Annotated in this window: 43 protein-coding genes; 25 read left to right on the forward strand and 18 right to left on the reverse strand. The window is 69.6% G+C overall.

The window, feature by feature from the left end; genetic code table 11:
- Positions 1-223: 223 nt before the first annotated feature.
- Positions 224-430 (reverse strand): hypothetical protein, encoded by a 207-nt coding sequence (locus ACFQ6X_RS21455; RefSeq protein ID WP_383183645.1) that lies wholly within the window; start codon positions 428-430, stop codon positions 224-226.
- A 314-nt stretch (positions 431-744) separates the two neighbouring features.
- Here ACFQ6X_RS21455 and ACFQ6X_RS21460 point away from each other — a divergent pair, with 314 nt between their 5' ends.
- Positions 745-969, forward strand: coding sequence for a hypothetical protein (locus ACFQ6X_RS21460; RefSeq protein WP_383183647.1), 225 nt, complete (start codon positions 745-747; stop codon positions 967-969).
- A gap of 84 nt (positions 970-1,053) precedes the next feature.
- Positions 1,054-1,281 (forward strand): hypothetical protein, encoded by a 228-nt coding sequence (locus ACFQ6X_RS21465; protein WP_383183649.1) that lies wholly within the window; start codon positions 1,054-1,056, stop codon positions 1,279-1,281.
- Between the two features lie 200 nt (positions 1,282-1,481).
- On the opposite strand, the gene ACFQ6X_RS21470 is transcribed toward ACFQ6X_RS21465, so the two are convergent.
- A complete protein-coding gene (locus tag ACFQ6X_RS21470; RefSeq protein WP_383183651.1) occupies positions 1,482-1,790 on the reverse strand; it encodes a hypothetical protein in 309 nt (102 codons plus the stop codon).
- Between the two features lie 400 nt (positions 1,791-2,190).
- A complete protein-coding gene (locus ACFQ6X_RS21475) occupies positions 2,191-2,526 on the reverse strand; it encodes a cupin domain-containing protein (RefSeq protein WP_383183653.1) in 336 nt (111 codons plus the stop codon).
- Positions 2,527-2,797: 271 nt separating this feature from the next.
- Here ACFQ6X_RS21475 and ACFQ6X_RS21480 point away from each other — a divergent pair, with 271 nt between their 5' ends.
- From ACFQ6X_RS21480 to ACFQ6X_RS21500, 5 genes are all read left to right on the forward strand, one after another.
- The gene (locus ACFQ6X_RS21480) at positions 2,798-4,048 is read left to right on the forward strand and encodes a hypothetical protein (RefSeq protein ID WP_383183655.1); all 1,251 of its coding nucleotides are present in this window, start codon (positions 2,798-2,800) and stop codon (positions 4,046-4,048) included.
- Between the two features lie 207 nt (positions 4,049-4,255).
- The gene (locus tag ACFQ6X_RS21485) at positions 4,256-5,128 is read left to right on the forward strand and encodes an oxygenase MpaB family protein (protein ID WP_383183657.1); all 873 of its coding nucleotides are present in this window, start codon (positions 4,256-4,258) and stop codon (positions 5,126-5,128) included.
- Between the two features lie 83 nt (positions 5,129-5,211).
- Positions 5,212-6,168, forward strand: coding sequence for a GlxA family transcriptional regulator (locus ACFQ6X_RS21490; protein ID WP_383183659.1), 957 nt, complete (start codon positions 5,212-5,214; stop codon positions 6,166-6,168).
- A 107-nt stretch (positions 6,169-6,275) separates the two neighbouring features.
- Positions 6,276-7,274 carry a type I glyceraldehyde-3-phosphate dehydrogenase gene (gene gap, locus ACFQ6X_RS21495; RefSeq protein ID WP_383183661.1) on the forward strand — a complete coding sequence of 333 codons (999 nt, stop codon included), beginning with the start codon at positions 6,276-6,278 and terminating at the stop codon, positions 7,272-7,274.
- 124 nt (positions 7,275-7,398) lie between these two features.
- Positions 7,399-7,710 carry an NIPSNAP family protein gene (locus ACFQ6X_RS21500; RefSeq protein WP_383183663.1) on the forward strand — a complete coding sequence of 104 codons (312 nt, stop codon included), beginning with the start codon at positions 7,399-7,401 and terminating at the stop codon, positions 7,708-7,710.
- Between the two features lie 371 nt (positions 7,711-8,081).
- Here the strand turns inward: ACFQ6X_RS21500 and ACFQ6X_RS21505 are convergent, their stop codons facing one another.
- The 6 genes from ACFQ6X_RS21505 to ACFQ6X_RS21530 all read right to left on the reverse strand — a co-directional run bounded on the left by ACFQ6X_RS21505 (position 8,082) and on the right by ACFQ6X_RS21530 (position 13,327).
- Complete coding sequence (locus tag ACFQ6X_RS21505; RefSeq protein WP_383183665.1) at positions 8,082-8,246, reverse strand: hypothetical protein; 165 nt, start codon at positions 8,244-8,246, stop codon at positions 8,082-8,084.
- 244 nt (positions 8,247-8,490) lie between these two features.
- On the reverse strand, positions 8,491-8,955 hold the full coding sequence (locus tag ACFQ6X_RS21510; RefSeq protein ID WP_383183667.1) for an Ig-like domain-containing protein: 465 nt from the start codon (positions 8,953-8,955) through the stop codon (positions 8,491-8,493).
- A 233-nt stretch (positions 8,956-9,188) separates the two neighbouring features.
- Complete coding sequence (locus tag ACFQ6X_RS21515) at positions 9,189-10,193, reverse strand: IPT/TIG domain-containing protein (protein ID WP_383183669.1); 1,005 nt, start codon at positions 10,191-10,193, stop codon at positions 9,189-9,191.
- 144 nt (positions 10,194-10,337) lie between these two features.
- Positions 10,338-11,081, reverse strand: coding sequence for an IPT/TIG domain-containing protein (locus ACFQ6X_RS21520; protein ID WP_383183671.1), 744 nt, complete (start codon positions 11,079-11,081; stop codon positions 10,338-10,340).
- Positions 11,082-11,536: 455 nt separating this feature from the next.
- On the reverse strand, positions 11,537-12,376 hold the full coding sequence (locus ACFQ6X_RS21525; protein ID WP_383183673.1) for a hypothetical protein: 840 nt from the start codon (positions 12,374-12,376) through the stop codon (positions 11,537-11,539).
- A gap of 15 nt (positions 12,377-12,391) precedes the next feature.
- Complete coding sequence (locus ACFQ6X_RS21530) at positions 12,392-13,327, reverse strand: hypothetical protein (RefSeq protein ID WP_383183675.1); 936 nt, start codon at positions 13,325-13,327, stop codon at positions 12,392-12,394.
- 995 nt (positions 13,328-14,322) lie between these two features.
- Here ACFQ6X_RS21530 and ACFQ6X_RS21535 point away from each other — a divergent pair.
- From ACFQ6X_RS21535 to ACFQ6X_RS21565, 7 genes are all read left to right on the forward strand, one after another.
- Positions 14,323-15,510: a DUF1266 domain-containing protein gene (locus tag ACFQ6X_RS21535; RefSeq protein ID WP_383183676.1), complete on the forward strand. Its 1,188-nt coding sequence runs from the start codon at positions 14,323-14,325 to the stop codon at positions 15,508-15,510.
- Positions 15,507-16,688: a DUF1266 domain-containing protein gene (locus ACFQ6X_RS21540; protein ID WP_383183678.1), complete on the forward strand. Its 1,182-nt coding sequence runs from the start codon at positions 15,507-15,509 to the stop codon at positions 16,686-16,688. Before ACFQ6X_RS21535 ends, ACFQ6X_RS21540 begins: the two co-directional genes overlap by 4 nt.
- Positions 16,689-17,079: 391 nt before the next feature.
- A complete protein-coding gene (locus ACFQ6X_RS21545; RefSeq protein ID WP_383183680.1) occupies positions 17,080-17,271 on the forward strand; it encodes a DUF2945 domain-containing protein in 192 nt (63 codons plus the stop codon).
- A 139-nt stretch (positions 17,272-17,410) separates the two neighbouring features.
- Positions 17,411-18,676 carry an NAD(P)/FAD-dependent oxidoreductase gene (locus tag ACFQ6X_RS21550; protein WP_383183682.1) on the forward strand — a complete coding sequence of 422 codons (1,266 nt, stop codon included), beginning with the start codon at positions 17,411-17,413 and terminating at the stop codon, positions 18,674-18,676.
- The gene (locus ACFQ6X_RS21555; protein ID WP_383183684.1) at positions 18,673-19,881 is read left to right on the forward strand and encodes a lycopene cyclase family protein; all 1,209 of its coding nucleotides are present in this window, start codon (positions 18,673-18,675) and stop codon (positions 19,879-19,881) included. Before ACFQ6X_RS21550 ends, ACFQ6X_RS21555 begins: the two co-directional genes overlap by 4 nt.
- Positions 19,878-20,612: a class I SAM-dependent methyltransferase gene (locus ACFQ6X_RS21560; protein WP_383183686.1), complete on the forward strand. Its 735-nt coding sequence runs from the start codon at positions 19,878-19,880 to the stop codon at positions 20,610-20,612. Before ACFQ6X_RS21555 ends, ACFQ6X_RS21560 begins: the two co-directional genes overlap by 4 nt.
- Positions 20,609-22,171, forward strand: coding sequence for an FAD-dependent oxidoreductase (locus ACFQ6X_RS21565; RefSeq protein ID WP_383183688.1), 1,563 nt, complete (start codon positions 20,609-20,611; stop codon positions 22,169-22,171). The genes ACFQ6X_RS21560 and ACFQ6X_RS21565 overlap by 4 nt, the downstream gene beginning before the upstream one ends.
- Positions 22,172-22,235: 64 nt before the next feature.
- Here the strand turns inward: ACFQ6X_RS21565 and ACFQ6X_RS21570 are convergent, their stop codons facing one another.
- The 4 genes from ACFQ6X_RS21570 to ACFQ6X_RS21585 are packed head-to-tail and all read right to left on the reverse strand — an operon-like array spanning position 22,236 to position 26,978.
- The gene (locus ACFQ6X_RS21570; protein ID WP_383183690.1) at positions 22,236-23,243 is read right to left on the reverse strand and encodes a DUF5914 domain-containing protein; all 1,008 of its coding nucleotides are present in this window, start codon (positions 23,241-23,243) and stop codon (positions 22,236-22,238) included.
- Complete coding sequence (locus ACFQ6X_RS21575; protein WP_383183692.1) at positions 23,240-24,226, reverse strand: phytoene/squalene synthase family protein; 987 nt, start codon at positions 24,224-24,226, stop codon at positions 23,240-23,242. Before ACFQ6X_RS21575 ends, ACFQ6X_RS21570 begins: the two co-directional genes overlap by 4 nt.
- Entirely contained in the window at positions 24,223-25,758 is a 1,536-nt protein-coding gene (crtI, locus tag ACFQ6X_RS21580) for a phytoene desaturase family protein (protein WP_383183694.1), read from the reverse strand. The genes ACFQ6X_RS21575 and crtI overlap by 4 nt, the downstream gene beginning before the upstream one ends.
- A complete protein-coding gene (locus tag ACFQ6X_RS21585; protein ID WP_383183696.1) occupies positions 25,755-26,978 on the reverse strand; it encodes a polyprenyl synthetase family protein in 1,224 nt (407 codons plus the stop codon). Before ACFQ6X_RS21585 ends, crtI begins: the two co-directional genes overlap by 4 nt.
- A 542-nt stretch (positions 26,979-27,520) precedes the next feature.
- On the opposite strand from ACFQ6X_RS21585, the gene ACFQ6X_RS21590 reads away from it, so the two are divergent.
- Positions 27,521-28,354, forward strand: coding sequence for an NAD(P)H-binding protein (locus tag ACFQ6X_RS21590; RefSeq protein ID WP_383183698.1), 834 nt, complete (start codon positions 27,521-27,523; stop codon positions 28,352-28,354).
- Between the two features lie 60 nt (positions 28,355-28,414).
- On the opposite strand, the gene ACFQ6X_RS21595 is transcribed toward ACFQ6X_RS21590, so the two are convergent.
- The gene (locus ACFQ6X_RS21595; protein ID WP_383183700.1) at positions 28,415-28,975 is read right to left on the reverse strand and encodes an exonuclease domain-containing protein; all 561 of its coding nucleotides are present in this window, start codon (positions 28,973-28,975) and stop codon (positions 28,415-28,417) included.
- Between the two features lie 210 nt (positions 28,976-29,185).
- Here ACFQ6X_RS21595 and ACFQ6X_RS21600 point away from each other — a divergent pair, with 210 nt between their 5' ends.
- Entirely contained in the window at positions 29,186-30,055 is an 870-nt protein-coding gene (locus ACFQ6X_RS21600; protein WP_383183702.1) for an alpha/beta fold hydrolase, read from the forward strand.
- Positions 30,056-30,151: 96 nt separating this feature from the next.
- Here ACFQ6X_RS21600 and ACFQ6X_RS21605 read toward each other — a convergent pair whose 3' ends face one another.
- On the reverse strand, positions 30,152-30,856 hold the full coding sequence (locus ACFQ6X_RS21605; RefSeq protein ID WP_383183703.1) for a DUF4386 domain-containing protein: 705 nt from the start codon (positions 30,854-30,856) through the stop codon (positions 30,152-30,154).
- A 119-nt stretch (positions 30,857-30,975) separates the two neighbouring features.
- Here ACFQ6X_RS21605 and ACFQ6X_RS21610 point away from each other — a divergent pair, with 119 nt between their 5' ends.
- Together ACFQ6X_RS21610 and ACFQ6X_RS21615 are read left to right on the forward strand one after the other, a co-directional pair.
- Positions 30,976-31,659 carry a TetR/AcrR family transcriptional regulator C-terminal domain-containing protein gene (locus ACFQ6X_RS21610; RefSeq protein WP_383183705.1) on the forward strand — a complete coding sequence of 228 codons (684 nt, stop codon included), beginning with the start codon at positions 30,976-30,978 and terminating at the stop codon, positions 31,657-31,659.
- A gap of 206 nt (positions 31,660-31,865) precedes the next feature.
- Positions 31,866-32,342 (forward strand): hypothetical protein, encoded by a 477-nt coding sequence (locus ACFQ6X_RS21615; protein ID WP_383183707.1) that lies wholly within the window; start codon positions 31,866-31,868, stop codon positions 32,340-32,342.
- Positions 32,343-32,485: 143 nt separating this feature from the next.
- Here ACFQ6X_RS21615 and ACFQ6X_RS21620 read toward each other — a convergent pair whose 3' ends face one another.
- Complete coding sequence (locus ACFQ6X_RS21620) at positions 32,486-34,042, reverse strand: protein kinase (protein WP_383183709.1); 1,557 nt, start codon at positions 34,040-34,042, stop codon at positions 32,486-32,488.
- 395 nt (positions 34,043-34,437) lie between these two features.
- Here ACFQ6X_RS21620 and ACFQ6X_RS21625 point away from each other — a divergent pair, with 395 nt between their 5' ends.
- Positions 34,438-36,126, forward strand: coding sequence for a hydrogenase maturation protein (locus tag ACFQ6X_RS21625; protein ID WP_383183711.1), 1,689 nt, complete (start codon positions 34,438-34,440; stop codon positions 36,124-36,126).
- Positions 36,127-36,148: 22 nt separating this feature from the next.
- On the opposite strand, the gene hypB is transcribed toward ACFQ6X_RS21625, so the two are convergent.
- Together hypB and ACFQ6X_RS21635 are read right to left on the reverse strand one after the other, a co-directional pair.
- A complete protein-coding gene (hypB, locus tag ACFQ6X_RS21630; RefSeq protein WP_383183713.1) occupies positions 36,149-36,934 on the reverse strand; it encodes a hydrogenase nickel incorporation protein HypB in 786 nt (261 codons plus the stop codon).
- Positions 36,935-36,936: 2 nt separating this feature from the next.
- Complete coding sequence (locus ACFQ6X_RS21635; RefSeq protein WP_383183715.1) at positions 36,937-37,266, reverse strand: hydrogenase maturation nickel metallochaperone HypA; 330 nt, start codon at positions 37,264-37,266, stop codon at positions 36,937-36,939.
- Between the two features lie 258 nt (positions 37,267-37,524).
- On the opposite strand from ACFQ6X_RS21635, the gene ACFQ6X_RS21640 reads away from it, so the two are divergent.
- From ACFQ6X_RS21640 to ACFQ6X_RS21665, 6 genes are all read left to right on the forward strand, one after another.
- Entirely contained in the window at positions 37,525-38,580 is a 1,056-nt protein-coding gene (locus ACFQ6X_RS21640) for a hydrogenase expression protein HypE (protein WP_383183717.1), read from the forward strand.
- A 45-nt stretch (positions 38,581-38,625) separates the two neighbouring features.
- Positions 38,626-40,419 carry a nickel-dependent hydrogenase large subunit gene (locus ACFQ6X_RS21645; RefSeq protein ID WP_351181645.1) on the forward strand — a complete coding sequence of 598 codons (1,794 nt, stop codon included), beginning with the start codon at positions 38,626-38,628 and terminating at the stop codon, positions 40,417-40,419.
- The gene (locus ACFQ6X_RS21650) at positions 40,419-41,366 is read left to right on the forward strand and encodes a NifU family protein (RefSeq protein WP_383183719.1); all 948 of its coding nucleotides are present in this window, start codon (positions 40,419-40,421) and stop codon (positions 41,364-41,366) included. The genes ACFQ6X_RS21645 and ACFQ6X_RS21650 overlap by 1 nt, the downstream gene beginning before the upstream one ends.
- Entirely contained in the window at positions 41,363-42,013 is a 651-nt protein-coding gene (locus ACFQ6X_RS21655; protein ID WP_383183721.1) for a DUF5947 family protein, read from the forward strand. Before ACFQ6X_RS21650 ends, ACFQ6X_RS21655 begins: the two co-directional genes overlap by 4 nt.
- Positions 42,010-42,651 carry a DUF6084 family protein gene (locus ACFQ6X_RS21660; protein WP_383183723.1) on the forward strand — a complete coding sequence of 214 codons (642 nt, stop codon included), beginning with the start codon at positions 42,010-42,012 and terminating at the stop codon, positions 42,649-42,651. Before ACFQ6X_RS21655 ends, ACFQ6X_RS21660 begins: the two co-directional genes overlap by 4 nt.
- The coding region (locus ACFQ6X_RS21665) for a hypothetical protein (protein ID WP_383183725.1) at positions 42,648-43,616 on the forward strand (969 nt) is incomplete at its 3' end. The genes ACFQ6X_RS21660 and ACFQ6X_RS21665, both read left to right, overlap by 4 nt.

A 43,616-nucleotide genomic window follows, 5' to 3' on the forward strand; every position in this document is an offset into this window, starting at 1 on the left:
AGGGCCAGCACACACTTGGCCTTGGTCCCGCTGGCTTTCCGCTTGTGCTCCACGCGCCCCAGATCTTGCTCAGCGAGGCGTTCACGCAAATGACGGTCGACGTCCGCTGCTGGTCTTCCCTCTCCCCCACCACCGACATCAACGCAGCAAAAAGACGTGCAATCGCACCACGCAAAGATGCGTCCATCGAGTACTGGTACTGGTGGGGCGCGTGCGTGGGGGCCTACAGCGCTTCGTCCCGGGCGAGGATCAGGCTGACAGAGCCGTCTTCGAGATTGATGCCGCCCTCAAGATGCTCGTGATATCCGTCCCGGAGATCGGGATCTGCGAGCCCATTGAGTCGCTCAGCCAAGTCGCGCAACCCTGCGGCATTGGCCGCAACGGTGATTTCGGTCGCCGAGCCGTACACCCTGATCCTGGGTTCATCCATGCGGTCACGCTACAGCGGGCCCTCACCACCCGCCCCAACCACCGCTCACCCAAGACCCCGCGGCCCTGACGATTCGTCTCCTGCCGTCCGAGGGGGGCTCCTCCGCGTGTACGAGCTCTTGCATGGGAGCAAGCGCGCAGGGCAGACGCAGTCACACGAACCCGTCGAAGCCTGGAACGGAGACCACGATGCTGTCCCACAGACTTGAACACGATGTCCTACTCATCACCGTTCAGGAGGACCCGGGCGTGAGCGGGCGGGCTGGGCTCGCCACACAGATCACGGACCTCGTCCAAGCTCACCATCCTTCACCCGTGCTTGTCGTGATCGACGACGCCGCAGCCACCCCTGCCACTGCCAGCGCCGTCCTGCGTGCCCACCGCCAGTGCGGCAATCTGAAAAGGCTGCTGTCGGTCGCCACTCACGACGCCCCCACTCGGCGCCTTTTGGAAGACGATGCCGGCTCAGGTGGGCCGAGGCTCGTTGTCCATCCTCGAATTGATGTCGCGATCGATACGGCCTACATCGCTGCCGCCTGAAGCGCGTAGCTTCCGCCCGGAGCGAGCAATGAGCCAGTCCTCGAACGCATCGGGACATCCGCAGCCCAGGAAGGTTCCTCACCCATGAGCGCAGCAGCCAAGAAGAAGTCCAGGTCCAGCGTGTACCTGTCGCTCGGCAGCACAGCCTTCGGCGCGCTGAGCGTCGTCAAGCAGGCCAAACTCGCTCGGAAGGAGAGCGACACCCTCCGCCTGGTCGACGCCGTGGTCTCGACCGCCAAGATCGTCACCGGTCTCGCGGTCCTGTATCGCGAGCTCAAACGACTCGGCGACGATGACGTCCTGCTGGGGTGAGCACCCACGTCGGCACACCCTCGCAATCGTTCATCACGAGGCGTCGGCGCTGAGGTCACGGCGATGCGATGCCTGGCGACCGTCCCGGTGTCGTTTCTGATGGGCCGGCCCTACGGGACCCGGATGAGCTCCAGTTCACCGCGTGGCTCCCTCACCCAAAGAGGTTGTCCGGTGAGTTGCGGGCGCCTACAGCCGGGTGGTCAGCCGAAGACGATCTCAACGTCCTTGTCCAAGCGGAACCGCATGACGGTGACCAGTTGGCGGGTGTCATCGATGCGTCGTTCGAGAACGGGGTCGGTGCCATCGTGTTGCCGCTCATCGACGATGGCTTCCAGCCGGGGCAGCATGGCCGCGCATTGAGCGGGCGTGAGGTCCGGGCCATCGTCATCTGGATGGTCGAGTAGTGGTGCCAGCGTTGTGGAGACGCTGCTCCACGAGCGGTCTCCGTCGAAGCCGTGCATCTCGGAAAGGATGAACCCCTCGGCCTGGGCCAGCCACTCCCTGAACATGTTGAAGCGGTGTAGGACCAGGAGATGTCCGGGCTGGTCACATCGCCGTCTCCGGGGAAGAGTACGAGCCCCATCCTGTCCTCCTTGTTTGTCCGGTGCTCAGGATCGGTCGTCGGCAGTGTGTCGGCAACCGAAATGATCTACCGCATGGTTGGTGTGATCACGTCGTCGCAGCGGTCCTGGACAGTTCCATCCACCGGGCTGACGCCACGCGCATCCGCCAATCGGTGACCGCACTGCACCGCGAGGGAGCCGACACGCCGCTCCGGGGTCGGCGCCCTCGCAGCTTTCGCTGCTCGCCGTGCGTTGGGAACGACGCCCCGAACTCCACGATGCCTTGCTGCCGTTGACCTGCAGTCCGAACTGCCGGCGGCGTCCGAGGAGGGCCACCTCCTGATCGCTAAGACTTGGTCGAGCGCGAGCCGTACGCAGGCCCGAACACCACGAGAACCACCAGGTCTTCGGCCACTTCCGTGAATCGATGTTCTTCACCGGCCGGCACGAAGATCACCGTCCCGGGACTCACCTCGTCCGTTCGGCCTGGTGTTTCGATCTTGGCCCGTCCGGCCATGACGACATAGATCTCGTCCTCGGTGTGCGGGCTCTGGGCATCACGCCCGCCGACCGGGATGCAGTACGTCCCCACCGACAGATCCGGCGTCCGTAGCTGCTCGATCCAGTCATTACCCGCCTCGCCGGGGTGCGTCCACACGCCTGCGCGCTTGATGATCTCCATGACGGGACCCTGACGCCAGGCCTGAGCACAACACCCGTGATCCTGTTACGAGCTCCAAGGACCGGACGCCCGGCGAGCCCAGGAGTGCACCAGCCCGTGCCTCCGGAGACCGGTGATTTACGTGATGCCCTCTCGCACGGTTCCCGCTCTAATCGCCATGGCCGGTTCGGGACGCCGTCCGGCCATCCGGAACGAGCACGCGCGCACGTGCCAGACCAAGCGCCGAAACGCCGAAACAGACGACCGGCGCAGCCTGGAAAGGACATCCGACATGTCTCGCCTCAACCGGCGCCTGCGATTAGTCAGCGCAGCGGCCGCCAGCACGATGGCCGTGGTCGCCACCGCCGCCTCCACGACCCCGGCTTCAGCAGCCACCTCCGTGTACAGCGAGGGCTTCGCCAACGGGCTCGGCACCTTCGCCGCCTCCGGTTCCGTCAGCACCGGCTCGTACGGTGCCCGGTTGAGCGGGTCACTGCGCTCCGACCCGACCCTGACGTCCGCGTCCGTCGACCTCGCCGGATACAGCGACGTGAGGGTGTCGTACACCCGCGCCGCGTCCGGTCTGGACCTCGGTGAGTCCTTCAACGCGGCCTACTCGGTGGACGGCGGCGCCTACACCGCGCTGGAGTCGGCGCGCACCGCCACGGGCAGCGTGTCCTTCGCCCTGCCTGCCTCGGTCGCGAATCACACCCTGCGGCTGCGGTTCTCCCTGGACGCCAACGGCGCCCTGGAGACGCTGACGGTCGACGACGTGCTCGTCGAGGCCGAGGGCGGAGGGGGCCCGACCGACCCTCCGCCCGGTTCTCTGCCTCCGGTGACGGACGTGACGGCGCCCGGGCCGTACGCAGTGACCATCGACAGCACCGCGGGCCCCGGCAACGACGGGTGGCTCGTCTACCCGACGAACGCCGGCCAGAACGGCGTGGACCACCCGGTTCTCGTCTGGGGTCCGGGAGCGGGGTCGGACCCGGCAGCCTACGAGGACATGCTGCGGCAGTGGGCGTCGCACGGCTTCGTCGTCTACAGCGAGGTCTCCTCCAGCAGCGGCGACTACATGGTCGATGCCCTCGACTGGCTGGAGGACCAGAACGCCGCCTCGAGCAGCCCGCTGTACCAGGACCTCGACACCTCCGAAGTCGCCTTCGGGGGCCACTCGCGCGGGTCGATCGGTACGTTCGACGTGGCCGACGAGCCGCGGCTCGAGACCACCATCCATGTGGCCGGCGGATCATTCGACGGCAACGGCCCCGCCGCTCTACGGAACCCGGCTCTCTACGTGGGCGGCGACGACGACTTCGCCACCGCGAACGTGGAGCGCGACTACGCCAGCACCGGCGTACCGGTGTGGTTCAACATCCTCGACGGCACTGACCACATCCAGGCCACCCGCAACGGCCAGCACATCATCACCGCCTGGCTGCGCTGGCACCTCGCCGACGAGGACTTCCGGCGTACGGAGGACTTCCTGGACCCCGCCTGCACGTTCTGCGGCCTCGGCGACGTCCAGTACAAGAACTGGTGACCCCGAGGTGAGCGGTCGCTGCCGCTCCGCCGCTCAGGGACGGCGGCGAGGCGGTGGCGAACCGGTGGGACGGCGGGTGTCCGAGTGGACCGTCCGGTGCAACCCGCTCGCGTCGGCCGTTCGCCCCAGACCATGCGGGGGCAACGAGGCCCGCTGGGGCATCCCTCACTTCGTCCGCCTGGGCGTCCGCGAGCGCATACTGGCCTCATGGACGCGTCCACGCGTGGTGTGACCCACCTGCGGGAGCGGCTCGGCAGTGCCGTCTTTGCACGGGTCGCCGGCCCCGCGGGACCGGCGACCCGTGCTCGCATCCACGAAACACCCGGCCCGCGCTGGTTCGGTCCCCACAGGCCGATTCGCATCGTCCATGGCGATGCATCCATGTTCATCGGTGGGCTCCGGGCACTCCTGCTCCAGTCGCTGCACCCGTTGGCCATGGCTGCGGTGGAAGCCCATTCCGGTTACCGCGGTGATCCCTGGGGGCGACTCCAGCGCACCAGTACTTTTCTCGCCGTCACCACGTACGGGACAGCGGAGCACGCCCAGCAGGCGGTCGACCGGGTGCGAGCCGTACATGGCCAGGTGCACGGAACGACTCCGTCCGGAGAGCTCTACGACGCCGCCGACCCGCACCTTCTCGGCTGGGTTCATGTGGCTGAGATCGAAAGTTTCCTGCTCGCCCACCAGCGCTACGGAGCCGAACCGCTCGACGCCGCTGGGTATGACGGCTACATCGCCGACACCGCACGAGTGGCGGAGGCTCTCGGCGTCACCGATCCTCCGCGCGATCGGCAGGAACTCGTCGCCCACCTCTCGGCTTACCGGGGCGAACTGCGCCCCACAACGGAAGCACGCGAGGCAGCACGCTTCATCCTGCTGCACCCGCCCCTGCCCTGGGCCGCCCGCGCACCCTACGCAGTCCTCGCCGCGAACGCCGTCGCTGCCCTCCCCCGGTGGGCCCGTACCTCGCTGGAACTGCCCCGGCTGTCCGGAATGGCCGAAGCCGGTGTGGCCCCGACCGGGCGTGCACTGACCGCCGCGATTCGCTGGGCCATGGCTCCACCGCGCCGGCCGTCGTGATCAATTGCGCCACAGGCCCCGGTGACGTCTGCTCGGTACGCGCAGTGGGGGTATCGAAGTCACCGCCCACGTAACCTCTTCCTGTGCCAGCCTCCCGCATGCATCACGTCGCCGTCCTTGTGCTCGAGGGTGCGAAGCCGCTCGATGTCGGCATTCCCGCGCAGGTTTTCACGACCCGCGCGAGCATGCCGTACGAGGTGCGGGTGTGCGGGGCGGCACCCGGTCTCGTGACCGGCGGCGACGGGCTCGCGTACTCCGTCGCCCACGGCCTCGACGCGCTCACGTGGGCCGACATCGTCTTCGTCCCCGGCTACCGGTTCCCGGACCGCGAGGACCCCCCGCGGGCCGTCGTCGAGGCACTGATCGCCGCCCACGACCGGGGCGCGCGGCTCGCCGCCATCTCGACGGGTGCCTTCGCGCTCGCCGCAACGGGCCTGCTCGACGGCAGGCGCGCCACGACACACTGGCACTACACGCGGGCACTCATGGCCAGGCATCCGCTCGTCCAGGTCGACGAGAACGTGCTGTTCGTCGACGAGGGCAGCGTGCTCACCTCGGCCGGCGCCGCCTCCGGCATCGACCTGTGCCTGCACATCCTGCGCGGCGACCTCGGCGTGGCCGCGTCCAACCACGCGGCCCGGCGTCTCGTTGCGGCCCCCTACCGCAGCGGCGGCCAGGCCCAGTACGTGCCGCGCAGCGTCCCCGAGCCGCTCGGCGAGCGGTTCGCCGCCACCCGCGAGTGGGCGCTGCACCGGCTCGGCGAGCCCCTCACCCTCGACATCCTGGCCCGGCAGGCGGGGGTCTCGCCGCGCACGTTCTCCCGGCGCTTCGTCGAGGAGACCGGCTACACGCCGATGCAGTGGGTGATGCGCGCCCGCATCGACCTGGCCCGCGAGCTGCTCGAGCGCTCGCAGCGCAGCGTCGAACAGATCGCCGCCGACGTCGGGCTCGGCACCGGCGCGAACCTGCGCCTGCACTTCCAGCGCATCCTCGGCACCACACCGAGCGAGTACCGGCGCACCTTCACCCGAGGCGAGTGACCCGCCCGGCACCGCATGGCGGGATCCTTTTGAACCGTGGCGATCCCGCCACTTCCAGCGGCGGCGGCTCCGGGCGAACCTGGAGCGGAAAGGAAGGGACATCACTCATGACTCGCATCGCCATCAACGGTTTCGGCCGCATCGGACGCAACGCACTGCGCGCACTGCTGGAGCGCGACAGCACCCTCGAGATCGTCGCCGTGAACGACCTGACGGAGCCCGCCACTCTTGCCCGGCTGCTCGCCTATGACAGCACGGCCGGCCGGCTCGGGCGCCCGGTCACCGTCGACGGGGACGCCCTCGTCGTCGACGGCCGGAGGATCACCGTGCTGGCCGAGCGCGAACCGTCGCAGCTGCCGTGGGCCGAACTGGGCGTCGACATCGTCCTGGAAGCCACCGGTCGCTTCACCTCGGCCAAGGCCGCCCGGGCCCACCTCGACGCGGGCGCGAAGAGGGTACTCGTCAGCGCGCCGTCGGACGGCGCCGACGTCACGCTCGCGTTCGGGGTCAACACCGATGCCTACGACCCGGCCATCCACACGATCATCTCGAACGCCTCCTGCACGACCAACGCGCTCGCGCCGTTGGCCGCGGTCCTCGATGAACTCGCCGGTATCGAACACGGGTTCATGACGACGGTGCACGCCTACACGCAGGAGCAGAACCTGCAGGACGGACCGCACCGCGACGCCCGTCGCGCCCGGGCCGCCGGCGTCAACATCGTGCCGACCACGACCGGCGCCGCCAAGGCGATCGGCCTGGTGCTGCCGAACCTCGACGGCAAGCTGACGGGCGACTCGATCCGCGTACCGGTGCCGGTGGGCTCAATCGTCGAACTGAACACGACCGTCGCCCGCGACGTGACACGCGACGACGTCCTGGCTGCGTACCGCGCCGCAGCGCAGGGGCCGCTCGCCGGAATCCTCGAGTACTCGGACGACCCGCTCGTGTCGTCCGACATCACGGGCAACCCCGCCTCGTCGATCTTCGACTCGGCCCTCACCCGCGTCGACGGCCGCCACGTCAAGGTGGTCGCGTGGTACGACAACGAGTGGGGCTTCTCGAACCGTGTGATCGACACGCTCGAGCTCCTCGCCGGCCGCTGACCGGACGCCGGCGCGGTTCCCCGCCTGCGGCGACCGCGCCGGGCAGGCCCTGCCCCTGCCGGGTAGGCGCCGGCGGCACACGGGCCGCCGTGGGCACCGAACCGACTCACTGCATCATGTAGGCATGATCACCATTCATCTGACGTACGAGATCGACGCCGACAAGCTTGAGGAATTCGAGGACTACGGCCGCCGCTGGGTTGGACTCGTCAACCGTTTCGGCGGAACGCACCACGGCTACTTCCTGCCGAGTGAGGGCGACAGCGACATCGCCTACGCCCTGTTTTCGTTCCCCAGTCTCGCTACGTACGAGCAGTACCGCACGGACAGCATGTCTGACCCTGAGTGCCAGGAGGCGTTCGAGCTGGCTCGTCGCACGCGCTGCATCAAGCGGTACGAACGCCGCTTCCTCCGGCCACTCGACGGCGTGTCCTAGGGCCGGTGGAGGTGGGGACGTGACCGTGATGGGTTGTGCACAGCGCCGCGATGGCAGCGGTGGTCGTGGGATCGGCCGGTGTGACGCGTCGCGGCGACCTGCTCGCGGTGGATCAGGCGGCCCCCTATGGGCGAGGGCTGGTCTCTGTACGCGCTGACCAGGAGATCCCAGCAGCGAGCAACAGACGTTCCAGCCGTCGGTCGGCCATGGTGACGCATGCGGTTCCATGGATGGGGCGGCGAGCCGTCACGGCGAGTTATGTGGCGGTGGAGGCCGAATATTTCGCCGGTTGACGTCCCGTTCCGGCGCAGGCAGCCGGGCATGAAGGTCGCCCGTCACCCGGGTAGGTGGCGGGCGCCGGTGTTGCCCGGTCAGTGCGCGTGTTGCGGCGCGACGGCCCAGGCGTACGCCTCGGCAAGGGACTTGAGGACACCGGAGGTCTGCTCGGGGCTATCGGCGTCGAGTTGGTCGGCCACCTCCTTGATCTTCGCGAGGATCGCCTCCTGTGCGTGCTCTTGGGGGGAGCGGGTGGTCATCGTGGTCCCTTTCGGAGTGGGGCGGCTGAGCTGTCTCCATCTTGCTGTTCGTCGCCTGCAACATGTGCTGGGCGAGCCGCGTGTCTGGGCCCAGGTGGCCTTGCCCCGGTGGTCGTGACTGTCGACTGGCAGGTGTCGCAGCCACAACGTCGTCGGCCCGCGAGGCACCGCAGCCGACGGACGGACAAGGGGTGCCACGGCCCGTGGCACCCCTCACGCGCGTCGAGCGGCCGGCCGGCCGGGCTCACCTGTCGATGCGCGTCCCATTGTTGCTGTTGACGTTGATGTCGTTGTGGACGTCCCCGACCTGGAAGCCGATCAGCCCGCAGAGCAGGCACCCCGGGTTGTTGGCCGGAGGAGCCGGGGCTTGGGACACGGTGACGGTGGTGGTGGCGTGCGAGGCGCCGCAAGTGTCGTCGCCGTTGTAGGCGGCGGTGATGTCGTGTGGTCCGGTGGTCGTGAAACCGGTGGTCAGTGAGGAGTGTCCGTCGGCGGAGACGGGAGCGGTCGCGAGGATGTTCGTACCGTCGAAGAAGGTCACGCCGAGCCCGCCGCTCGGGTCCGAACTACAGGTCACTGTCGCGTCGAGAGTCACCAGCTGCCCGGTCGTCGCGGGGGAGGGCGTGGCCTGGACCGTCGTCGTCGACGGATCGAGTGCTGCGGCCGACGGAGCGAGGGACAGCACCGTGGCCGCCGCTGCGGCGATCACGAGTCCGACTTTGCGTGCAAGACACGCTTTCACTGAGGGGCCTCCTCGGTCTGAGCGTCAGGCGGGGTTCGCCCGACCGTCCGGAGCGTGACCTTAGGCCCCATTTGATGGCATCTGCCACACGTACGGGTCCCGGCGGACCCACCTGAGTCATCGGCTCGCTCGAATGGGCTGCAGCGAGCCGGTGACGCAGGGCGGGCGCGGGCCGGTGGGCGCCGATGCCGTGGCACCGGCTAGATCGCGGGAGGCGCGACGCGCTGGTAGGCGAGCGAGTTGCTGGTGCCGCCCGACGTCGTCACGCTCACCGGCACCGAACCTGCCGGACCTGCCGGGGCGATCGCGATCGCGGTCGTGTCGGACACCACGGTGAAGGCCGCCGGTGCGGTGCCGAAGTGGACCGCGAGTGTCGTGGTCAGTCCGGTGCCGGTCAGGGTCACGGCGGCACCCGCGCCCGTCGGCCCCTGCGCGGGCGAGAGCGCGGTGAGCGCCGGCGCCGTCAGATAGGTGTAGGTGACGGAATTGCTGGTGCCGCCGGGACCGGTGACGGTGCATGCGACGGAGCCGGTTCCGGGCGGGGTGACCGCGGTGATCTGGGTGGCGGAATTGACGGTGTAGGAGGCCGCGGGGGTGCCGCCGAAGGTGACCGCGGTGGTCCCGGTCAGACCGGTACCGGTGAGGACCACGCTGGTCCCGCCGGTCGCCGGTCCCTGGGCGGGCGAGACGGACAGCAGCGAGGGCGCGTTGAGGTAGTAGAAGAACACCGGCCCCGAGGTGCCACCGACAGTGGTCGCGGTGACCGCCACCGCGCCGGTGCCTGCCGGTGTGACGGCGGTGATCTGGGTGGCGGAGTTGACGGTGTAGGAGGTCGCGGGGGTGCTGCCGAAGGTGACGGCGGTGGCCCCGGTGAGGCCCGTGCCGGTGAGGACCACGCTGGTCCCACCGGACGTCGGGCCCTGGCTCGGCGCGATCGCGCTGAGGGCCGGCGTGGGTGCGTAGGAGTAGGAGATCGCGTTGCTGAGGCCGCCGGGGGTGCGCACGGTGACGTTGACCGTGCCGGTTCCGGGCGGGACGGTCGCCGTGATCGTCGACGGGGTGTTGACCGCGTACGACAGGGCGGCCGCGGATCCGAACGTGACGGCGATGGCGCCGGTGAACTGACTTCCGTTCAGGGTCACGGGATTGGTGCCGGCCGCCGGACCCGTATTGGGTACGACCGAGGTGAGGACGGGAGGGGCCACGGTGACTCCAAGGGGTGTGGTCGGCCTGGCTGGGCCGCGAGCTGGGGGCACGGAAGCGGTGCGGGCGGGCGTACGGGCCCGCACCGCTTCCTCTGGGCACGGGCCGGTGGACCGGAGCCGTGCGCGGCCGTGTGTCCGACGCCGTCAGATGCCGGGCCCGGACACGTAGGTGAAGCCGTCGCTGAGGGTGGCGCTACCGCCCTCGGTGGTCACGACGACGTCGACGGAACCTGCGGTGCCGGGAGGTGCGACGGCGACCAGCATGGTGCTGGTCAGCACTCCGAAGGACGCGGTGATGCCGCCGAAGGTGACGCCCGTGGTGGACGCAAGGCCGGTGCCGTTGACTGTCACCGCGGTGCCGCCGGACGTCGACCCCGAGGCGGGTGCGAGCGAGACAAGTGTCGGCGCGTCGATGTAGGCGTAGCTGAGCGGAGCGGTCGTGCCTCCGGTGGTGGTGACGGTGACGTCGACGGAGCCGCTGGAACTGCCGGTCGGAACGACCACCGACAGCTTGCTGTCCGAGACGACCGTCGGGGTCGCGCTGTTGGAGCCGAAGGACACGGTGGTGGCCGTGGAGAAGCCGTAGCCGTTGATGGTGACCGTGTTTGTGCCCGCGGTCGGGCCGCCGTCCGGGTCGAGGGACACCGCGATCGGCGGGCTGATGTAGAAGAAGGAGAGCGAGTTGCTCGAGCCTCCCGCGGTCGTCACGTTGACATCGACGACGCCGCAGCCCGCGGGACTGATGACGGTGATCGAGGTCGGGGTGTTCGAGGTGATCGTGGCCGTCCGGGACCCGAAACGGACGGCGGTGGCACCGGCCAGGTTCACGCCGGTGATGGTGATGGTTGTTCCCCCGCTGGTGGAGCCTTGGTTGGGACTGATGGGCATGAGGGATTCCTCCTCACTCGGAAGTCTTCTCCGAGCAGCGACTGGGCGCTCCGATCCACGGACGTCCCGAACCGGCCCAGGCCGACACGTCCGGCCACTGGCAGATGGGGATGTGCGGAGGCCCGTCCGGACGGGATGAGTTCAGTCCCGGGAGGGAAGCTTGCCCGCAGGGACTCGATGGATCATCGCCCATTGGTGCAGACACCTGATTGACCCATCAGAGTGATTCCAATACCAAGTGAATTGACGTGTTATCAACCGTTCGGCGGAGCGCGCTGGGCGTGCGGCAGCGCGTTCCGGTGGTACGCGGTCACCTGCCGGACCATCACGAACGCGGGAGGGCTGAGGAACGACCGCGTGTGGACGCCCTGGCCGGAATGACCTGGGCCCCTTGCGGTGGGAGCTGCTCAGCCCCTACCGCTCACCCGTCGGCGACCGCGCCGAGAGACTCACGGTCACCAGGAGCTGCGCAGCACACCCAGTAGCTGCTGGACGGACGGCCTCTCCTGCCGCTCCGGCGACAGCAGCATGCGTAGCAGGATGTCGCGAAGGTCAGGAAGGGCGTCCAGTTCCGTACCGCCGCGCACGGCGGACATCACGTGCTCGGCTCGGCGGTGTCCGGTCAGGCATCGGGCCACCAGGAGCGCGAGACGGAAGCGGTCGACGTACGTGTCCGCGTCTTCGCCACTGGAAGTCAAGGGGTCCTCCCATCCCGGTTGGTGCACGTTCGGCCCGCTCGCGGGCACACACCCGTCGATGTCGATGACGTACGCGGAGGAATCCTCGGGGCTCCAGAAGGAGTTCGAGTACGACCAGTCCGAGTAGACCAGTCCGTGTCGCTCCAGCACGGCGGCCACGGCTGCCAAGCCACGGCACACCGCTGCTCTGGATCGCAGGCTCTGCGCCGGGAGCCCGCGCTTCTCCAGCGCCGCATCCGGATTCGCGAGCCAGTCGATCTCCAGATACCGGACCGCCGAGCGGCCCGAGGGTGCGGTGAGGTCGACGAGGAACTTCTCCGGAGCCTTCGGCAGGAGGCAGCCCACCACCGCGCCGTCGTCGTTGGTCAGTACGGCCAGCGGCCAACAACTGCCGGACGTGACGATGTCGCGGTCCGGCGCTCCCATAAGGTCCAGAAGGCCGATCAATTGGCGCAGGTGCTGGCTCTGACCTGGGCCGCACGGTGCGCGGAAGATCTTCGCCACCAGTCGCTCCTGCCCCGGCACGTCGACCACTCCCCCGCGAGCGGGCACGGCTAGCAGGGAGATGTCCATGTCGTCGACCGGCCGCTGTGCCACGAATTCCTCGTCAATCTATAGTTCCATGGGAGGCATGCTCGAATACCCGTCGAACTCGTCGACCTCTGTGGCTGCCTGTACCCCCCGGCTCCGGACGGACGCCGTCATGGACGTCATCATGGCTTCTATCGCTCCACCCAGTTCACCGCCGGGCACTCTCTCCGGGGCATTCAAGTCAGCCGAAAAGGCCGCGAGTGTGGCGACTTGGGCGACGAATTCCAAAGCGGCTGGTGAGAATCCGTAGCCGATAATGTGCGGACGGGTTCTGCGCGTGGGGTCGACGAGCCGACGGTACGACTCGCGCCAGGAGTCGTCCCGGGGCGCCCCATTGCTCAGCAGGAGCACCATGGGCCTTCTGACGGCCCATCCCTGCTCGCTGAGGGCGGTGATGTCGGCGTCGATGCGTCGCGCGAGCAGTGTGAAAGCGGCCGGATAGTCCGCGCTGCCTTCACACGCCACCTTCGGCATGCTGATCAGGTCGCCGACGCTGGTCAGTTCGACCGCGACGAACGGATGCGCGGAGAAGGCCAGCACACTGACGTGCACCAGGTCCGAGACCCGGGGTGATGAGGCCAGTTGGTCGTACAGCTCGACCAGTACCCGGTCGAACAGTACGTCTCTCGATCTTGGCGGGGCAGGTGCGTCCACAGCGATATACACCGGAAGACACAACTGCTGCGGGAACTCGGGGACGAACCGCGCGGTGGGGTCCGCGCGCGGGGCCGATGACGACCCGCTCCGGGTCCGGTTCGTCTCTGCGGAAAAAGCGGGGCTGCCGGGTGGATCCACCGAGGCATCGAGATGCTCCGCGGAGGACGACGCTGTGAGCCACAGGGCATGAAAGCGCTCCAACTGCGCCTCGGGATCACAAGAACCGATCGCACGCACTGCCAGGACGTGAACAACGCACTCCCACTTGGCCCAGCTCGACAGCACCGTTCCGAGCAGCATCGTACGAAACGTCGTGTGGCTCACGGAGTCGGTGCAGCGCGGGTCCCTCTTGACCCAGCTCTCCACGTCCCGTCCCGACGGCAGTCCCGCCTGCTGGTAGAGCCGGTGCAACTCCGCTGTGAGCGTCCGCACCGGACCGGGGGGCAGCACATCGGGCCCGGGCAACTCGGTTACGGGCAAAGGCTCCTCCCCAGGGTGCCAGCCATCAAGCTGTGAACCGCAGCGCAAGTATGGCACGCCGTGCACATCCTCGGCAGGGCCTGCGAAGTTCCGTTGCTTTCCGGCACGTTCCAATTTCTTGCACCGCTTTCCAGGCAATCTGAAACGGCCACCGCAGGTCCGGGGGCACCACTCAGGGAAAATCGGCGCGATGCGGGAGGGTTTCAGATGCAGCACAGCAAGGAAATGTGGCGCACGATTCGGTTGGCGATCGGCAGTACAGGAATGACCGTGCGGTTGTGCGCCATTCTCTTGGTAGTCGGAGCCATTCCGTGGCTGGTGTCACGTGGGTAAAGGGGGCCCGTGCAGCGGGCCGAAGCGTACTGGGGGGGGGAACGGTCGTAAGCTGCCGGACCGCTTGCCACACGAAATGTGCCGACGCACGGTTCACCGCAAGCAGGCTCCCAACCCGCATGCGGGGCAACCGCCCTCACAACGCCGGGCCTACTGCCTGACGCTGGCGTAGCCGGTGTCATAAGGCTGCGCGAACCGGGTGTACGGCACGTTCCGGCCTCGTCATCCGCGTCGGGCCTCTACCTCGCGGTGACGATGAGTACAGGGGTCCGGAGGGACACGGAGGAGTGGCGCAGCGATGGACACCGGCGACGACGCAGGGGCAAGTCTTGGGTGTGCGAAGCGGCACACGCACCCGTGGTCAGCACCTGCGAAGGCCCGGCGCTCGATGCAGGGTGAGCGATGGTCACAGTGGTTCCATTCACGAGTGTGCCTCCACGGGCACCACGTCGGCCGATTGAGACATTCCGTAAGATCCAACCGTGACGACGCAGACAGGAACGACGGAGACGAAGGCGCCGGGGGCGGGATGGGCACCGCCGACGGAGACAGAACGGCTGCTCCACGAGACGGCGCTGTCCGGCAACCGGGAAGCGATGCTTGACGCCCTGGCCAGGACCAGGCTCTTCGTGCTCGTCGCCCGGCTGCACGCGGACACTCCCGGCTTCAATCCGCCTCTTTCCACACAGCCGGATCCCGCGACCCCAGGCCGGATGTGTGTCACCGTGCTGACCTCCGGCGCCTTGCCGCCCTGGCACCCCGACTGGGTATTCGAGGCGACCGACCTCGACGAGCTCGCGTGCCGGTGGCCGGCCGGAGCGCGGTGGCTGGGAATCAATCCGGGCACGCCGTACGCCGTCACCCTCGAGGCCGGCCCGGGACGTCGCCGGGCGTGGTCCAAGACTCACACGCGGGCGGGCGGGCCGCAGGCCGGCCTGCTGCTGACCCGTCGGGCCGGGCCGCTGCACGGACCGATCGCGCACGGCCTGGCCCTCGGAGCCCATCTGGCCGTGCACAACGGCCTCGTCTGGAATGACCTCGGCGCCGCCTACGAGGGGTACGCGACGGATCGCGCCCGGCTCCGCAATCCCTGGGGCGTGCTGAACCGCGCCGCCTACCTGGAGACTCTCGAAGCGCTGTTGGCCACCCGGCTCGTCGGCCGTACTTTCGAGTCGGTGCTCCAGATCCGTCGCGGCCTCGCGGGGCGGCTGGGCCGCACCCCCTCTGTCCCGGAGTGGTCCGCCGCGCTCACCGATGCGCTGACGCGTCGCCGGTCCACACCGTCGGAGACGGTCGAGGCCCACGAGGCACTGCGGCTCGCCGTCACGTACGAAGACAGGTTCCGCGCGGATGGCGCCCTCGGTGCCGACGAACGGGTCGACACCTTGGCCGCCTTCGACTACGGGCGGGCGGTCAACGTCGTGCGGCTCGCGCTGGGCGCCCGCCTCTGCGATCCGCAGGAGGCCGAACAGGCCGTGCTGAGGATCGGCGCTCTGGCCGCGCAGGCGTACAGCTCCTGGGCGCAGTTCTCCCTCGGCTACTCGCTGACCCGCGTGATGCACTTCGCCTCGGACGATCCGTCCGGGGTGAAGTACGAGCAGTCACTCGCCCAGCACCGCATCCTGATGCAGGACCCCAACAGCCCCTACCGGAACGTCGCCTGGTCATGAATCCATTGCCCTCCTACCCGAGCCACCCTGCCCAAAGCGCCCCATGGGTATCGCCGTCCGTGACGGAACATCTGCTGTACGAGGCGGGAGCCCGTGGCGATGCGGAGGCCCAACTGCGTGTACTGGCCGGCGAAGAGCTCTACATCGCCGCGCCGAAGGCCGAGGTGGATGCGGCTCCCGACATGGTCACGTGGCGGTCGCACCGGGACGAGGCCGGCCGGAGCTGCCGACCGGTGCTCACCCGGGGAATGCTGCCACCTTGGCATCCCGAGTGGGTGTTCCACGCCGTCTCCCTCAGGTGGGTGGCGGAGTTCGACTGGCGTGACCCCTATCAACTGCTGTCCGTCAACACAGGCACTCCGGCCCAGATACTCTTCCCGGCCACACCCCCGCACCGCGCGATGTGGCTGCGCTACCACGCGGAGAACGACCGCCCCAGGAAGAACCGGTTGATCGCACTGCGGCACGGGGCGCTCCACGGTCCTCTTGCCTACGGGCTGGCCTGCGGGGCTCATCTGGCGGTCGTCAACGGCGTGCCCTGGAACGAAGTGGGCACCGCCTACCACGAGTACTCGTGCGAGCGTGAGCTGCTCCGCGACTCCTGGGGCATCACCGAACCGATCGGCTGGCGCGAAGAGTTGGACGCACTGCTGGACGCGCACAACAGTCCGCCCGAGCCCGATTTCGTACTCCGGGTGCGTGAGCAGCTCGGGGCCGGGCTCGGCGAGCAACCCTCCGCGGACCTGTGGCGCGAAACAGCTGCCGGGCACGCCCAGGACATCGGCGCGGGCCACGGCACGGTCAAGGACATCGAGGAGCTGGTACGGCGCATCGTCAGGTACGAGGCCCGGTTCCGCGCCGATGGGCTGCTGCCGCCGGACGGCCGGGTCACCACGACGGTCGCCTACGACTACGGGCGCGCCGTGAATCTGGCCAGGTGGGGACTGTCCGCCCGTTTCTGCGCTCCGCACGAGGCGGAGCAGGCCGTCGTACACGCCGGTGCTCTGAGCAAATCGGCCTACCGCTCCTGGGAGGACTTCTCAGCCGGATACGCGCTGGGACGCGTGCTGCGGTTCGACGGCGAGGACTACGGCGACTACTACCAGAGCAATGTCACGGCGCACCGTCTGCTGACGGAGAGCGACGGCAGCCCCTGGCGGAACCTTCCCTGGCGCTGAACTCTGCAGCAGCTCTCCCCTGCGGGCCGTCCCAGCGGTGGGCGGTGCTGTCCCGAATCGTCGTGGTGCCGAGCCTGGCGTGGTGGACGCGGCCGCCGTCGAGGCGCCGCTCCGGCGGCAGGCCGCGCACCTACTCCCCCTCAAATCCATGTCCGCACACCATCCGGGCCCAGTCCTGGTCTTCTTCCGTCGCGTCGAGGCTGGCGACCCCGGGAGTCCATCACCGAAACGGTCGCGGCGGCCAAGCCGTGGGGCAACGCCAGGCTCCCGGTCGAGCGGATGCGCGGCCGGGCGATCCGCACGACGCTGGTAGAGGTGCCGCGGGGTCGACCACCCGTAACAGGAGGTTCTTGTAACGAAGAAGGACGACAGACCGGCGAAGGGCGACAAGGTGACCTGGAAGAGCCACGGCCAGGACGTGGCGGGCAAGGTCACCAGGAAGCACACGGAACGCACCCGTGCCGCGGGGCGGACCGTCGACGCGTCGAAGGAGGATCCGCAGTACGAGGTGGAGAGCGACAGGACCGGCCGCTCCGCCGTGCACAAGCCCGGTGCTCTGCGGAAGAAGCGCGACAGCTCCTGATCGGCTGCCGACAGCGCTCGGGGTAGGCACACGGGTCACACGAAGAGGCGTTTCACGTGGCGGCTGCTGGCTTCGGAGCCCGGAACGTGATCGGGTTGACACCCCGTCAGCCGTTCGGGGATCCAGCCGAAGGACGCCGATGACGAACCGACCGCACCCGCCGCCACCGGACGCCGTTGTCGTAGGCGCCGGCCTGGCGGGACTGGCCTGCGCACTCGACCTCATCGGCGCGGGCCTCCGCGTCGAAGTGCTGGAGGCGTCCGACGGCGTGGGCGGCCGGATGCGCACCGACCGCAGGGACGGCTTCCTGCTGGACCGTGGCTTTCAGGTCTTCAACACGTCCTACCCCCAGGTGAAGAAGCGTCTCGACCTGCGGGCTTTGCGCCTGCGGCCGTTCACCCCCGGTCTCATCGCCCGGACGCCCTCGGGGCGGGTACGGGTCACCGACCCGACCCGACGGCCGGGGGACGCTGCCCAGCTGCTGCCCGGACGTGTGCTCCCGGCCCGTGACCTCGCCGCTCTCGCCGCACTCACCGCCCGCGACGTCCTGCTTCCCGCGAAGCGCCTGGGCCGTCTGCGCGACCGCACCGCGTCGCAGGCGCTCGTGCGCGCCGGGCTGTCGCCGCGCGCGATCGAGGACATCATGCGGCCGTTCCTGTCAGGCGTGTTCCTGGAAGAAGGACTGGAGACCTCCGCGCGTTTCATGCATCTGGTCTGGCGGAGCATGGCGCGCGGCACGCTCTGTCTGCCCGCGTACGGCATCGGTGCCGTGCCGTCACAGCTCGCCGCCGGGCTGCCGGAAGGAGCCGTCCACCTGGAGTCGGCCGTCGCCGAGGTCACGGACTCCGGGGTGCTCCTGGCCGACGGCAGCGAGCGGCAGGCCGCCTCCGTCGTCGTGGCCACCGATTCCGCCACGGCCGCCCGTCTGCTGCCCGGCCTGCAGGTACCGGACACCCGTACGGTGACGACGTATTACCACGCTGCCGACCGGTCGCCGCTGTCCGAACCGACGCTGGTCGTGGACAGCGGCCTGGCCGTCCTGAACAGCTGTGTCCTCACCGAGGTCGCACCCACCTACGCTCCCCCGGGCACGGCGCTGGTATCGACCTCCGTCCTCGGCGCGGGCCCGCCCGGTGGCGACAAGACGGTCCGTGGGCGGCTGGCGGAGCTGTACGACACGGACACGAGCACCTGGGACACGGTCGCCACCTACACCGTGGAGGGCGCACTGCCGGCCATGCGACCTCCCTGGCCGCTGAGCCGTACGACCCGTTTCGCGCGGGGACGGTACGTCTGCGGTGACCATCGGGCAACCGGGTCGGTGCAGGGCGCGCTGGCCTCCGGCAGCAGGGCGGCGCGCGAAGTGCTGACCGACCGGGCAGCGGCACGGACCCCCAGGAGGTGACCGGACCCGTTCGGGGGCGGTTGGACGACGCCGTCGTCGTGGGTGGTGGTGCCGCCGGACTCTGCCTGGCCCACTGGCTCACGAGAGCCGGCACGGGGGTGACGCTGGTCGAGGCCCCCGACGGGCCGCTGCGCCCGGCGGAGCGCACCTGGTGCTACTGGGAAGCGGGCACCGGCGAGTTCGAGGAGGCCGTCGTCGCCTCCTGGCAGCGGCTGCGGGTGCGAGGGCCGGACGGCTGCGTCGTCGAGTCCGAACCCGCGCCACTGCGCTACCGCATGGTGCGCTCGGGCCCCTTCGAACGGCTGGTCCACTCCCGTCTGGCGGCGGCCCCGGCGGCCCGCGTCCTGCGTGCCACCGCCCACGAGGTGCGCGACGCACCGTACGGCGCCGAGGTGCAGTGCACGACTGCCGGCGGACAACCCCTCACCCTGCGCGGGCGATACGTCTTCGACTCCCGGCCGGTGCGGGGCACGCCTCCCCACCGGACCTTGCTGCTGCAGCACTTCAGGGGCTGGTTCGTGCGTACTGCCGTCCCCTGCTTCGAGCCCGGAGTGGCGGACCTCATGGACTTCCGGGTCCCACAGCCCCGCCATGGGCTCGCGTTCGGTTACGTGCTGCCGCTCGCACCGGACCGGGCGCTGGTGGAGTACACCGAGTTCTCCCGTGCCCCCCTCACGACGGCCGCGTACGAAGCGTCCCTGCGGCAGTACACCGGGGACGTCCTGCGGCTCAGCCGGTTCGCCGTGGAGTCGGCCGAGCAGGGCGTCATCCCCATGACGGACGCGCGTTACCCCCGCAGGACCGGCCACTCCGTCTTCCGTATCGGGGCCGCCGGGGGCGCCACCCGTCCGGCGACCGGCTACACGTTCGCGGCCGTGCAGCGCCAGAGCCGGGCCATCGCCACCGCACTGCAACGCGACCGCCCGGGTGTTCCGCCACCGCACGGCCGACGGGCTCTCGCCATGGACGCCGTGCTGCTCCGGGCCCTCGACACCGGGCGAGTGGACGGGCCGCGCTTCTTCACCGACCTCTTCCGCCGCATCCCCATGGAGCGTCTGCTGCGATTTCTCGACGGTGGGAGCTCCCCGTGGGAGGAGTTCGGGATCGGCCTGCGTACGCCCGTGGGTCCGATGCTCCGCACCGCTGCCGAACTCCCCTTTCTCGCCCGCCGGACCACCGGCCGATCCGAAGAGAGCCCTCGATGACCCTCCTGCGGGACCACGACCTGGCACGCGCCTTCGATCACGCGTCACTCACGTACGACCGGCTCACCGCGTTGAACCCGGGTTACCGCTCCGACCTCCTCCGCTCGGCGCACCGCCTCCGGCTGCCCCGCGGCGGAAGGGGACTGCGGGTCCTCGATCTCGGCTGCGGAACGGGGGCGTCCACGCGGGCGCTCCTGCAGGCGGCCCCCTATGCGCAGGTCACGGCGGTCGACGCCTCCGCCGGCATGCTGGAGCAGGCGCGCGCGAAACGCTGGCCCCAGAACGTCCGCTTCCTGCACCGGTCCGCGGAGGAACTCGCCACCACCGACGACGACGGCTCGTACGACGCCGTCTTCGCCGCGTACCTCTTTCGCAACGTCGCCGAACCCGGCGAGGTCCTCGAGGCCGTGCGCGCCCTCCTGCGTCCCGGCGGCCGCCTGCTGGTCCACGAGTACAGCCTCAGCGGCTCACCCGTGCACCGGGCGGTGTGGAACACGGTCTGCCGGGGTGTCATCGTCCCGGCGGGCACACTGACCGGCGACCGCGCGCTCTACCGACATCTGTGGCGCAGCGTACTCACGTTCGACACGGCACCAGTTTTCGCACAGCGGATCGCCCGGGCCGGCTTCCCCTTCGTGCGGACCGTTCCCGTAGGCGGCTGGCAGACGGGAATCGTCCACGTGTTCCTCGCCCTGAGCGACGTGGACCCCACCGGGCCCGAGGCGTCGTGAGTACCCGCGGGCGCAGAACCGACGCCGCCCGGCACGGACGCGACCGCCGGGCGGAGGTGCTCGTGCCGGATCCGGGGCGCGAGCGCTTCACCGGGGACGCGCCTTCGGCCGCGGTGATCGGCGGCGGTATCGCCGGCCTCGCGGCTGCGACCGCACTCGCCGAACGTGGTGTCCGCGTGACTCTCTACGAACAGGGGGAGAGCCTCGGCGGGCGCCTCGCCGGGTGGCCCGTCCGCCTGGCCGACGGGTCCGGGGCGACGATGAGCCGCGGCTTTCACGCCTTCTTCCGCCAGTACTACAACCTGCGCGGACTGCTGCGTCGCACGGATCCCGGCCTCTCGGCGCTCACCCCTCTGCCGGACTACCCGCTCCGGCACCGCAACGGCATCGCGGACAGTTTCGCCCGCGTGCCGAGGACCCCGCCGTGGAGTGCGCTCGGATTCGTCGCGCTCAGCCCGTCGTTCGGCTGGCGCGACCTCGCCGCGATGAACCCGCGCGAGGCCCTGCCCCTGCTCGATGTGAGGGTCCCCGAGGTGTACGAGCGGTTCGACGGGGTCAGCGCCGAAGACTTCCTGCGCCGGATCAACTTCCCCGAAGCGGCCCACCACCTGGCCTTCGAGGTGTTCTCCCGCAGCTTCTTCGCCGACCCGCGTGAACTGTCCGCCGCCGAACTGCTGTTGATGTTCCACATCTACTTCCTCGGATCGTCCGAGGGTCTCCTCTTCGACGTGCCGCGCGAGCCGTTCCCGCAGGCTCTCTGGGAACCTCTGGGCGGCTATCTGCGGCGGCTCGGCGCCGAGGTGCGTACCGGCGCGCCGGTCCACCGCATCCGCCCGGCCGCCGGCGGAGACCTGACCGTGGAGACCGACGGGGCGGCCGACCGCCACCAGGCCGTGGTCCTCGCCCTGGACACGCGCGGCCTGCGCCATGTCGTAGGCGCCTCCGAGCAGATGGGGGACGCGTCCTGGCGCGCGGACATCGCAGCCCTGCGGACGGCGCCCCCGTTCCTCGTATCCCGGCTGTGGCTCGACCGCCCCGTGCGCGAGGACCGTGCGGGTTTCCTCGGCACCAGTGGCTTCGACGGGCTCGACAACGTCAGCGTCCTCGACCGCTGGGAGGGCGAATCGGCCCGCTGGTCCGCGCGGACGGGCGGCTCCGTGGTCGAACTGCACGCCTACGCCGTCGACCAGGGCACCGAGCCGAAGGAGGTCCAGCGCCGGATGCTCGACCGTCTGCACGAGGTCTATCCCGAGACGGCGGACGCCGGAGTCGTCGATGCCCGTCACGAGTGGCGGGCCGACTGCCCCCTCCACTCCGTGGGCGGCTACCACCGCCGGCCGACCGTGCGGACGCCTCATCCTCGCGTCATGCTGGCGGGCGACCTGGTCCGCACCGGCCTCCCCGTCGCCCTGATGGAACGTGCCGCGACTTCGGGTTTCCTGGCCGCCAACGCGCTCCTCGCCGACTGGGGCATCCGGGGACAGGTGCTCTGGACAGTCCCGCGCGCCGGGCGCTCCCGGGCACTGCGCACCCTCGCAGTTCTGGCCGCGCGGCACTGACGCCCAGCTTGTTGTTCATGGTCCCCGCCCGGCTTCGGCATTGCCCCCAGGTCGAACGACAAGCTCAGCCTGGGAAGCGTCCGGTGCTCCGCAGCGTCCAGCGGCGCTCGGCATACGCCAGGTCGTCACGCCAGAGTCGGCCCGCGGTCCGGCGCATAAGCGGTCGGAGGGCGGGCGCGGCGGCGCGTGCCAGGGCGAAGCCCCGCCGGTCCGAGGCCGCGACGACGGCCTCGACCACCGCCGTACGCGGGTCGGTGGCGCCGGGCGCGGTGAGTGGCGTGGCATGGGTCTCGACCACCGACCCGGCACCCTCGCCGTCCGTGATGTGCATGACCACCGTGCGCGGTTCGGGCGCCGTGAACACCGCCCGCACCGGCACCGCCAGTCGGCCGGCGACCTTGAACGCGACATCGACGGCGAACGCGTCGCTCCCGCCGCCCTCGGGAGTGTCCGCCACCTTCAGGCCGACGAAGGCGTACGGGTGGAACCAGGAACCGTGCCAGGGGTCGAGCCTGTTGGCGACCACGTCCTCGGGTTCGCACCGGCCCTCCACCGTGAACACCGCGTCCACCGCGTTCATCGGTACGGGCCTCACCGGTACGACCGGGCGCTCCAGTGGGGTCTCGCCCCCGGCCGCATCCAGTCGCACCCAGGCCAGTACCCCGTCGTCGTACACCGGGTACGGCTCCCACCCGGCGAACGGCCCGCCGTCCAGGGCCAGGCCGTGCCAGTGGCACACGAGCGTGCCGCACACCACCCGGCTGTCGCGCAACGGGGCTCCCAGATGGGGGCACTCCCCCGGGCCGGCGCGCAGCGCGCCGTTCTCCGACCGCCACAGGACGACTTCCACCCCGGCGATCGTCCGGCCGTACGGGCGGTCGCGCGCCCCGATCTCCCGCGAGGCCCCGACGACGTACCAGTTGCCCGACGGGCGGGCGGTGGCGCGCTTCAGGGCTCCGGCGATCACGGTGGGCTTCGCCTCGCGCCACGTCGGTGTCTGCCGCTCCCAACGGGGGGCGCGCCGCACCCGCAGCGGTGACGTCCACGTCGTCCGGCGGCGCTGGCTGTTCATCGCAGGGAGCCCTCCGCTCCCGCGACCGCGCCCGGCGCCGCGACGGGCGGCCGGGACCTCATCCGCGCACGCAGGACCCGTGCGAGCCCGCCCGCGGTGGTGGCGGCCCGTCGCCGGAGCGGCACCACGGCACGACGGTGCAGCACCCGGTAGTCGTCGGCGGCGACCGCGTCCAGGATCCCCCGGTACAGGACGAACGCCGTGCGGATGCAGGGCCGTACCCGCGGTTCCAGCATGGCGATGCCGGGTTCCGCCTCCCGGTACACGGTGCGGATCATTGCGTCGGCTTCTACGAACGCGGCCCGGATGCGCCGGTCGTGGCGTCCGGTGCGACGGCTCCACTCCAGCAGGGGCCGCTCCACTCCGTGAGCGGCGAGCAGGTCCGCCGGCAGGTAGACGCGGCCGCGGTCCAGGTCCTCGCCCACATCCCGAAGGAAGTTGGTCAGCTGGAAGGCCACGCCGAGAGCGGCCGCGTGCGGGGCCGCCTCCTCACGGGCCACGACCGTTCCGAGCACCGGCAGCATCTGAAGCCCGATCACCGCTGCCGAACCGTGCATGTAGGCACGCAGATGGGCGTACGTCGGATAGTCGGTGACCGTCAGGTCGCTGCGCATGGATGCCAGGAAGTCCGCGAACAGGCCGTGGTCGATGGCGTAGCGCCCGGCGGTGTCCGCCACGGCCCTGACAACGGGCTCCTCGCCGGCACCTGTGCGCAGTCCGTGGACGAGGTCGCTCTCCAGGAGGCGCAGCAGGCGGTCGCGTTCCCCGGGGGGCTGCCTGCGGTCCAGGTCGTCCACGATGTCGTCGGCCCACCGGGCGAAGCCGTACAGCGCGTGCACGGCGCAGCGCCGTTCGACCGGCAGCAGCCGGGTGGCCAGGAAGTACGTCCGCCCGTGCTGCGCGTTGAGCGACCGGCACCGGGCGTAGGCGGCGCGCAGAGCAGGTCCGGTGATCCCTGCGGCATCCAGTTCACGACGGTTCATCGGCTCTGCCCTTCGAGGACGGGAGAGCGACGGCGCACGCCCGTCGCGTGGGGAAGGCCCGTGATGCGGGCTGCTGCGAGCTTGCCGCTCACGAGTACGGTCGGCACGCCCACCCCGGGTGTGGTGCCGCACCCGGCGAGTACGACGTTGTCGTAGCCGCGCACGAGGTTGCGCGGCCGGAAGGGACCGGTCTGCGCGAAGGTGTGCGACACGGAGAACGGGGTGCCCGCCGCATGGCCCTGGGCCGTCCAGTCCACCGGAGTGACCAGCAGCTCCCGGTCCATGGATGCCTCGAAGCCTTCGAGCCCCCGACGCTCCAGCTCGGCCAGCAGACTGTCCCGGTAGCGCGGCCCCAGGCCGCGCCAGGTGCCCGCCGACGGACCGGTCGTGGTGTTGGGACACGGAGCCAGCACGTAGTGCAGGTGTCTGCCCTCCGGCGCCAGTGAGGCGTCGTGCGTCGTCGGACGGGTGATGAGCAGCGACGGGTCGCTCATCACCCGCCCGCTCCGGGTGAGTTCGTCGAACGTGCGCTCCCAGGCGGCGCCGAAGGAGAGGGTGTGGTGCGCCAGTTCCGGCCAGGTGCGGTCCGTTCCGGCGTGCAGGATCACGGCCGACGGCGCGTGGCGCAGCGCCACCGGACGTCGCGGGGCGCGGCCCAGGAGCCGGTGGGCCACAGGGAGATCAGGAGTCAGGACGAGAGCGTCGCAGGGGATGCGCTCGCCCGACGCCAGCAGTACGGCCCGCACCCGCCCGGCCACGCGCTCCAGCCCGGTCACCTCGGCCGACCACCGGAACTCGCCTCCCGCGTCTGCGGCGGCGTCCGCCATGGCCCGGGGCAGTGCGTACATGCCTCCCTTCGGGAACCAGACGCCCGCGACCGTGTCCATGTAGGCGATGACGGCGTAGGCGGCGAGGGCCCGGGCCGGGGCGACTCCCGCGTACAGCGACTGGAAGGAGAACACCCGGCGCAGTCGTGGGTCCGACAGGAATCTTCCGATCTGCGGATCGAGTCGGCCGAAGCCCCCCAGGACCGCCAGCCGGGCAAGATCCGGGTGCAGAAGCCGGAAGGGCGAGTCGAAGTTGGTGTCGATGAAGCGGCGCATCTGTGCCCGGTACAGCTTCTCCAGCCACATGCGCAGCCGACGGTACCCCGCGGCCTCCGCGGCCCCGGCGAAGCGCCGTACCTCGGCCTCCATGGCGTCACCGTCCGTGTGGACGTCGAGCGCGCTGCCGTCCGCGAAGCGGGCACGGTAGGCCGGGTGCAGCGGAACCAGCTCCACCCGGCTGAAGAGACTGTCCCCGACGGCGGCGAAGGCCTCGTCGGCCAGGTGCGGCATGGTCAGCACCGTGGGCCCGGTGTCGACCCGGTAGCCGCCGAGTTCCAGCCGTCCCGCACGGCCTCCGGGTCCGGCGTCCCGTTCGACGACGGTCACCCGGCGGCCCGCGCCGAGCAGGTGAAGGGTGGCGGCCAGGCCGGACAGGCCGGCGCCGACCACGACCACGTGGTCCGTGGGAGCGGGGATCGTCTTCATGCGCTCTCCCCGTTCCGGAGGCGGGCGGTGCCCGCGGCTCTGGCCACCAACGCGGCGAACTCCCGCCGGGCACGGGCATCCGCTCCGACAGCCGCGAAGTGGCGCAGGCTCGACTCCGCGAGGCCGGCGATCTCCTCCTCCACCACCGCCCGCGCGCCCGTACGTTCCAGAGCGGCGCGCATCCCCTCGACCGTTCCGCCGCCGGGTGCCGTGTCCTCGGGGCCGAGTACGGCCAGGGCTTCCGTGTCGCCCGATTCGGCGGCGAGCCGGAGACCGACCGCGAGGAGATAGGTGAGCTTGCGTGCCCTCAGGTCCTCGGCCGCGGGCTTCCCCGTGACGGCCGGGTCCCCGAACGCGCCCAGCAGGTCGTCACGGAGCTGGAAGGCGAGTCCCGCGCACCGTCCGGCGGACCGCAGCCCGTCGAGGGCACGGGCATCGGCCCCGGTCAGGGACGCGCCGAGGGCGAGCGGCCGCTCCACCGTGTAGAGCGCGGTCTTGAGCGTCGCGATGTTCCTGGCCTGGGCGGGGTCGGCGGACCCGGTCGCCTGCGCCCGCATGTCCAGGTACTGCCCGGCGACCATCTCGCAGCGCATCGCCTGCCACTCCCTGTGCAGCTCCTCGCCGTACGGGGAGCCCAGTGCGGTCTCGGTGAGCAGATCGTCGGCCCAGGCCAGCGCCAGGTCTCCGGCGAGCACCGCGGCGGTGGCCGAGTAGGACGCGGCGGAACCGCGCATGCGGCCCTCCCGGTGCGTGCGCGCGAAGTCCGCGTGCACGGCGGGCGCGCCCCGGCGTACCGGCGATTCGTCCATGACGTCGTCGTGCACCAGCGCGCAGGCCTGCAGCAGTTCCAGGGCGGCGCCGATGCGCAGCGGTGCCCTGGGGTCGCCGGTGCCCCCGGCGGCCAGCCACCCGCACCGGACGAAAGCCGTTCGCAGCCGCTTGCCGCCGTGCAGGACGAACGCGGCGACCCGGGAGGCCACTTCCTCGGCGAACACGGCGTCCACCCGCCGGGCCTCCCCCAGCCTGGCCTGCACATACTCCGCAAGGACGGCGTCGACGGGCAAGGCCGCCTCCCCGGCGGTGTCCGGGGCCTGATCGCGGCTCGTCCGGAGGCCCGTGCCGCCCCCGGAGTCCGCCCGGGTGCCGATGCCTGCGCCGGATCCCGGGTGGGGGCCTGTCGCTCCACCGGTCTCTGCCCGCATCGCCCGTGGACCGAGCATGGAGAGCCCCTTTCGCTCGGTTGTCCGCTGGTACGTCCGCCGGCTTCTTCCGGCCGCGAAGATCGCGGATGCCCATATGCCTGCCCGGCGCAGGGCCCGGTCGGAGCGAAGTTCACCCGGACGGCACTGAACCGGATCACGGCAGCCCGGCACACACCTGCGCCGGCAGCCAGAAGGACCGTGAACCGGAAGCCTGGACACGCCACCGTCATCCTCGGCCCGACCCGACCCGGACAGGGGCTCACCAGCAGCGTCCTGCACGACGGTGACGGACCCGTCGGCGACGCCGAACAGATCCTCACCGTCCGCCCTCTGTGGACCGGTTCGATCGCCACGCCGGTTCAGGGCACCCGGCAGTCAACGGTTGGCCTCGAGTGCGGCCAGAAGTGCGGGGCGGACACAAGTGTCGGCCGCCTGCCGGGAAAGTCCGCGGATGAACCGCCGGGCTTGCCGCGCTTTCCGATCCCGCCTTGACCTGAAGCTTGATTGAGGTCCTACGGTCACGTCGTGTTGATCAGCGCCCGATGACAGGAGAAGACCTCATGATCCTCGTGACCGGAGCCACCGGAAATATTGGAAGCGCCCTCTTGCGAGAACTCCGGGCGGTCGGCGCCGGGCCGCTGAGGGGGATCACCCGTGACATTGCCCGGGCCGCGTTCCCGGACGGCGTGGAAGCCGTTGCGGGTGACTTCGCTGAGACAGCCTCACTGGAACCCGCATTGGACGGGGTCCGATCGCTGTTCCTTGTGTCACGCATGGGGTCTGACGCCGAGATCATCGAGGCGGCCCGGCGGGCAGGCGTGGAACACGTGGTGCTGGTCTCGTCCATTACCGTCCGGACTCACCCGCACCTGGGCCCCGCCGCAGAGAACCTGGCTGTCGAGCAGCTGCTGCAGGGCAGCGGCATGACGTGGACGATCCTGCGGCCGACACAGTTCGCCTCGAATGCCCTGTGGTGGGCGGGAACGATCCGCGGGCACGAAACGGTCCGCGTGCCCTATGCGGACATCGGTCTCCCCACGATCCACCCGGCGGACATCGCATCGGTGGCCCGGGTGGCACTGACCGAATCCGGCCACCAAGAGCAGACGTACGCACTGACCGGTCCGGAGAGGGTCACCGCCCGGCAGCAGGTCGGGGCCATCGCGACAGCACTGGGGCGGAAAGTGCCGTTCGCCGAGATCAGCCGACAGGAGGCCCATCGTCAGATGACTGCCTTCCTGGGCAGCGAAGCCGCGGACGCGGTGCTGGACCTGACAGGTGGCGACGTCAACGACGAGCTGCTCATGGTGCGTGAAACCGTTCCTCTGATCACCGGGGCCCCTGCCAGGACGTTTCACCAGTGGGCGTCGGACAACGCCACCGCCTTCCGATGAGCCAACGAGCTAGCGCGGGCAGGAACACGACCTTGCCGATCCACCGACGTCAACGGGCTGTCACCTCGGCCAGGCATCACGGGCAGCCAGGTCGAGGATGAGCCCGGCAATGTTCCATGCGTCGTCCTCGCCGCAGTGGTGACGCCCTTCCAGCGGTAGACCGGCAATCGCCAGGGCCTGCGCCATTCCCGGGCGTTTTCGCAATCCATGGGCCTCGGTGAAGACCGCCTTGGCATTGGCGTGCCGGCGTCCGAAGGGGTATGCGGTGCCGGTGACCTGGCACTGACGTGTGAACTGGTGACGGTCGTAGTCACCCCAGCTCGCCCACGGACGCACCCCGGCCTGGTAGTCGGCTGCCAGCAGTCGACAGGCTTCGCCGAAACTCATGCCTGCATCCACTTCGGCCTGCCCCAGCCCGGTCAGTTCGGTACAGAAGGAGCTGACGGCCGACCGCACGGGCCGCACCAGAATGCGATGCCGCCCGACACGCTCACTCCTGCCGAGGTCAACTACCGTCAGCCCGATCTCGATGATCTCGCTGACCGCACCGGGCGGCGGCTCACCCTCCCAGCACGTCGCCTCGACATCAATGACATTCAGTAGTCCCCCAGCGCTCTCCATGCGAACGAGAGTATGAAGGAAAGCGCCTACCGATCACCCTGATTTCTTGTGCAACCGAGCCCTCGCTCAGTTCCGTGCACTCCTCGATCAGGCCGTCGCCACCCTCAACGACATTCCGGATTGCGCCGGAGGACACCCTGCGCACGTGGCCGGCAGGGAAAGAAGTGCGTGAGCCGATGAGTTTCCAGAGCGAGGGCGGTCTGTACAGGTATGGAGACCTACACACTTGAGACACCGGGCGCAGACCTCGTCTACGACGTTCGGGGGCCGCTGCCGACCGATGACGCGCGCCCAGTGCTGCTCATGATCGGGCAGCCCATGGACGCCACCGGTTTCGCCGCGCTCGCGGCACGCTTCCCGGAGCGGACCGTCGCCACCTATGACCCGCGCGGGCTCGGTCGCAGTATCCGTAAGGACGGACGGGTCGACCACACGCCGGAAATCCAGGCCGATGACGTACACGCCGTCATCGAGGCGCTCGGGGCCGGGCCGGTTGAGATGTTCGCCAGCAGTGGCGGCGCGGTCACCGCACTCGCTGTCGTGGCGAAGTACCCCGATGATGTGACCACCCTGGTCGCTCACGAACCGCCGCTCATCACTCTCACCCCGGACGGCCCGGCGGCCGTACGGGCGAGGGCTCGTGTCCGGGAGGCGTACGAGAAGCGTGGGTGGGGGGCCGGGATGGCTGCGTTCGTGGCCATGACCTCCTGGGAGGGCGAGTTCACCGACGCGTACTTTGCGCAGCCCGATGCCGATCCCGCCGCGTTCGGGATGCCCACCGATGATGACGGCTCGCGCGAGGATCCGCTGCTCTCCGACCGGTCGTGGGCGATCAGCAGCTACCGTCCGGACGTCGACGCGATCGCGCGGGCCGCGACCCGCGTGGTGATCGCCGTGGGCGAGGAGTCCAAGGACGTGGAGACCGGACGTACCTCCGTCGCGACCGCCGAACTGCTCAACGTGCGCTTGACCGTGTTCCCGAGTCATCACGGCGGATTCCTCGACGGCGAGTTCGGCTATCCGGGGAAGCCGGACGAGTTCGGACATCGGCTGCGTGAGGTTCTTGACGGCGCCTCGTAGAACCGCGGCTGGACGAGTGGTTCCGGGTGCGGCTGTTCTCACCGCCCAAGGGACCGCCCTTAGCCACATCGGAACTACTCGTCCATGGCGTCGGCCTCACCGACGGACACTTGCCGGATCAGCCACCTCTCCGTCCGCCCGGGACGCGGCGCCTGATCCGGGCCCGAACCCCCTGACGATCAGCCACCCGGCCAGCCCCAGCTCCCAGGCGAACACCGGGAGCGCGGCGACCGACCCCGCAACGGAAAGCTGCGCGTAGGCCCCGAACATCACGGCGACGGCCGACGCGCAGATCAGCGGCCCACCGATCAGCCCGAGCACGGCGATGAAGCGCGGCACGAGCCGTGCGCGGTACGCCAGGTACGCAAGCAGGACGGTGTTGAGGCCGAGGGCGATGTTGGGCCCGAGCAGGAACGTCCAGTCGTGCACGGTGGCCAGCGCGACGTCGGCGCCGGCCGCCGTCCCCGCGTCCCGCCGCAGGGTGACGAGCGCCAGGACGGCGACGATCCCGAGGGCGATGACGGCCGCCTCCAGCAGCCGTCCGAAGGCGTACCCGAGCGCGAGCCCCTCGCCGTGGCGCCGGAGGACCGGGAACAGCGCCGCCCCCGTACCGGCGACCGCCACGACCAGCACCACCTCGCAGAGCACCCCGAGCAGCGCCTGCGTGTCGGCGCCGTGCGCGAGCCGGCCGCCCGCCGCGCCCAGCAGGGGGCGGTACAGGACCGCCCCGGCTATCGCGGCGACCTCGGTCAGCAGGAACAGCGACCCGGCGGCCACCGCGGTTCTTCGGTCCGGACTCATCTTCTCGGTGCCCCTAGCTCGATGGTGGTGTACGCCGTACACCTGACAGGAACCATAGGTGTACGGCGTACACTCGTCAAGGAGAAGGCGCCGTCGAGAAGGAAAGGGGCCGGACCGGAATGACCCGGCAGGAAGCCACACACACGCAGCGGGTTCCCCTGAACAGGGATCGCGTCCTGCGCGCCGCGGTCGCGCTCGCCGACGCCTCCGGCATCGACGCACTCAGCATGCGCAGGCTCGCGCAGGACTTGGACGTCGTACCGATGGCCCTGTACAAGCACGTGGCCAACAAGGAGGAGTTGCTCGACGGCATGGCCGACGCCGTCGTCGGCGAGATCGACCCGCCGGCCGCGGGCCCCGACTGGCAGCGTGTGGTCCGCGGCCGGATCCTCTCGGCCCGACGGGTCCTGCTGCGCCACCCCTGGGCGGTCCGGGTCATCGAGTCGCGGACCGGCCCCACCCCGGCCGTGCTTGCGTACCTGGACTCGATGGCCGGGGCTTTCCGGGACGGCGGCCTCTCCGCCGACCTCACGCACCACGTCATGCACGCGATGGGCAGCCGCCTGCTCGGCTTCAGCCAGGAACTGTTCGACACCTCGGGCTCCTCCGGCCCCCCGGACCCCGGGCTGGCGGCGCACTACCCGCACATCGCGGAACTTGCCGCGACGGCCGCACACGACGGGGGCTCCACGGTCGGTGGCGGCTGCGACGACCAGTTCGAGTTCGAATTCGCCCTGGACCTCCTCCTGGACGGCTTCGAAAGCCTCCGCCGCCAGGGCTGGACGTCCGCGCGGAAGGCGTAGCAGGTGCCGGGGGCCTCCGGATCTCATCGAACTCGTCGAGTCACTGGCCCTCAGTCGCAGTCACACCCTGGTCAGTGAACGTTGCCGCAACAACATCTACCTTCAAGTGACGGCTTGAGCACTTGTCACGAACTTCCCCCGACAAAACTGTGCGGGCGGTACTTTGGCGCCCGTTGATCCAAAACTCGTTCAGGGGGCAATGAGTCATGCGTAGGGCCGTCAAGTTCAGAGCCGTCGTAGTCGCGGCCGCCGCCATCGCCGCGCTGGGAGTCACCTATGCGGCAGCCACTGCGACCGCTTCCCAGTCGGCCGCCGCCACGGCCCCGGGTGATGTCTACAAGGCCACAGCGGTGCACTCGATCGGCACGGCCAACGCGCAGGTGGTCGCTCTGTCACTGCCGGCAGGGACCTATACCGTGACCGGCTCCGCCCACTTGATCTACGCGGACAAGGCGAGCTGCTACGTGACCGGCGGCCCCACCATGGCAACACCTCGTGGCAGTGGCTACAACGAGGCATCGCTGAGTGCCACCGGAGTGGTGACCCTGGCCGCGGCCGGCAAGGTTCAGTTGATGTGCAGCAGCGAGAAGGCACTTCCCGCGCCGCAGGACCCGGCCGCCAACGGCACCCTGGTCGCCACAAGAGCCGCCTCCTACCAGAACCAGGGAACAGGCGCCTTGTAACTCGCCGCCTTCGGCGGGCCGGCCTCGGCGCCTTGTGCGCGGGGTCGTCCCGCCTTCCCGCCTTCCCGCTTGTGCCGCGTGGGCAGGGAAGTCCACCAGCGGAACGCGCCTTCGACCCCACAAGCGCCGACTCAACTGCCACTTCAGGCGGGTGGCTCCTTCAAGTCAAGAACTTGTTGGTAAAGCTGACGAGCGCGTTCGTGGTTCCCGGCGTCGCGTTCCACGTCGGCCCAGTACAGGAGTGCATCGCCCCTCTGCTCAGCTGAGCCGTCGGCCTCGGTGCTCTGCTGAAGCAGCCTGCGGGCCTCCTCCAGATTCTCGGCCCATACCTCCAGAACGGCCAGGTTCCACGACGCTGCCATGACGATGCCCCACTGGCCGGTATCGATCGCCTGCCCGAGCAGGCTGCGGGCGTCCTCCACGTTCCCCGCATCTCTTTCCAGCAGACCCCAGCAGTTGAGCGCCCAACTCTTGTGCCAGAGAGGGCCGGTCGCCACCACTTCCTGGTACAGCCTGCGCCCCTCGTCCAGATTCCCGGCCTGCGTCTCGTACCAGCCCAAACCGTTGCGTGCGTCGGCCGTCTGCTCAGGCGTGCCGCCGGCCTCGATGGCTTGCTGGAACAACTTGCGCCCCACGTCCAGACTCCCTGCTTCCATCTCCAGATTCGCCAGGCGGAGCAGCGCGTTGACATGCCGGAGCGCCTCCCGTTTGCCCTCGCGATCATTCAGACGCCCCCGGTCGGCTGCGTCCTCCTCGTCCGCCTCCGGCTCGGTGTCGGTCTCGGTCTCGGTCTCGGTCTCGGTCTCCAGGGAAGCGGTGTCGTCCCCCGTCGGAGGGTTGACGTCTCGCTCGGCGATCATTGTGGCGAGGGTGGGCGGCAGCCACGAGATCCCCGTCTCGTCCGGGATGACCGCTTGGTCGAGGATCTGCTCCACGGTCGGACGTCGCGAGGCGTCCTTGGCCAGGCAGTCCGCGACCAGCGAGGCGAGGGCCGCAGGCAGCCCCGACAGGTCTGGACGCTCGTGCACCACCCGGTAGTTCACCGAGTGCGGGAGGCCCGCTCCGAAAGGGAGGCGGCCGGTCGCCGCGTAGGCGATCACCACGCCGAGAGAGAACACGTCCGAGGCCGGCCCGGCACGATTTCCCAGAAGGTGCTCCGGAGCCATGAACCCGGGCGTCCCGATGGCCATTCCTGTGCCGGTGAGGTGTGTGTCTTCCACGGCCCGAGCAATGCCGAAATCGATCAGCCGGGGGCCGTCGGCTGCCAGCAGGACGTTCGCCGGCTTCAGGTCACGGTGCACCGTCTCGCGGCTGTGTACGGCGGCCAGCCCTTCCGCAAGCCCGGCAGTCAACAGCCCCAACGCGCGCTCCGGCAGCGGGCCGTGTTGCCCGACGGCCTGTTGCAACGAAGGGCCGGGAATGTACGCGGTGGCCATCCACGGCGGATCCGCAGAAGGGTCGGCGTCCACGACGTGTGCGGTGTAGAAGCCGCCGACCCGCTGTGCGGCCGCTACTTCGCGCGCGAAACGCCGTCGGAAGCCGGCGTCCATCGCCAGCTCCGGCCGTACCACTTTCACCGCCACCAGCCGACTACCGCGGGAGCGGCCCAGAAACACCTGCCCCATCCCGCCGCCACCCAGCCTCTTCAGCAACCGGTACGGCCCGACCACCCGCGGATCCCCGGCCTGCAACTCCTCCACGCTGCCCCCTTCAAGCGACGAACTCCGCGCCCGACCCGCAGATCGCGAAACCCTCGTAGCCCGTGCCCCATTACTGTGCTGAAACCTCTACCCCTACCCAGGACGCGGCTACCGCCCCGGCAGTTCTGATGCCGGCAGCCGCAGAGACCGGTCAGTCCAGCTGCTCGCAGAGAAGGCGGCCTGGTCACGCATCACCAGCCTGCAGCCGCATGCCGACACGTCTGGACCGGCATTGTGTGGTGGCCCCGCCATGCCCGCCCGAGCACCGTGGGGTCCCCGTCAAGCATTCGCACTTTTGAGTGAATCTCGGCATTCCCGAGCCCGTTGTGTTCCGTGAGTACGGATCCACCTTCACGCTCGCTCCGAACGGACCCAGCCATCCGGGAGTGATCACCGTGCATATCCTGCTTCTCGCAAGCGCCTTCAACAGCCTCACCCAACGTGTCCAGGCCGAGCTGAGGGACCACGGACACTCGGTGGCCGTGCGGCTCGTGCACGAGGACGGGGGCGGCTCGGTCCGCGAAGCCGTCCACCAGGAGTGCCCGGACCTTGTCGTGGCGCCCTATCTCAGGACCGCGATTCCCGAGGACGTGTGGTCGCTCCACACCTGTCTCATCGTCCATCCCGGGCCGGTGGGCGACCGCGGGCCCTCCTCTCTCGACTGGGCCGTTCACGAGGGCACGGACCGTTGGGGCGTCACCGTGCTGCAGGCGAACGCGGAGATGGACGCCGGCGACGTCTGGGCTTCCGTGTCCTGCGCGTTGCCCCCGGTGGGCAAGAGCGACCTGTACCGCAACGAGGTCTCGGACGCGGCCATGGCGGCAGTGCTCCTGGCCGTCGGGCGCTTCGCTTCCGGGACGTACGAGCCGGCACCGCAGGACGCGGGATCCGACCATCGCTGCCGACCGTTGTTCCGCCAGTCACTGCGACGCATCGACTGGCAGGCGGACTCCTCCTCGACGGTTGTCCGCAAACTCAGAGCGGCTGACTCCCAGCCCGGTGTGCTGGACGAAATGCTGGGCGATGAGTGGTTCCTGCACGGCGGGTATCCCGAGCCCCGGCTGAGCGGGCGCCCGGGGGAGATCGTGGCCACCCGGGACGGTGCGATCTGCCGAGCGACCACTGACGGCGCGGTGTGGATCCCCGAGCTGAGGCCCCGGCGGAGGCCGGGCGGTCCGGCCACCTTCAAGCTCCCCGCCACCGTGGCGCTGGAAGGCCGGCTGTCCGCCGTACCCACGCGGGCGGCTCCGCTGCACCGCATCGGCCACGAGGACACATGGGCCGAGATCGGTTACCGGGAGGAGGCAGGCATCGGCCTTCTGTCGTTCTCGTTCCGCGGTGGAGCCATGAGCACGGAGCAGTGTCGTCGGTTGCTGCGCGCGTACCGGTTCGCCTGTTCCCGGCCTACTTCGGTGCTGGTTCTCGGGGGCGGCCGGGACTTCTTCTCCAACGGCATTCATCTCAACGTGATCGAGGCGGCGGACGATCCGGGCGCCGAGTCCTGGGACAACATCAACGCGATGGACGATCTGGTGGAAGCGGTGCTGACCACCACGGACCGCCTCGTTGTCTCCGCCGTGGCCGGAAACGCCGCGGCGGGCGGGGTGATGCTCGCCCTCGCCGCCGACGAGGTGTGGTGCAGGGCGGGCGCGGTGCTCAATCCGCACTATCGCCTGATGGGGCTGTACGGATCGGAGTACTGGACGTACTCGCTGCCGCGGCGGGTGGGAGCGGCGGCGGCCGAGCGGCTCATGCAGGACGCGCTTCCGGTCAGCTCCGCGGCTGCCCACGGGCTCGGACTCGTCGACAGTGTGATCGCGTGTGCACCTGACTCGTTCGACTCGGAGGTCGGCGCCCGGGCGGCCCGCCTGGCCGCGCTGCCCGCGACGCAGTCCCGTATCAACGCCAAGAAGGCGGAGCGGGACCGGGTCGACCTGACGCCGTACCGCACCGCCGAACTCGCCCGGATGCGGCGCATCTTCGCGGACCCGCACCATCCGTACCACGGGCTGCGCCGGGCCTTCGTGCGCAAGGAGGGCCCCGCATCCGGCTCCGCGGCCCGGCCCGCACACCCCAGGGGCTGACCGCGGCCCGGCGGCGCGGCTGCTACCGCTGGTCGGCCAGCCAGTCGTACCACAGGGGCAGGCCCTCGCCGGTGGTCGCGGAGACCGTCAGCACGCGTACGGCCGGGTTGACCGAGCGGGCGTGGCGCGCGCACTGATCGACGTCGAAGTCGACGTAGGGCAGCAGATCGGCCTTGTTGATGAGGATCAGGTCGGCGGCGGCGAACATGTACGGATACTTCAGCGGCTTGTCCGTGCCCTCCGTGACCGAGATGATCACGACCTTGCTGCGCTCACCCAGATCGAACAGGGCGGGGCACACCAGATTCCCGACGTTCTCGACCATGAGCAGCGAGCCCGCCACCGGGGACAGCGCCGTGAGGGCGTCCTGCATCATTTCTGCGTCGAGATGGCACCCCGCCCCGGTGTTCACCTGTACCACGGCACAGCCCGTACTTCTGATCCGGTCGGCGTCGAGTCGGGTCTCCTGATCGCCCTCGATGACGGCCACCGGCCGGCGTCCACCCACATCGGTGATGGTGCGTTCCAGGAGCGTCGTCTTGCCTGCCCCTGGTGAGCTCATCATGTTCACGGCCGCGACCCCGCGGTCGGACAGCCACGTGCGGTTGCGTTCCGCGACGAGGTTGTTCTTGGCCAGTACCTTCTGCTCGATGGTGACGGTCTCACCGGCGTCGTTCGACTGCGCATGCTCGTGCGGGTGCGGGTGCGGGTGCGGGTGCGGGTGCGGGTGGTCGGGTGCATCGTCCTCCCGCAGCATCACGATCCTGGTTCCGCCGGACTCCTCGGAGCAGCCGCACGTAGCGCACATGTTCAGCCCACTTTCATGGAAACGATCTGCAGTTCCTGTCCCGATGTGATCTCCACATCCGCACTGCCGCAGGGGCACAGCAGAATCAGGTCGGCCAAGGTGAATTCGACGGTGCAGGTGCGGCAGCGGCCTCTGCCGGGTGGCTGGTCGATGTCCAACCGTGCCCCTTCGGCGGCCGTTCCCTCGGTGACCAGCCCGAAGCAGAACTGCATCGCGTCGGGCACCACCGCGGTGAGCGCCCCCACACGTACGCACACCGAGTGCACCGGACGCCCTGCGGCGCGCTCGCACACCGAGTCGACGACGCTCTGTGTGATGGCCAGCTCGTGCACCGCTGCCACCTCCTTCTGCGGGTCGCTCCGAATGTAGGGGCACACGGTGGGCGCGAGGGCGGCGGACGGGCCCGGTCACGCGACCGGATCACCCGACCAGCCCTCGTCATGAGGTCGCTCGGCCCCCCGAACTGAGGCGGGCGGTGGATATGCCGTGTTGCCGGAATCATCGAACCGAGGCGTGATGGTAGCAATGTGCGTGTACCCATTCGTGGGGCCAACGGCCGCTGGGCCGTCATTCTGAAAGGCGGCAGTGCGATGCCGACAGAGGAAGCGGTAAAGGCTGAGGACACCCTGATCCATGTCTTGTGGATCAACGCAGGGCTGAGCTGCGACGGAGATTCTGTTTCTCTGACGGCCGCCACTCAGCCGAGCATCGAGGAGATCGCCCTGGGCGCCCTGCCGGGGCTTCCGAAGATCGCTGTGCACTGGCCGCTCATCGATTTCGAGTGCGGCCCCAATGGCGGCGCCGACGACTTCCTCGAATGGTTCTTCAAGGCCGACCGCGGCGAACTGGAACCGTTCGTCCTGGTGGTCGAGGGGTCGATTCCGAACGAGCGCCTGCACGATGACGGGTACTGGTGCGGTTTCGGCAACGACCCCGCCACCGGCCAGCCGATGACGACCAGCGAGTGGCTCGACCGGCTCACCCCGAAGGCGACCGCGGTCGTCGCTGTGGGCACCTGCGCGACGTACGGCGGCATCCACGCCATGGCGGGCAACCCCACGGGCGCGATGGGGGTCCCCGACTACCTGGGGTGGGACTGGAAGTCCAAGGCCGGGATCCCGATCGTGTGCGTCCCCGGGTGTCCGATCCAGCCGGACAACCTGTCGGAGACGCTGACCTATCTGCTCTACATGGCCACAGGCCAGGCGCCGATGATCCCGCTCGATGACGCGCTGCGACCGACGTGGCTGTTCGGGTCGACGGTCCACGAAGGCTGTGACCGGGCCGGCTACTACGAGCAGGCCGACTTCGCGACGGAGTACGGCTCACCGAAGTGCATCGTCAAGCTGGGCTGCTGGGGGCCCACGGTCAAGTGCAATGTGCCCAAGCGAGGCTGGATGAACGGCATCGGTGGCTGCCCCAACGTCGGTGGCATCTGCATCGGCTGCACCATGCCCGGGTTCCCGGACAAGTTCATGCCGTTCATGGACGAACCTCCCGGCGGAAAGCTCTCGACCAACGCGGTCGGACTGTACGGGTCGACGATGCGGCGCCTGCGCCACATCACCACGCACACTCTGGACCGCGAACCGAAATGGCGTAAGCCCGGCCGCGAACTCAAGACCGGTGCCACACGCACCTGGTAATTGACCGCGCAATCACCACAACGGACAGAAGGATGAGGCGGCGCAATGACCGCGACCCAGCACAAGGGTGCCGGAGGCGGCCGGGGCAAGGACGACCTGGTCGAAATGGCGTGGGATCCCATTACCAGAATCGTCGGCAGCCTGGGCATCTACACGAAGATCGACTTCAAGCAGAAGGTGGTCGCCGAGTGCCACAGCACCAGTTCCATCTTCCGCGGCTATTCCGTCTTCATGAAGGGGAAGGACCCGCGGGACGCGCACTTCATCACCAGTAGGATCTGCGGAATCTGTGGTGACAACCACGCCACGTGCTCCTGCTACGCGCAGAACATGGCGTATGGGGTGAAGCCCCCGCACCTCGGTGAATGGATCGTGAATCTCGGCGAGGCCGCAGAGTACATGTTCGACCACAACATCTTCCAGGAGAACCTGGTCGGGGTCGACTACTGCGAGAAGATGGTCGCGGAGACCAACCCCGGGGTGCTGGAGCAGGCCAACCGCACGCCCTCCCCGCACGCCGACGCCCACGGGTACAAGACCATCGGCGACATCATGCGGTCCCTGAACCCGTTCACCGGCGAGTTCTACCGCGAGGCGCTCCAGGTCAGCCGGATGACCCGGGAGATGTTCTGCCTGATGGAAGGGCGGCACGTCCATCCCTCCACGCTCTATCCGGGCGGCGTCGGCACCGTGGCGACGATCCAGCTGATGACGGACTACATCACCCGGCTCCAGCGGTACGTCGAGTTCATGAAGAAGGTCGTGCCGATGCACGACGACCTCTTCGACTTCTTCTACGAGGCCCTGCCGGGGTACGAACAGGTCGGCAACCGGCGCATCCTGCTGGGCTGCTGGGGCTCCTTCCAGGACCCGGAGCACTGCAACTTCGAGTACAAGGACATGACCGACTGGGGCCGGAAGATGTACGTCACCCCGGGTGTCGTCGTCGACGGGAAGCTGGTCACCACCGACCTGGTCAAGATCAACCTCGGCATCCGGATCCTGCTCGGTTCGTCGTACTACAACGACTGGGACGAGCAGGAGACCTTCGTCTCCCACGACCCGCTCGGCAATCCGGTCGACCGCCGTCACCCGTGGAACCAGCACACCAACCCGCAGCCGCAGAAGCGGGATCTGGACGACAAGTACAGCTGGGTCATGTCGCCGCGGTGGTTCGACGGCAAGGACTACCTGGCCCTGGACACGGGCGGCGGGCCGCTCGCGCGCCTGTGGACCACGGCGCTGGCCGGCCTGGTCGACATCGGCTACATCCAGGCCACCGGCCACAGCGTCAAGATCAACCTCCCCAAGACCGCCCTCAAGGGGCCGGTGGAGCTGGAGTGGCACGTACCGAAGTGGAGCAACACCATCGAGCGCAACCGGGCGCGGAGCTACTTCCAGGCCTACGCGGCAGCCTGCGCGCTCCACTTCGCGGAGAAGGCTCTCGTGGAGATCCGGTCCGGGAACACCAAGACCTGGGAGAAGTTCGAGGTTCCCGAGGAGGGTGTGGGCTGCGGATTCACGGAGGCGGTGCGCGGTGTCCTCTCGCACCACATGGTGATCCGGGACGGCAAGATCGCCAACTACCACCCGTACCCGCCGACTCCGTGGAACGCGAGCCCGCGTGACACCTACGGCACACCCGGTCCGTACGAGGACGCCGTGCAGGGGCAGCCGATCTTCGAGGAGAACGACCGGGAGCACTTCAAGGGCATCGACATCATGCGTACGGTGCGCAGCTTCGACCCCTGTCTGCCCTGCGGAGTGCACATGTATCTGGGCGAGGGCAAGAAGCTGGAACTCCTGCACTCCCCCACCCAGTCCGCGGGCAGCGAGTGATGGCGCCGGAGGAGACACCGGCCAAGCCCGACTGGCGGACGACCGGTGATCGCATCGACACCCTGATCGCCGCCAGTGGCTCGGGCGGCGCGATCGCCCGGGAGCGCAGCGAGGAACTGGTCAGGCTCGTCGCCGATTTCTACGGCGCCGGACTGGAACGGCTGCTGGACCTGGTGCACGAGCAGGGGCGGCTGGACGACGGTGTCCTGGCCGCGCTGGCCGGTGACGAGCTGGTGGCCAGTGTCCTGCTGGTGCACGGGCTCCACCCGTACGACGTGGAGACCCGGGTCGAGAAGGCGCTGGAGGGTGTGCGCCCGTATCTGGGGTCGCACGGCGGTGATGTGGAACTGCTCGCCGTCACCGAAGAGGGCACTGTCCGGTTGCGGCTGCTGGGCAGTTGCGACGGCTGCCCGTCCTCCTCGGTCACGCTGAAGCTGGCCGTGCAGGGTGCGGTGGAGGCGGCGGCTCCGGAGATCACCTCGATCGAGGTGGAGACGGCGGCCGACGAGGAAGCCGCCGGAGCGGCGGGACCGCTGATGCCGGTGGACTCGCTGTTCGCCCGGCTGCACGCGGAGACCGGGGCACCCGGCGACGACGGCGCGTCGTGGGAAGTCGTACCCGAGCTGTCGGCGCTGGAGCCGGGCACCGTGGCCCGGGTCGGAGTCGGCAGGATGCCGGTGGTGGTGTGCCGGGTGGGCTCCGACCTCTTCGCCTTCGAGGACCGGTGCGCGCGCTGCGAGCAGCCGTTCGAGGGCGCCACACTGGCGCGGCGGCTGGGCGGCGGGTCCGGCGACGCGGTCCTGCGCTGCGCCGGGTGCCATGCGCACTACGACGTGCGGCGGGCCGGGGTCTGCCTCGACGGCGACGGTGTGCATCTGGCACCGCTGCCCCTGCTCTCGCAGGGTGCCGTCGTCTCCGTAGCGGTGCCCGCGGCGGTGGCACCGTGATCGCTGCCGCCCGGGCCGCCTCTCCGGCCGCCACCCTGCTGCGGATCACACGCAACCGGCCCCGCCCGACTGTCGGGGAGCGCTGCGAGATGTGTGCGGAACCGATCGGCGAGAGCCACTCCCATGTGGTGAGTCTCGACAGCCGCGCTCTGATGTGCGGGTGCCGGGCCTGCTATCTGCTGTTCACCGACGAGACCGCGGAGTTGCGCTACCGGGCGGTTCCTGAGCGCTATCTGCACTTCTCCGGGCTGACCGTGGACGGTCGTGCCTGGGACGAGTTGCAGATCCCCGTGGGGCTCGCCTTCCTGTTCCGCAATTCCGTCCAGGACCGCATGGTCGCGTTCTACCCGGGTCCTGCGGGCGCCACCGAGTCGGAACTCCCGCTGGACGCCTGGGAGGCCGTCGTCGAGGCGAGCCCGGAGCTTGCCGTGCTGCGTCCCGATGTCGAGGCCCTGCTCATCCGGCGCACCCAGGACGGCGGCGGGTCGTGTCACCTCGTGCCGATCGACGCCTGTTACGAGTTGGTGGGCCAACTACGCACGCTGTGGCGCGGTTTCGACGGCGGCTCCGAGGCGCTGGCCGCGATGGACTCGTTCTTCGCGCAGGTGGCGGACCGCAGCCGGCCCGCCGGGATCGGGGCAGCGTGAGCGACTTCGGCTTCTCCGTTCTGGACATCGCCGCCGATCCGTACGCGGCCGCGCCGCAGCTGACCGCGCGGCTTCGGATCGAGGAGCGGACGGGTCTGCGGATCCATGCCGTCGCCCTGCACTGCCAGGTGCGCATCGAGCCGCAGCGGCGCCACTACGACGAGGCCGAACAGAGCGGCCTCCAGGCGCTGTTCGGTGGCCGGGAACGCTGGACGGACACCTTGAAGCCGTTCCAGTGGATGAGCTGCGACACGACGGTGCAGGGGTTCAGCGGCGCCACCGAGGTCGAGCTCGCCCTGCCGTGTACGTACGACTTCGATGTGGTCGGCTCCCGCTATCTGCATGCGCTGGGCGAGGGTGCGGTGCCGCTCGCCCTGATGTTCTCCGGCACGGTCTTCACCCGGGGCAGCGAGGGCTTCGGGGTCGAACGGGTGCCGTGGGACTGCGAGGCCCGGTATCAGATGCCGGTCGCGGTGTGGCGGCACTTGGTCGCGTCGCACTTCCCCAACACCGGTTGGATCAGGCTGGACCACGACGTTCTCGCGCGCTTCGCGGACTTCCGGGCCCGGCGCGGGCTGATCAGCTGGGACGAGACGGTCCAGGCCCTCCTGGCCGAGCACGACGAGGTGGCCCTGTGAGCCTTGACCAGGTGCGTACGATCGCCGACGCCGTGCTGTACGAGGGGTATCTCCTTTACCCGTACCGCGCCAGTTCGCACAAGAACCGCTCGCGCTGGCAGTTCGGCGTCCTCGGACCGCCGCATGCCACGGCGGCGAGTTTCGGCGAGGAAGCCGGGATGGAGATGCAGTGCCTGCTGGCACCGCAGGACGGGACGGCGGCCGTCACCGTACATCTGCGCTTCCTCCAGCTCCAGGTCCGCGAGGTGCGGAGCACGGGTGAGGACGGAGCCGAGGTGCCGGTGGACCAGCTCACCGTCGACGGGGTCTCCGTGGTGTCCTGGGACGAGGCGGTGGAGCGGGAAGTCATCCTGGCCGCACTGCCGTTGGACGAGCCGGCCGACTCCGTGCACGAGGTGGCGGGCGGCGAGGACACCGAGCCGGTCACCGACGCGCGGGGCACGGTGGTGGGGCGGATCGTACGGCGGCGGCTGCCGCTGGCGGTCCGCATCCGTACGCGTGCCGTCATGGACGACGGCTGTGTACGCCTGACCGTGAGCGTCACCAACGAGCACCCGGAGCCGGCGGACACCAAGGACGCCGCGATCCGGGCCTCGCTGATCGGCGCGCATCTGCTGATCAGCGCGCACGACGCCGCGTTCGTCTCGCTGCTCGAACCGCCCGCCGAAGCGGCGGCGGCCGCCGGGCGGTGCCGGCAGCACAGATGCTGGCCCGTGCTGGCCGGTCCGAAGGGATCGACGGACACCCTGCTCGGTGCTCCGATCATCCTGTACGACTACCCGGAGGTCGCCGAGCAGAGCCCGGGCGCCCTGTTCGACTCGACCGAGATCGACGAGATCCTGACCCTCCGCGTGATGACGATGACGGAGGAGGAGAAGGCCGAGGCCCGCGCCACCGACCCGCGGGCCAGGGAGATCATCGACCGGTGCGACGGGATGTCACCCGCGGATCTCCAGCAGTTGCAC

This window comes from Streptomyces sp. NPDC056452 (genome assembly GCF_042796085.1).
Taxonomy (GTDB): Bacteria; Actinomycetota; Actinomycetes; order Streptomycetales; family Streptomycetaceae; genus Streptomyces.

Coding starts and splice junctions, on each gene's coding strand:
- ACFQ6X_RS21650 (WP_383183719.1), top strand. CDS start 40,419: ATGGCGCCGGAGGAGACACCGGCCAAGCCCGACTGGCGGACGACCGGT.
- ACFQ6X_RS21550 (WP_383183682.1), top strand. CDS start 17,411: ATGACGAACCGACCGCACCCGCCGCCACCGGACGCCGTTGTCGTAGGC.
- ACFQ6X_RS21475 (WP_383183653.1), bottom strand. CDS start 2,526: ATGGAGATCATCAAGCGCGCAGGCGTGTGGACGCACCCCGGCGAGGCG.
- ACFQ6X_RS21530 (WP_383183675.1), bottom strand. CDS start 13,327: ATGCTGCTCGGAACGGTGCTGTCGAGCTGGGCCAAGTGGGAGTGCGTT.
- ACFQ6X_RS21485 (WP_383183657.1), top strand. CDS start 4,256: ATGGACGCGTCCACGCGTGGTGTGACCCACCTGCGGGAGCGGCTCGGC.
- ACFQ6X_RS21560 (WP_383183686.1), top strand. CDS start 19,878: ATGACCCTCCTGCGGGACCACGACCTGGCACGCGCCTTCGATCACGCG.
- ACFQ6X_RS21455 (WP_383183645.1), bottom strand. CDS start 430: ATGGATGAACCCAGGATCAGGGTGTACGGCTCGGCGACCGAAATCACC.
- ACFQ6X_RS21610 (WP_383183705.1), top strand. CDS start 30,976: ATGACCCGGCAGGAAGCCACACACACGCAGCGGGTTCCCCTGAACAGG.
- ACFQ6X_RS21645 (WP_351181645.1), top strand. CDS start 38,626: ATGACCGCGACCCAGCACAAGGGTGCCGGAGGCGGCCGGGGCAAGGAC.
- ACFQ6X_RS21575 (WP_383183692.1), bottom strand. CDS start 24,226: ATGAACCGTCGTGAACTGGATGCCGCAGGGATCACCGGACCTGCTCTG.
- ACFQ6X_RS21470 (WP_383183651.1), bottom strand. CDS start 1,790: ATGTTCAGGGAGTGGCTGGCCCAGGCCGAGGGGTTCATCCTTTCCGAG.
- ACFQ6X_RS21505 (WP_383183665.1), bottom strand. CDS start 8,246: ATGACCACCCGCTCCCCCCAAGAGCACGCACAGGAGGCGATCCTCGCG.
- ACFQ6X_RS21500 (WP_383183663.1), top strand. CDS start 7,399: ATGATCACCATTCATCTGACGTACGAGATCGACGCCGACAAGCTTGAG.
- ACFQ6X_RS21570 (WP_383183690.1), bottom strand. CDS start 23,243: ATGAACAGCCAGCGCCGCCGGACGACGTGGACGTCACCGCTGCGGGTG.
- ACFQ6X_RS21595 (WP_383183700.1), bottom strand. CDS start 28,975: ATGGAGAGCGCTGGGGGACTACTGAATGTCATTGATGTCGAGGCGACG.
- gap (WP_383183661.1), top strand. CDS start 6,276: ATGACTCGCATCGCCATCAACGGTTTCGGCCGCATCGGACGCAACGCA.
- ACFQ6X_RS21540 (WP_383183678.1), top strand. CDS start 15,507: ATGAATCCATTGCCCTCCTACCCGAGCCACCCTGCCCAAAGCGCCCCA.
- ACFQ6X_RS21600 (WP_383183702.1), top strand. CDS start 29,186: ATGGAGACCTACACACTTGAGACACCGGGCGCAGACCTCGTCTACGAC.
- ACFQ6X_RS21520 (WP_383183671.1), bottom strand. CDS start 11,081: ATGCCCATCAGTCCCAACCAAGGCTCCACCAGCGGGGGAACAACCATC.
- ACFQ6X_RS21615 (WP_383183707.1), top strand. CDS start 31,866: ATGCGTAGGGCCGTCAAGTTCAGAGCCGTCGTAGTCGCGGCCGCCGCC.
- ACFQ6X_RS21590 (WP_383183698.1), top strand. CDS start 27,521: ATGATCCTCGTGACCGGAGCCACCGGAAATATTGGAAGCGCCCTCTTG.
- ACFQ6X_RS21640 (WP_383183717.1), top strand. CDS start 37,525: ATGCCGACAGAGGAAGCGGTAAAGGCTGAGGACACCCTGATCCATGTC.
- ACFQ6X_RS21480 (WP_383183655.1), top strand. CDS start 2,798: ATGTCTCGCCTCAACCGGCGCCTGCGATTAGTCAGCGCAGCGGCCGCC.
- hypB (WP_383183713.1), bottom strand. CDS start 36,934: ATGTGCGCTACGTGCGGCTGCTCCGAGGAGTCCGGCGGAACCAGGATC.
- ACFQ6X_RS21605 (WP_383183703.1), bottom strand. CDS start 30,856: ATGAGTCCGGACCGAAGAACCGCGGTGGCCGCCGGGTCGCTGTTCCTG.
- crtI (WP_383183694.1), bottom strand. CDS start 25,758: ATGAAGACGATCCCCGCTCCCACGGACCACGTGGTCGTGGTCGGCGCC.
- ACFQ6X_RS21585 (WP_383183696.1), bottom strand. CDS start 26,978: ATGCTCGGTCCACGGGCGATGCGGGCAGAGACCGGTGGAGCGACAGGC.
- ACFQ6X_RS21465 (WP_383183649.1), top strand. CDS start 1,054: ATGAGCGCAGCAGCCAAGAAGAAGTCCAGGTCCAGCGTGTACCTGTCG.